We start from the raw sequence: 53,740 nt of genomic DNA, 5'->3' as shown, positions 1-53,740 counted from the left end.
TGGCGGAGGGCCGCATCGGGGAAGAGGATGCGCGGGGCGGGGAGGTATTCGGCGAGCGCACCGGCGGCCACGTCGATCGCGATGCTCTCCTCGGCGATCATGCCGGCCGGCATGCGGTGGACGGCCATGGCGGCCTGCGTGGTGATGTGGGCGTTCGCGCCCGCTCCGACCGTGATGCGCTGGACGAGGCGGTCTTCGCCGAGGATCGCCCCGCTTGCGGACTGGACGATGGTGGTCAGCATGTCCGCGGGGTGGTCGTCGAGCCGGAAGGCGCTGGTCAGGACGAAGGGGTAGCGCGTGCGGCGGCGGGTCAGCCGGGTGCCCGCCAGCGGATGCGCGCCGAAGACGAGGTCGAGTTGCGGTTCGTCGGTGGGGACGGGCAGGGCGCTCACGTGCGGAACAGCACCTCGCGTTCCAGGTGGTCGGCGACGGCGTCGATTCCCTCGCTTCGGCGGCAGTTGGTGACGATCACCGGCCGGCCGGCGCGGACCCTGCGGGCCTCCGCGATCATGCCGTCGAGGTCGACGCCGACGTGCGGGGCGAGGTCGGCCTTGTTGATGACCAGGAGGTCGCATTTCAGGACGCCCGGGCCGCGTTTGCGCGGGATGTCGTCGCCGCCTGCGACGTCGATCACGAAGATCCAAAAGTCCGTGAGATCGCGCGAGAAGGTGGAGGCGAGGTTGTCACCGCCGCTTTCGATCAGGATGAGTTCCACGCCGGGGAAGCGGCGCTCCAGGTCGTCAGCGGCCTCGATGTTGAGGGTTGGATCTTCACGGATCACCGTGTGCGGGCAGGCGCCGGCCTCCACCGCCGACACGCGCGCCGGATCGATCAGGCCGGAACGGCGGACGCGCTCGGCGTCCTCGTGGGTCACGAGGTCGTTGGTGATGACCGCAAGGTCCACCTTGCGGGCGGCGAAAGCTGCGATCAGGCGCTCGACGAGCGCCGTCTTGCCGGAGCCGACGGGGCCGCCGATGCCGACACGGGCGGCGGGGGCGGTCTTGGCGGGCGTCGCCGGGGAGAGTGCGGGCGCGTTCATCGCATCATGTACCGGCGATTGAGGGGCACCTTGCGGGCGGGCTCGCACATCAGGAGCTTGCCGTCGGCTCGCACCTCGAAGGTTTGCGGATCGACCTCGATCCGGGGCAGGGCGGTGTTGCGCAGCATGTCGGACTTGCGCAGCGACCGGACGCTCTTGATCGGCATGAACTTCTTGGCGACGCCGAGCCGGGCGTGGGTGCCGGCCTCGATCGCCAGCTTGGAGACGAAGGTGACGCCGAGGTGGTGCTTGGCGGTGCCCATGGCGCCCCACATCGGGCGCTGGATGATCGGCTCGGAGTTGATCTGGCTGGCGTTGCCGTCGCCCATCGCGGACCAGGCGACATAGCCGCTCTTGATCACCATCCAGGGCTTGATGCCGAAGGAGGCGCGCGGCCAGAGGACGAGGTCGGCGATGCGGCCTGGTGTGATCGAGCCGACGTGGTCTTCGATGCCGACGGCGATCGCCGGGTTGACCGTAAGCTTGGCGATGTAGCGCTTGATGCGCTCGTTGTCGGCGCGCTCGGTGGTCTCTTCGGGAAGGCGGCCGACCCGTTCCTTCATGACGCTGGCGAGCTGCCAGCACTTGGCGACGTTCTCGGCCAGCCGGCCCATGCCCTGGGTGTCGGTGGCAAAGCAGGAGATCGCGCCCATGTCGTGGAGGAAGTCTTCCGCCGCCATCGACTGCGGACGGATGCGGGCCTCGGCGAAAGCGACGTCCTCCGGCAGGCGGTAGTTCATGATGTGGGCGAGCATGGTCATCGGCACGCCCTCTTCCAGGGCGTAGGCGGTGAAGGGGTTGGTGGGGTTGGTGGACGAGGGGATGACGTTCGCCCAGGAGTTCACCTTGAGGAGGTCCGGCGCGTGGCCGCCTCCGGCGCCCTCCACGTGGTACATGTGGATGGTGCGGCCGTCGACGGCCGCCATGGTGTCCTCGCAGAAGCCGAACTCGTTGATGGTGTCGGTGTGGAGATGCACCGCGAAATCGTTGCGATCCGCGGCGATCAGCGCGCCGTCGATCACGGCGGGGGCTGCCCCGAGGTCCTCGTGGATCTTCACCCCGAGGGCGCCGCCGGAGACGCTCTCCTCCACCGCGCCCGGGTCGGACGCGCCGCGGCCGAGGAAGCCGAAGTTGAGGCAGTAGCCGTCGGCGCCGCGGATCAGCGAGCCGATGATGTTGGGCCCGGAACAGCTGGTGTCGAAGTGGGGACCCGGCGTCATGCCGATCATCGTCGTGGTGCCGCCGGCGAGCGCATGGTCGCACTGCTGCGGCGACAGGAAGTGGGCGTGGCCTTCCACCGCGCCGGCGGTCACGATGTAGAAGTCGCCGTGGACGCAGGTGGTGTTGGGGCCTGTGACGAGGCCGGGGGTGACGCCGGCCATGATGTCCGGATTGCCGGCCTTGCCGACGCCGACGATGCGGCCGTCGCGGATGCCGATGTCGCCCTTCACGATGCCGAGGACGGCGTCGATGATGGTTGCGTTGTGCACGACCATGTCGAGCGCGCCGGAGGCATAGGTGCCGGTGGTCTGGAAGCCCTCGCCGTCGCGCATCGACTTGCCGGCGCCGGTGGTGAGCTCGTCGCCGTAGACGGTGTAGTCGTGCTCGACCTCGGCGATCAGGCCGGTATCACCCAGGCGAAAGAGGTCGCCCTTGGTGGGGCCGTAGATCTCGGCGTAGGCCTTGCGGCTGATCATGACCATGGACGTGTCTCCTCAGGCGCCGAGGTAGCCGCGGGCGCGGGCGTTGGCGAGGGCGGCATCGAGGGCGCCGGGGGCGTCGAGCGGACCTTCCACAAGGCCGGCCTCGCCGCGCATGACGCGGTCGCCGGCGATGGCGACGAGGTCGACGGACTTGGGGATGCCCGGTTCGAAGCGGACGCCAACGCCGGACGGCTTGTCGACGCGCATGCCGAAGGTGGCCGCGCGGTCGAATTTCAGCGCCCGGTTGACCTCGAAGAAGTGGGCGTGGCTGCGGACCTGGACGTCCCGGTCGCCGGTGTTGACGACCTCCACGGTGACCCGCGCGCGCCCGGCGTTGAGCTCGATGTCGACGTCGGGCGTGATCACCTCGCCGGGGAAGCCGGGGGCGGTCGGCTTGTCGCCGGGGGCGATGGGGGCGAAGACGACGATCATCTTGGTGCCTTCCTCGAAGTTTCCTTCGACGGAGACCACCGGGATCATCTCGGCGACGCCTGGCTCGACGTCGTCGGTGGTGAGCAGCTTGCCGGCCATCTCCACGATGTCCGTGTAGGGAACGTCGCGCCGGGCGGCGAGCAGCATCTCGTCGGCGATCAGGGCGACCGCCTCGGGGTGCGAGAGGCGGATGCCGAGCGCCTTGTGGCGGCGGGCGAACTCGGCCGCGGTGAAGATGGTGAGCCGTTCCAGTTCGGTGGGCGTCAGGTTCATGGGGCAGGCGTCCCAGGTCAGCGGGAAAATCGGATCAGGTGGCGAAAAGGCGGGCGTCGCGGCGGGCGTGGCGCGAGAGCGCGACGTCGGCGACGGGTGTGAAGGCGGTGAGATCGGCGGGCGGCGACACTGCCGCGAGACGGGCGATGGTGGCGCGGGCGGCGGTCAGCACGGTCTGCGCGGAGAGGTGGCCGATCAGGCCGAGGCGGAGGCCGGCTGCGGCGATACCCTGCGCCATCGTCCAGGCGGAGAGCAGTTCAGAGGAGTTGCGGTCGAGACCGGCCGTGCGCCAAACCAGGCCCTGGACCACGGGGAGGTGGCCGAGTTCGCCGTCGACATCGACCAGCGCGCGGTAGTCGGCGACCGGTCCGCCGGACAGGCGTGCGTGGACGCCGAGGAGGGCACGACCGGCGCGGCGCGATCCGGCCCGCATGGGTGCGGCCCATGTGGCGATCTCGACGGCGCGGTCGATCCCGGCGAGCGCGTCGAGGTCGGGCGCTTCGTGGGCTCGGGCGAGCGCGACGCGGTCGAAGCCGTGCCAGCGGTTGGCGAGAAGGTCGGCGAGAAAGGCGGAGATGTCGGCCTCGCCGGAGATCCAGCCGTCGTTGACCAGTTCCTCCAGGCCCCAGGAGAAGGCGAACCCGCCGGACGGGAAGGCACTGTCGCCGTGCTGGAGGGCGAGGAGGAGGGCTTCAATTGGCATTGCCGACCACCGTGACGATGCCGTCGTCGAGCAAGGGTGCGATGCGCGCGGTGTAGTCGGCGGCGGCACCGTCGAGGACGACGCAAAGGTCGGTGCCTTCGAAGCGGACGCGCCAGTGGAGGTGGCCGGCCAGGAAGCCCAGCTTCAACGCGCCTTCCGTGCCCTGCGGGCGCAGGCGCAGTTCGCGGGGCGCGCCCGCGCGGACCACGACGGCGCGGTCGTCGTCGATGAAGAGGACGGCGCCGTCGTAGAGCGCGTCGTCGCGGTCGAGCGAGACGGCGCATTCGGTGCCGCGATCGGTGAGGGCGCGGAGCCGGCGGCGGCCGAGATCGGCTTCCGGCACGAACAGGAACTCGATCGCGTCGTGGTGCTCCAGGTGGTGCAGGCGGTGATGCAGCGCGTGGTCCCGCCGATCGCCGACAATGCCGTGCAGCCGCAGCATGGAAAACCTCCGGTGAAACAGTCCGGCGGGAAATGGACCGCCGCCGGGGCGGCGGTTCGCGAGGCCAATCAGGCGACGGCCTGAAGCGTCGGCTTGGCGGCGGCGAGCACGTCGGTCACTTCGGCGGTGGTCATCACGTCGGCGAAGATCGCGGCCATGTTGCAGAGCGTGGCGTTGTGCTCGGCGTCGGTGATGGCCGCGTTGCCATCGGCGACGAAGATGATCTTGTAGTTCATCTGCTGGGCGTCGCGGGCGGTGGACTCGCAGCAGCAGTTGGTCAGCGTGCCGGTGATGATCAGCGTGTCGATCCCGCGCGCGGTCAGGATGTCGTGGAGCTGGCAAGTGCCGGGTATGAAGCCGCTGAAGCGCGTCTTGTCGACGATCAGGTCCTCAGGCAGCACCTCCAGCTCCGACCAGAGCTCGAAGTTCGGGTTGCCCGGCGTGAAGGAGACGCTGACGCCGTCGAGCGCCTCGGGTCCGATCATGCTGGAGTACCAGGAGGTCCACTTCAGCGGTTCGGAGGGGTCAAAGAGGTAGCGCAGGTAGACGACGAGGCCGCCGGCTTCCCGCACGGCGGCGGAGATGGCGTTGACGTTCGGGACGATCTCGCGGGCGACCGGGACCTCGACCGGTGCGCCGACCCCCATGAAGCCGACCTGCAGGTCGACGACGATGTGGGCGGTGCGCGCGGGGTCGATGTCGGTGAAGACATGGTCGCGGCCGCGCAGGGCCTTGCCGCGAGCGAGGACTTCCGGCGCGATCTCGATCTTGTGCATGGGTGAACCTCCAGTTCGAATGGCGGAAATGCGGAACGCAACGGAACGGATCGGCTGGTCAGCGGCCTGAAAGCTGGCCCTGTCTGCCCTTGTCGGCAAGAGGATGACATCTCGTTAACGTGAAAACAAGATAGATGAAAACGATAGTTTACGGTGCATGGAGGTCGACCGGAAAGCGTCGCCGAGGGCTTCGGTCCGTGTTCGCGGTCGACGGCGGAGGGTCGAGGGAGGTCGCGATCCCATCGGCTCTACCACCCGAGAAGCGCGGTCGTTGTCCATGTGTCACAAACCGCCTGTAGATGCAGAGCCTCGGCCCACCCCGAGGACGATCCCGACATGGCTTACCTGGCTGGCTTCTGCGTCTTCGCATTCACCGTGCACATCCTGGGACTGGCGATCGCCGCGTGGCGGGCAGGGCGCAAACGTGCCCCGACCGAACTCGTCCGGCAGAAGCCGCCGGTCACCATCCTGCGGCCGGTCTGTGGGATCGATCCGTTCGTTCGGGAGACGCTGCGCTCGACCTTCGCGCTCGACCATCCGGAGGTCGACATCGTGTTCTGCGTCGCGTCGTCCGCCGACCCGGTGATCCCCATCGTGGAGCGATTGATCGGAGAGCATCCGGAACGGCAGGCGCGGCTGCTGGTCGGGGACGACCGGGTGAGCGTCAATCCCAAGCTCAACAACCTCGTGAAGGGCTGGAAGGCGGCGCGCCATCCCTGGATCGTGATGGTGGACAGCAACGTGCTCTTGCCGCGTGATTTTATCGACCGACTGATGGAACGCTGGACGCCCGGCACCGGGCTGGTCTGCTCGCCGCCGGTGGGCGCGCTGCCCCGGAGCGCGGGCGCGGAGTTGGAGTGCGCCTGGCTCAACAGCTATCAGGCGCGCTGGCAGCTGGCCGCCGACACGCTCGGGTTCGGCTTCGCGCAGGGCAAGGTGATGCTGTGGCGCCGGGAGGTGCTGGAGCACGCGGGCGGCATCGAGCGGCTGGCCGGCGAAGTGGCCGAAGACGCTGCGGCGACCAAGATCGTTCGGCAAGCGGGGCTCGCGGTCCGGCTGGTCGACCGGCCGTTCCCGCAGCCGCTTGGCGATCGCTCGTTCGGTGACGTCTGGCGGCGGCAGGTGCGCTGGGCGCGGCTGCGGAAGTCATCGTTTCCGGCGTTCTTCGCACCGGAGATCCTGGCCGGGGGCTTGCTGCCCGTCGCCGGCGCGGGGCTGCTCGCAGCGTTCGGATACTGGCCTGCCTCAGCCGTCGCGATCTATGTGGCCGCCTGGTACGGCGCGGAACTCCTGGCGGCGTTCCGCGCCGGATGGTCGGTCTCCGTCCGCCAATTCGCGGCGATGCTTGCCCGTGACTGCCTGCTGCCGGCGCTGTTCGCCGCCACCTTCGCCGGCAACGGCTTCGAGTGGCGGGGCAACGCCATGGAAGTGCCGGGGGGCAGCGTTCGGACCGGCGCCATGCGCAAGGCATCGCGGCGGGTCGCGGCCCGGATCCGGGAGGCAGCCTTCAGCCGGCGTTGAAGGCTGGTTTCAGGACGGTTCGTTCACCAGGATCGGAGCGGCCTCAGGGTCGGGGTCTTCTTGGCGAGGTGTCCTTCCATCCGCGCCAGAAGCGTCTCGAGGACGTCCAGGGCCATTCCGATCTCCGGACCCTTGTTGAGCATGACGCATTCGGCGCGGGCCGCCATCGCCGCGTCGGTCATCTCGCCGCGCGAGGGCACGCCGGTTTTCACGAGGTCCTCCAGCACCTGGGTGGCCCAGATCGCCGGGACATGGGCCGCCTCGCAGATCCAGAGAATCTCCTCCTGCATCTCAGCGAGCCGCTCGAAGCCGATCTCGGCCGCAAGGTCGCCGCGCGCGATCATGACGCCGAACGGCCGGCGGCCAGCGGCTGCCCGCGCGATCAGGCGCGGCAGGTTGCGGATCGCTTCCGGCCGCTCGATCTTGGCGACGAGACCCAGCCGCCGCGCCGCGGCGCCGCGGCGGGCCAGCGCCGTTTCAAGCATGTCGATATCTTCCGGCCGGCTGACGAAGGAGTAGCCGATCATGTCCGCGCAGGTGATCACCGCGTCGAGGTCGGCCTCGTCCTTGGTCGTGAGCGGAGACAAGCCGAGCGCGGTGTCGGGCAGATTGAGACCCTTTTCCGGCTTCAGCTTCGCTCCGCCCGTCTTGGTGCGGACGACGCGGAGAATGGCCTCGCCTTCCGTGAGGCTTTCCGCGACGGCCTGAAGCTTTCCGTCGTCGTAGAGGACGCGGTCGCCCACGGACAGGCGGAGAACCAGTTCGGGCAGGGAGACGGTGGCCGCGAAGGCGACATCGGCGTCGACGCGGGGTGCGCCGGCGGCGCAGAGGCGAAGTCTGGCTCCGGCTTCAAGCCGCGCCTTCTTGTCCGGCGTGGCGACGGCTTCGGTGCGGATCTTGGGGCCGGCGATATCCATCAGCACGGTGATCCTGCGGCCGAAAAGTTCGGACGCGGTCCGTACGTGCGACGCCATGGCGAGCCAGGCGACGCTGCCGTCGTGGGCGCAGTTGATCCGCGCCACGTCCATTCCCCGGCGTGCGAGGTCGATGACCAGTCCCGGATCGCCGGCGGCCTCGCTCGGCAGGGTCACCATGATCCGGGTCCGTCGGGTAGCGGGTGGGGGACCGAAGAGATCGTCTCCCGCGCTCGCAAGGCGGGCTTCGCCAGCGAAGAAACCGGCTTCGGACGCGATCGGGGGCTTGTCGCCTCCGGCAAGCGCCGAGAGAGCGCCGGCGACGGCGTCCAGCGTTTCCAGAACACGGCTTTCCAGGCGGCCGAGGGAGGAAAGTCCGAGCCGCATCAGGCGGCGCTGCAAGGGCCGCAGGTCGTGGTGGCGGAGCGCCAGGTAGCGCGCGAGATTCTCGACGCCGGGTGCGGCGGATTCGAGAGCATCCCAGTCGGCCAGGAACGCCTTTGCCTCGGACAGTACAGCGGTCCGCAATGCCGCCACGTCCGTAAGCAGTGATGCGATCTCACCGCTTTCGCGGGTGCTCGGAGTGTCCATGGATCTGCCCCTTCAAGGTCACGTGCCCCTTGATACGGCAGGTCCATGAACCGCAAGTGTCGTCTTAACGAGGCCTGTCTGTCAGGTGAGGTCGGCCTCCTGGCCGATGGTGCGGACGCTGCTGGCCTGCGGGCCCATCGGCCCCTCGTCGGTGGCGATGGTGACGCGGACCGTCTGGCCGACTTCCAGTTCGTCGTAGCTGCCGCTGACGACGGCGTTGCGGGTGAAGTAGAGGTCTGGCGCGCCGACGACCTCGATGAAGCCGTAGTTCTGGTCGGGAAACAGGCGGACGATACGGCCGGCGGTGCCGTCGGAGGCATGAACCTTCACATCGCCGCGACGGATGTCACCATGGTCCTCCAATTGGCGTTGGACCTTGTCGAAGGTGCGGTTGACGACGGCGGTGTGGTCGTTCTTGGAATCGTGGCGCTCCTCATGGTCCTTGGCGACGATGCTCTTGGAGCCGGGCACTTCGACCTCGACGGAGATGCCGATCGGGACCTTGCCGCCTTCCGGCGCGCGGTAGGGCACCTCGACCAGCACGCGGCAGCCAACGATGTGCTTGTGGAAGCGTTCGAGCCGTTCCACGCGCTCGCGGATCAGGCGTTCCAGGAACTCCGAGCTTTCGAGGTTCTTGAAGGCGATCTGCAGCGGGATATCCATCAACTCACTCCGTCATATGTCTTCGGTCGAACAGAAGAGGGGCCGACGCATGGCGAGCGCCGGCCCCGGTGACGCTTGGCGTCAGTGCTGGCGGTTGCCCGTCTGACCGGGCGCGCCATTGGCGGCCGACTGGGAGCCGGACGGGCCGGAGGCCTGGGAGCCGGAGCCGGTTGTGCCGCCCATGCCGCTGCCGCCCGGCGTGCTGCCGCCGGTGTTCTGGCTGCCGTAGGCCTGGCCGGTGTCGCCGGATTGGCCGTAGCGCATGTCCTGGGAGCGGACGCGCAGGTTGTTCTGGCAGTGCCGAACGCCCGAAACACCCTCGGCGCAGTCCTCGGCGCGGCGCTTGGCCTCGCGGCTGTCGACGGTGCCGCTGAGCGTGATCTCGCCGTCCTTGGCCTCCACGGTGATGTCGGACGCGTCGATCCAGGGATCGTCGGCCAGGCGGTCGTTCACGTCCTCCTTGATCCGCTCGTCGGAGCGCTTGTAGTCGCGCGGGCCGCGGCCGCGGTGCTGGCCCTCGGCCTGCCAGCTCGGGCGTTCGCGCTCGCCGGTCGGTCCGCCGAACCAGCCCTCATCCTGACGGCGTCCGCCGGCGGCGTAGCCGCTGCCCGAGCCGTGCTGCTCGAAGTGGTCGACCGGCTCTCCGGCATAGCCGCCGCGCCCTATGAAAGCGCCCTGGCGGCCACGGAAGTCGTCGCGGCCGCGGCCGCCCTGGTAGTCGGGAGAGGTGCCGTAGCCGCGTCCGCCCCGATCCTGGTAGGCGTCGCCGGACAGGGTGTCGTAGCCGACATCCGGCTGGCGGCCACGGCCGAAGCTCGGGAAGCCGGGCTGGTTGCGGCGGCTGCCGTAGCCGGCCTCACGGCCGTACATGTCGCCGACGCCGGTGCCCCAGTCGTTGGAGAAATCACGGTCGATGTCGGACCATGTCCCCTCGGACACGGGTCCGGCGCCGCGGCGTCCTTCGCCGCTGTAGCGGCGCTCGTACTCGCTGCCGAGGCGGCCCTGCCAGTCGCCGGTTTCGCGACCGCTGCCGAAGCCGCCACCGCCCGAGCTGCCGCCGCGCGCGCCGCGCGACGGATCGTTGCCGCCGCCGTATTCGCCACCGTGGCCACCACGGGCGTTGCGTTCGAAGGGGTTGCCGCCGCGCGGGCCTTCGCCGCGCCGGCCGCGATCATCGTCAGAACGGTAGCGTTCGTCGCGCCAGTCCTCTGCCATGTCGTCCTCCATCGGTCATCTTGGGATGCCGGCGGGGTCTTGGCCCCGCCGTTCCAGAGTGCCTAACCGAGCGCGGTGCGCCGGTGTTCCGGCTGCGTCCGCGTTACTGCTGGGTGCTGGTGCCGTCCTGCTGCATGGTGCCGGTCCCTGTGCCCGTGCTGCCGGTCGGCGGGGTCGCGTTCACCGGGGCGCCGGGAAGGTCCTGCACGGTGGCGAGATGCTGCTGCAGTTTGGGCAGCGTCTCTTCGGCGAAGGCCTTGATCTCGGCGTTGTCGCCGGTCTCGGCATAACCGGAGAAGATCGTCACGGCTTCCTGGTGGGCCTGGTACTGGGCGCGGACATAGGCCTCGTCGAAGTTGCCCTCGGCGCGCGCCAGCGTGTCGAGCATCTCCTTGTGGCGCGACTCCAGCGCGTCCTCGGTCATCGGGGGTGCGGAGGCTCCGGCCGACTTGACCACCTCGGCCATGCGAGCGCCGGCGTCGGTGTGGTCCTGGATCATCATCGTGGCGAACTGCTTCACGGCGTCGTCGCTCGCCTGCTTTTCGGCAAGGCGGCTGGACAGGATCTCGAACTGGTTGGACGAGGAGGCCATGCGCAGGAAGGTCGGCGTATCGACCTGCATGGTCGCGCCGGAGGACTGGCCGACGGTGGCCGCGCCGGACTGGCCGGCGGCGTCCTGGGCAAGGGCTGGGCCGGCCAGGAACGGTGCGGCGAGGGCCGTGCAGGCGACGAGGCGGATGAGGGTGCGTTTCATGGATGGAACTCCCAGAAGGTGTACCCGGCAGGGCGCCGGGCTCTGGGAAACAACGACAGAGCGGAGTCGCGGTTCCGAAGAAATGACAATGGCTCGGCTGCCGCTTCAGCCTGTCCGGTGGCGATCGGGCCGGGCTTGAACGGGAAGGGGCGGATGCGCGTTCAAGGTGGCGCAGACAACGATGCCGGAGGGTGTCATGGCCAAGCAGACCGAGCCGCAGAAGGAGACCGTCGAGCGTGTGATGCGCGCGTTCAAGCACGGCGACCTGGAGCGCAACGACGGCCGCAAGGTGAAGAACCCGAAGCAGGCTATCGCCATCGCCTTGTCGGAAGCGGGTGCTTCCAGCGAGCAGAGCCCCAGGGAAAACCGGGAACGGCTGACGTCGACCAAGGCGAAGGAGCGCAAGGGGCGGGCCGCCCGGGCCGAGAAGCGGAACAAGAGAGCGTCCCGGCCGAAAGGGGACGGTGCGGGCGAGGCGACCAAGGCCGACCTCTACGCGGAAGCCCGGAAGCGCGACATTCCCGGACGGTCCAAGATGAGCCGGGACGAATTGGCCCGCGCGCTGCGCCGCTGACCGGCGCCGGCCCGGGCAGCCGAGGATCCGCCGATGACCAGGGACGACATGATCGAACTGCTCCGCGCCCGCGGTGTCGCGGACGAACGCGTACTGGCGGCCATGGGCTCGGTCGACCGGGAGGACTTCGTGCCCGATTTCCTCCGCGACCGGGCCTACGACGACCGGGCGTTGCCGATCGAGGAGGGACAGACCATCTCGCAGCCGTTCATCGTGGGCGAGATGGCGGCTGCCGCGCGCTGCGGTCCGGAGGACAAGGTGCTGGAGATCGGTACCGGCTCCGGATATGGGGCGGCGGTGCTGTCGCGGCTCTGCCGGTCGGTGGTCAGCATCGAGCGGCGGCCGCATCTTGCCGACGCGGCGCGGGAACGGCTGGCGCGGCTCGGTTTCGCCAACGTGGAGGTGCGTACCGGTGACGGGACGGAGGGGGCGGAGGACGCCGCGCCCTTCGATGCGATCATCGTGACGGCGGGCGGGCCTTCGATCCCGGAGACGCTGAAGCGCCAACTGGCGCCGGGCGGGCGGCTGGTGATCCCGGTCGGTGCGAAGCTCAACGACCTCCGTCTGCTCCGTCTGACGCGGGGCGACGACGATCGGTACTCCACCGACGACCTCGGCGCGGTCGCCTTCGTTCCGCTGGTGGGCCGCTACGGCTTCACCGACTGGACGGCCGAGGAGCCGAGCTGACCGCAGGCGGATCGTCGCAGCGACAGGGGGACCGCTTCACGCGGGCGTCGCCTGCGGGCGACTACATGTGATAGGCCATGCCGATCCGATCGACCGGGAGGGGACCCCACGTGACTGCCGACAACCGCGCCTTCCTGAGGCACCTCTACGACGTCGCCGTGGCTGCGGCCGACCCTGCCAAGGTGATCGGCGATCACCTGCCGGAGCCGGTGAAGGGACGCACCGTCGTAGTCGGCGCGGGCAAGGCCTCGGCGGCGATGGCCGCCTCGTTCGAGCAGGCCTGGAAGGCGCGCGGATACGGTCGCCTGGAGGGCATCGTGGTGACCCGCTACGGGCACGCGCACGCCTGCGAGGACATCGAGATCGTGGAAGCGGCCCATCCGGTGCCGGACGAGAAGGGCGCGGCGGCGGCGGGGCGGATCTTCGACCTGGTCAAGGACCTTGGTCCAGACGACCAGGTGGTGGCGCTGATCTCCGGCGGCGGCTCGTCGCTTCTGTCGCTGCCGCCCGATGTGATCGGCAAGGAGGCCAAGCGCGCCGTCAACAAGGTGCTGCTCGCCTCGGGAGCTTCGATCCACGAGATGAACTGCGTGCGCAAGCACCTGTCGCTGATCAAGGGCGGGCGGTTGGCGCGGGCAGCGCACCCGGCGCGGGTGATCTCGCTGGTACTGTCCGACATCCCTGGGGACGACCCGGCGCTTGTCGCCTCCGGCCCGACGATCCCGGACGGGACGACGCGGGCGGACGCGCTCGCCATCGTGGAGCGCTATCGGATGGAGCTGCCGGCGGCGGCGATGGCCTGGCTGAACTCGGCCGAGGCCGACGCGCCGAAACCGACTGATCCGGATTTCGCTGGCGATCGCCACGTGGTGATCGCGGCGGCACAGATGTCGCTGGAGGCGGCGGCGGAGGCGGCACGCGCGGCCGGCTACGCCACGCACATCCTGTCCGATTCGATCGAGGGCGAGGCGCGCGACGTCGGCGAGGTGCATGGGGCGATCGTCAAGCAGGTGGTGGCGAAGGGCCAGCCGTTCGCCAAGCCCTGCGTGATCCTGTCGGGTGGGGAGACCACCGTCACTGTGCGGGCCAAGGGCGGCCGGGGCGGGCGGAACGCAGAGTTCCTGCTGTCCTTCGCGATTGCGGTCGCGAACGTGCCGGGCGTGACCGCGATCGCGGCCGACACCGATGGCATCGATGGGACGGAGGACAACGCCGGCGCCTTCTGCGACGGGGAGACCTCGGCCCGGCTGCTTGCGCAGGGCACGAACCCAAAGGCGTACCTGTCCAACAACGACGCCTATTCGGCCTTCCAGAGCGTTGGTGACCTGCTGATCACCGGTCCGACGCGGACCAACGTCAACGACTTCCGGGCGATCCTGATCACCTGATCCGGCCCGACAACGGGCGTGTGGGGGCAGGGCGAATCCGCTAACGTCGAGCGGCCTGATTCCGCACGCCGCTGTGCGGACGGGTCCGGAGCAGACATGTCTCCCGTTGAGGACCAGGCCCAAACCTTCTACCTGATCTGTCCGCCGCGCGTGATGACGGGCGGCCCGGAGGCGCTGCACCAGCTCGGGGCGGCGCTGATGGCGCTCGGCCACCGGGTGTTCATGGTCTACGCCACGGGGCGCATCGAGGACGTGCGGACGGCGCAGGCGGCGAACGGCGAGACCGTGGTGATCTTCCCGGATATCGAGGATCCGGTGCACGACTACTACCGGGGCTACAAGGTGCCCTACACCGTGGCGATCGTCGACGCGTCGCGCTCCGTGATCGTCGCGCCGGAGATCTGGCCGCACTACCTCGGCGGCTTCGGACAGGCGGGGCTCGTCTACTGGTGGCTGAGCCTCGACCAGGGCGTGCCGGCGATCGAACGGCTCGGCGGGCTGGATTTCCTGCGCTCGCGCGGCGTGCTCAACATCTGCCAGTCGGAGTACGCCTCGCGCTGGCTGGAGCGCGCCGGGGTGGCGGAGCGCTACCTCATCCAGGACTTCACCCGCACGATCGTCAATCCCAACCCGGCTGGGGATCGGGAGAACCGCATCCTCTACAACAGGAAGGGCGCTGCGCTGCTGCAGGCGGTGATCGAACGCTGCCCGCAGTTCACCTTCACCCTGCTCGCCGACATGACGCCCGGCGAGGTGCACGAGGCCATGGCCACCTCGAAGATCTTCGTCGACTTCGGCACCCATCCGGGGATGGACCGGATGCCGCGGGAGGCGGCGTCGCTCGGCTGCTGCGTGATCACCAACCGGCGCGGGTCGGCCGCCTATTTCGAGGACGTGCCGATCGAAAGCCGCTACAAGTTCGACACGGACCGGTTCGATCTCGGCGTTTTCCAGGCGCTGGTGCAGGACATCTACGACAGGTTCGACCGGCACAGCCGGGCCTTCGACCGCTATCGACGCCGCATCGGCCTGGAGCAGCAGGTGTTCAGCCTGCAGGTCCAGGAACTGTTCGGCGCCCGCGGGCATTCGAGCTGATCGAACCCTAGAGGATGGGACCCGCGCCGCGATGACACCGACCAACCGCCGCATCCTCGTCGTGGGAGCCGGGTTCGCCGGCGCCGTGCATGCACGCACACTGGCCGAGAACGGCTACCGCGTGCACGTGATCGACCGGCGCCCGCACATCGGCGGCAACGCCTACGACCGGGTGGACGAGAACGGCATCCGCGTACACGTCTACGGGCCGCATCTCTTCCACACGAAGAACGAGGCGGTGATCGCCTGGCTGAAGCGCTTCGGCCGGTTCACGCCCTACCAGCACAAGGTGCGCGTTCGGCTGCCGGACGGGGCCACCGCGCCGCTGCCGATCAACCGGACGACGGTCAACATCGTGCACGGGACGGACCTGCAGACCGAAGCTGAGGTAAAGGCGTTCCTGGCGTCGGTCGCCGTGCCGATCGCGCATCCGGCGAACGCGGCCGAGTATCTCTACTCGCGGATCGGAACGGCGCTGACCGACCTCTTCTTCCGGCCCTATACCCGCAAGATGTGGCTGATGGAGCTGGAGGACATGGCCGCCTCCGTCGTCCAGCGCATCCCCATCAACTACGACGATACGGACACCTACTTCGAGCGGACCCAGACGCAGATGATGCCGGTGGACGGCTATACCGCGCTGTTCGACCAGATCCTGTCGCACGAAGCCATCACGGTGGACCTCGGTGTCGGCTACGAGAAAGGCATGGAGCGGGATTACGGGCACTGCTTCACGTCGATGCCGATCGACGAGTACTTCGACTATGTCGACGGCGAGCTGCCCTACCGGTCGATCCGCTTCCACCACCGGACCGCGACCGAGGCGCCGGAGCAAGGCTGGTCGGTGACCAACTTCACCGACGACGGCCCGCTGACACGCGAAACGGCCTGGCACATCATCCCGCACCATCTGGTGGAGCGGACGGGGCGATACACCTACACGGCCGAGGAGCCGTGCGACTACAAGGACAACGGGTTCGAGCGCTACTATCCGGTGAAGACCGCCGACGGGCGGTTCCAGGCGCGCTACGACCTCTACAAGGAGCGCGCGAAGGACCTCGCCACGATCAGCTTCATCGGCCGCTGCGGAACCTACCAGTACCTGGACATGGATCAGGTCATCAACCAGTCGCTGGCGCACGTCGGCAAGTGGATCGCGGAGCGATCCGGACAGGGCGCGGCCTGAACGGCCTTTGGGCGCAATCGGTTTTGCAGCTTGTGGCGGGATGACGGGGGATCCGGGAGACGCTAAATGTGCGGCGTTTCCCCAAACGCCGGCGCAACGACCGGCGAAACGTCCCCCGAAAGGCCGCATCCTTGTACGACCCCCGCAGCATTGCGTCCGCCCTGCCGCCGCCGGACCGGCTGGCGCTTTTCCTCGACGTCGACGGCACGCTGATCGGCGCAACGCACGACGACCGGGAGGCGGGACTCACCCCCGACCAGATCGGGCAGTTGAAGGCCGTCCAGGATCTGACAGGCGGCGCCGTCGCGATCCTGACCGGCCGCACGATCGAGGCCGTGGATGCGCTGTTCGCGCCGCTGCAACTGCCTGTCGCCGGGCTGCAGGGCGCCGACCGGCGCTTCGCGGACGGACGGCGGATCATGCCGGTGCTGACGGCGGACGAACGGCGGCTGTTCGAAAAGGTCGTGGAGGAGACGCAGGCCGGATTCCCGACGGTCGAGATCGAGTGGAAGCCCGGCGGACTGACGCTGGTCTACAGTGAAGGCGACCGGTTTGTCGCCGATCTGTTCCACGCCGTGCGGGCTCGGATCGACGGCGCGTTCGCCGTCGTGCTCGGGCGCGTGGCGATCGACATCGTGCCGAAGGACACCAACAAGGGGCACGCGCTGACCGCCTTCCTCCAGAGCGAACCGTTCGCCGGGCGCGTTCCCGTCCACGTCGGCGACGACGTTCCGGACGAGCCGGCTTTTGCTGCGGCGCGAAGGCTGGGCGGATTCGGGATCTCGGTGCACCGTCCGGCGGTGGACGTGGCCTACGTCCTGCCGGGTCAGGATGACGCATGGGCCATGCTGAACATATACTTGGAAATGCATGAATAGGCCGAATTCCCGGCATCTACGGGATTTCACGGTAAGGAGTGGGAAACCCAGCCGCTCCATTACAACGATTTAATTTGCTGTTGCAGTGCGATATCGGGAAAGTTTCCCTGGTCAGCCAATCTGATGGAGGAAACTATGGCCTGGACTTGCCCCAAGATCGAAGAGCTCTGCGTCGGCATGGAAATCAACATGTACTTCCCGCCGGAAGTCTGATTTCCGTGACGCATCGCGCCTCTTCGGAGACCCATGATGCGTGAAGGGCGCGAAGCCGCTGGCCGGCTTCGCGTTCTCGTCCTGGGCGCGGCGGCGGGCGGCGGGTTCCCCCAGTGGAACTGCAACTGCCGGAACTGCGCGGACGCAAGACGCGGGGATCCGAGCCTCAAGCCGCGGACGCAATCGTCGATCGCGGTCAGCAGCGACGGTGACCGCTGGGCGATCCTCAACGCTTCGCCCGAGATCACCATCCAGCTTATCCGGACGCCACAGCTCCATCCGCGCGACCGCGAGGTCGTCGGCGGGCGGGATACCCCGATCGACACGGTGCTCGTGACGAACGGCGACATCGACCACGTGACCGGGTTGCTGGGGCTTCGCGAGAAGCAGGCGTTCCGCGTCGCGGGGACTGCCGAGATCCTGCGCGTGATCGACGACAATCCGATCTTCGGCGCGCTCGACCGGTCCCTTGTGCGTTTCGAGCCGATCCGGCTGGAGACGCCGTTCGAGCTGGTCGCCGGTGTCACGGCGACGCTGTTTCCCGTGCCGGGCAAGGTGCCGCTCTATCTCGAAGGGGAGACGGTGGCGACCGACCTGGAGGGCGAGCAGACGGTGGGCGTGGAACTGCAGGCCGCAACCGGCGGCCGGGTCTACTACGTGCCGGGCTGTGCCCGCATGACGGACCGGCTGGCCCAGCGGCTTGCCGGCGCCGATGCGGTGCTCTTCGACGGGACGGTCTACACGGACGACGAGATGATCGCGCAGGGAGTCGGCGGCAAGACCGGCCAGCGCATGGGGCACATGGCTATGAGCGGACCGGACGGGTCCATCGCGGCCTTCGCGGAGATCCCGGTCAAGCGCCGGGTCTTCGTCCACATCAACAACACCAACCCGGCCCTCCGGGAGGGATCGCCCGAGCGACGGGCGGTGGAGGAGGCGGGGTGGGAAGTCGGTTACGACGGGATGGAAATCGATCCATGACCAAGCTGATGACCCCGGACGAACTGGAAGCCGCCCTCCGCCAGATCGGCGCGGAGCGCTATCACAGCCTCCACCCCTTCCACAAAAAGCTGCACGGCGGCCAGTGCACCAAGGAGCAGGTGCAGGCGTGGGCGCTGAACCGCTACTGCTACCAGGCGATCATCCCGCAGAAGGACGCCGCGCTGATGGCCCGCTGCGAGGATCGTGACCTGCGCCGGGAATGGCTGCACCGCATCACCGACCACGACGGCCTGGAAGGGGAGGAAGGCGGCATCATGCGCTGGCTCGTCCTGACCGACGGCCTGGGCTTCGACCGCGACTACGTGACAGCACGGCGCGGCGCGCTGCCGGCGACGCGCTTCGCCACCGAGGCGTACCTCCATTTCGTGCGAGACAAGACACTGCTGGAAGCGGTGGCCTCGTCGCTGACCGAGCTGTTCGCCCCGAAGCTCCACGAGGAGCGGATCTCGGGAATGCTGACCCACTACGACTTCATCAACGACAAGGTCGTCGCCTACTTCAAGCGGCGGCTCGACCAGGCGCCGCGCGACGCGCAATTCGCGCTGGATTACGTCCGCCGCAACGCGCGGACCGTAGAACAGCAGCAGGCGGCGCTCGGCGCTTTGACGTTCAAGACGGAAGTGCTCTGGGCGCAGCTCGACGCGCTTTGGCTGGCCTATGTCGAGGGCATGCCGGCGCCGGGCGCGTGGCGGCCGGGCGAGGGGATGCGCGATCTCAGCGCGGCGGCCTGAACGGACAACGAGCGTCCCCGCTTATCGCAGGGGACCGGGAGAGGGCGATCCATGACCGGCACGCCGGAAGACAGACTGCCCGAAACGGCCACCCCGCGGCTTCCGCGGGGTGTGCGCGTTCGCTTCGACGAGGCGCGCAACACGCACATGCTGCTGGCGCCGGAGCGGGCCGTGCGGATGGACCCGATCGCCGCGGCCATCCTGGCGGAAACGAACGGCGCGCGGACGTTCGGCGAGATCGTCGATCTCCTCGCGGCCAAGTATGCCGCGCCGCGCGACCAGATCGCCGGTGACGTCCGGCGGCTGCTGGTCGACCTGATGGACAAGCGGATGCTGGAGGTGAGCCCATGAACGCGCCCGTCGTTGCCGAAGAGGTGCAGAAGGCCGCACGGCGTGTACCGCCGCCGATGGCCATGCTCGCCGAGCTGACCCATCGCTGTCCGCTGAAGTGCCCCTATTGCTCCAACCCGTTGGAGCTGGTGAAGCGCAACGAGGAGCTCTCCACCGAGGAGTGGGCGAGCGTCCTGAAGCAGGCGGCGGCCATGGGCGTGCTGCATGTCCACTTCTCGGGCGGCGAGCCGGCGGCGCGGCGCGACCTGGAGGAGCTGGTCAGCATCGCCCGCGAGGCGGGGCTCTACACCAACCTGATCACGTCGGGAGTGGGCCTCACCGAGGCGCGCGTGAAGGATCTGTCCGCGCGCGGGCTCGATCACGTCCAGCTCTCGCTTCAGGGCACGGATTCCGAGATGGCCGACCTGATCGGCGGCTACCGGGGCGGGTTCGAGCACAAGATGAAGGTCGCGGCGTGGATCAAGGCGGAAGGCCTGCCGCTGACGGTCAACGCGGTGATGCACCGGCGCAACCTGCACAAGACGCGGGAGACGATCGCGCTTGCCGTCACGCTGGGCGCCCGGCGCATCGAGATCGCCAACACGCAGATCCACGGCTGGGCGGTGAAGAACCGCGCCGCGCTGGTGCCGACCCGCGCGATGGTCGACGAATGCACGCGCGTGGTGATGGAGGAGCGGGAGCGGCTGAAGGGCCTGCTTGTGATCGACTACGTGCCGCCGGACCACCACTCGATCTACCCGAAGGCCTGCATGGGCGGATGGGGCCGGGTGGGCATCAACATCGAGCCCAACGGCAAGGTGCTTCCCTGCCACGCGGCCGCGACCATCCCGCACCTGACGTTCGAAACGGTCCGCGACAAGCCGCTCGCGTGGATCTGGAACGAGAGCTCGTCGTTCAACGCCTACCGCGGGACGGACTGGATGCCTGAGCCCTGCCGCTCGTGCGAGCGCAAGGAGGCGGACTTCGGCGGCTGCCGCTGCCAGGCTATGGCCTACGCCGGCGATGCCTCGGCCACCGATCCGATGTGCCACAAGAGCCCGTTCCGCGAGACGATCCGCACGCTTGTGGAAGCGGAGAGCGAGACCGGCGAGATCCCCGGCTACGAATACAGGATCATGTAAAGGCTCGTGTGGCAGGGGCGGCGGGGACAAGACGAGCGCGTAACGGAGACGTTGCGCGCTCGAACTGTTCGCAGCAACTCAGATCGGCTCCTCGTCGAGTTTGGCGTAGCCGCACTTCCAACGGATGATCTTGTACTTCGGGTGAGTTCCCGACCACTCCGCGATGGCGGTCTGGGCCCAGAACATGCACTGGCCGATGCTGCCGACGTCGGAGATGGGCAGACGCCGCTCTTCGCACTGGTTGGGATCCGATAAAAGGCAGACATAGAGTAGGACACTGAGAGGTGTCATGTCATTTCCTCGTCCATCTAGGTTTCTATAGTTTTTTTCTCGGCTCGAGCTGCAATCCGGCCTAGACGAAGGTGCCGTTGTGAACGGCTTTCGCTCGCCCGTTCTTATACAGATACGCCGCGAAACCGGATCAGTCCCAGTAGAAATTGCGTGATCCGGGAGGAGTTCCCACGCGTAGACATGTTCGTGACCCGCGAGGAGGGGAACGAGGCATGCCGCATAGTGATGTCAAACTTCGCGACGGCAGGGCCGCCTGGCGTGCCTTGGCGGTGGTGGCTGGCCTGACGGCCGCTGTCTGCACGGGGCTCGCGCCGACGCCCGCCGCCGCCGTCTTCAGCGGCGACATGAGCCCTCGCGCGCCATCCGGCGACAAGGACTACGCCGCCGGGATGGAGGCGTGGGAGAAGGAGGACTGGGCCGGCGTCGTCAAGCACATGGCGCAGGTGGTCTCCAAGCGCCCGCACCACGACAATGCGTGGGCCCGGCTCGGCTTCGCCCACCGAAAGATGCGCAAGTACGAAGCATCGCTGTTCGCCTACGGCCGCTCTCTGCAGCTCAACCCGCACAACCGGGCGGCGCTGGAGTATCTGGGCGAGGCCTATGTGGAGACCGGCCGCTTCGTGGAGGCGATCGAGACGCTGGAGCGGCTGCGCATGGAGTGTCGGCGCGTGGAACTCACGTTCTCCGACGGTGCGTTCAGCGACGGCTGCAACGAGTTCAAGAGCCTGAAGGCGCTGATCGATCTCGTGTCGGGCGAACCCGTGGAGCTGCCCGAGCGGTGGTGAACCGCGCGGGTGGCTGGGACCGGCGGGTGGCCGGAGCCGTGGTCAGAGCCCCGGAACCTTCGGCAGGAAACTGCCGCCCTTGTTCATCCAGAAGTCGCGGAGCGCGGTGGCGGCGGGCAGCAGGCGCTTCTCGGTGCGGCGGACGACGAACCACTGCCGGCGGATCGGCAGGCCCTTCACCTTCAGGATCTTCAACTGGCCGATCTCCACCTCGAGCGCGATCGTGTGGGCGGAGATGAAGGCGATGCCGAGACCAGCCATGACGGCCTGCTTGATGGTCTCGTTGGAGCTCATCTCGATCTCGTGGGGCGGGCGCTGGTGGAAGACGTCCACCATGAAGGCCTCGAAGGAGGTGCGCGTGCCCGAGCCGTCCTCGCGGACGAGGAAGGTTTCGTTGGCAAGTTCCGTCGGATCGATCTCGTCGTCCCGGTCGGCCAGCGGGTGGTCGGGCGCGGCGATGATCACCTGGGGATGGTCGCCGATGCTCTTGGCCTCCACCTCGAACTCCCGCGGCGGGCGACCCATGATGGCGAGGTCGATCTCGTAGTTCTTCAGCGCGTGGATCAGCTCCTCGCGGTTGCCGACAAAGAGGCGGATGTCGACGCGCGGGCGCTCCCGGCGAAAGGCCGCGATGGCCTTGGGCGCGAAGTACTTGGCCGTGGAGACGACGCCGATCGCCACCTTCCCGGATCCGGCGTCCTTCAGCTCGGCGAGCGCGTCGCCGCATTCGGACAGAAGCGCTTCGATACGGGCGAGGGTGGTGGCGATCTCTTCGCCGGCGGCGGTAGGCTTGAAGCGGTCACCGACGCGTTCGATCAAGGGGATGCCGACGAGGTCCTCGAGCGCCTTCACCTGGGCGGTGATGGCGGGCGGCGTCACGTTCATCTCGTTGGATGCAGCGGTGACCGTGCCGGTCCGGATGACGGCGGCCAGCGAGCGCAGCTGCTTCAGCGTGGTATGGCGCATGGGGATCCTCCTGGGCGCCCGGTTTCTCGGGCCAGGTCACCCTTTCAGCTTTTTTGAAGTGTAACCTCGTTTCATTAAATTTTCCCTGGCGTCTTGTCGCGGCCATGTCTTCGTGGTCGATCATCACCTGCGACGCATCGATAGCTCGACAGGAGCGCCTTCAAGGACCAATCTCCGGTTCGGGGCACGATGCGAGGAGGGAACACGCATGGTCGTGGATCGGGCCGCTGACCGAGCCGTGGACTGGAGCCTGCGGGCCTACCTTGAGATCTGGGCGGGTGAAGACCCTCAACGCCGGGCGGTCGCCAGGGCCGTGGAAGGCATCGCGGAAGCCGGCCGCGCCCTCGGGGCGCTGGTGGCGCAAGGCCCGCACGACAAGGGACACGCGGATGTCGTCGGCGCCAACTTGGGCGGCGACGCGCAGAAGGCGCTCGACGTCAAGGCGCACGAGCTGGTCATCCATGCCCTGAAGGGCGGGGCGATCGCCGCGGTCGGCTCGGAAGAGGCGGAGGAGGTTGAACTCCTCAACCCGAACGGTCTGGTGGCGGTTGCGACCGATCCGTTGGACGGGTCGTCCAACATCGACACCAACGTTTCGATCGGCACCATCTTCTCGGTGCTGCCGATGGTGGAGGACGGAAACCCGTTCCTGCAGCCGGGCAGCAAGCAGCTCGCCGCCGGATACGTGATCTACGGCCCGCACACGGACATCGTGTTTTCGGTGGGCGAGGGCGTGGAGGTGTTCACGCTGGACCGGGCCTCCGGCACCTTCTTCCTGCGCACCGATCTGTCCGACATCCCGGAGGAGACCAACGAGTTCGCGGTGAACGCCTCGAACTACCGGCACTGGTCGCGCGGGATCCGCCGCTATGTCGACGACTGCCTCGCCGGGGCGGACGGCCCGCGCGAGAAGGACTTCAACATGCGCTGGGTGGCTTCGCTGGTGGCGGAGACCACCCGCATCCTGCAGCGGGGCGGGGTGTTCCTCTACCCCGGCGACCAGCGCAAGGGCTACGCCAACGGCCGGCTCAGGCTCGTCTACGAAGCCAATCCGATCGCCTACCTGATCGAGCAGGCGGGCGGACGGGCGACCACCGGCACCACGCGCGTGCTCGATCTGGTGCCGACGGACCTGCACCAGCGGACGGGGCTGATCTTCGGTGCTGCCCAAGAGGTGCTGCGGATCGAGCACTACGAGGCGGATCCGGATGCGCTCGGGGCGCATTCGCCGCTGTTCGCCTATCGCGGCCTGTTCAGGGCCTGATTCAAGACAGAGCGCGGCGTCGCACAGCCGCCAGAGGAACGGGGCCTGAAGGGGGATGTCTGAGCGCCACCCGATCATTGCCGTCACCGGCTCGTCCGGAGCCGGCACGACGTCGGTCCGCAACACGTTCGAGCAGATCTTCCGGCGCGAGGGGATCAAGGCGGCCTATATCGAGGGCGACGCCTTCCATCGCTACGACCGGACGGAGATGAAGATCCGGACGGCGGAGGAACTGGCACGGGGCAATCCGACGTTCAGCCACTTCGGTCCGGACTGCAATCTCCTGGACGAGCTGGAAGAGGTTTTCCGTACCTACGCCGCCACCGGGCATGGCCGCACCCGGCGTTACATCCACGACTTCCACGAGGAGGAGCAGATCGGCGCGCCGCAGGGCACCTTCACGCCCTGGGAGGACTTCGAAGCCGGAACCGACGTGCTGTTCTATGAAGGCCTGCACGGAGCCTGCATCACGGACACCATCAACACGGCGCAGTATGCGGACCTCAAGGTCGGCGTGGTGCCAGTCATCAACCTGGAATGGATCCAGAAGATCCACCGGGACAAGGAGACCCGCGGCTATTCCACCGAGGACGTGACGCAGACGATCCTCCGGCGGATGCCGGACTATGTGAACTACATCTGCCCGCAGTTCACCCACACCGACATCAACTTCCAGCGCGTCCCGACGGTGGACACCTCCAACCCGTTCATCGCCCGGTGGATTCCGACACCGGACGAATCGATGGTGGTGATCCGCTTCAAGAACCCGCGCGGCATCGATTTTCCATACCTGCTCTCGATGATCCACGGCAGCTTCATGTCGCGGGCCAACTCCATCGTGGTGCCCGGCAACAAGATGGAACTTGCCATGCAACTGATCCTGACACCGAAGATCATGCGGCTGATCGAGCGCAAACACCGACTGATCTGAAGGTCTTATTCTGATCGCAACAAAAAGCCGGTAGGTAGTTCGCCATTCGTGCTGCGGTGCGTGAGAGCGCCGCCGGTTGCCGACCATCGGACCCTGGTTCTTGCGTAGCGGGTCCGTTTCGAGAAGGACGATCCATGGCCCGCATCACCCTACGTCAGCTGCTCGACCACGCCGCGGAATACGGCTACGGCGTGCCGGCGTTCAACATCAACAACATGGAGCAGGGGCTGGCGATCATGGTCGCCGCGGCCGAGACGCAGTCGCCGGTGATCATCCAGGCGAGCCGCGGCGCGCGCGCCTACGCCAACGACGTGGTGCTGGCCAAGCTGATCGACGGCCTGGTCGAGGTGTACCCCGACATCCCGATCTGCATGCACCTGGACCACGGCAACAACGAAGCCACCTGCGTGACGGCGATCCAGTTCGGCTTCACCTCGGTGATGATGGACGGGTCGCTCAAGGACGACGGCAAGACGCCGGCCGACTACGACTACAACGCCGGGATCACCCGCCGCGTGGTCGACATGGCCCATTGGGGCGGCGTGTCGGTGGAGGGCGAGATCGGCGTGCTCGGCTCGCTGGAGAGCGGCATGGGCGAGAAGGAGGACGGCCACGGCGCGGAGGGCGTGCTCAGCCACGACCAGCTGCTGACCGATCCGGAGCAGGCGGTGCAGTTCGTCAAGGACACCAAGGTGGACGCGCTGGCCGTCGCCATGGGCACCAGCCACGGCGCCTACAAGTTCACCCGCAAGCCGGACGGCGCGGTGCTGGCGATGAACGTGATCGAGGAGATCCACCGTCGTCTGCCGAACATGCACCTCGTCATGCACGGCTCGTCGTCGGTGCCGGAGGATCTGCAGGAGATCATCAACAAGTACGGCGGGCAGATGAAGCCGACCTGGGGCGTGCCGGTGGAAGAGATCCAGCGCGGCATCAAGCACGGCGTGCGGAAGATCAACATCGACACCGACAACCGCATGGCGCTGACCGGCGCGATCCGCAAGGTGTTCGCGGAGAACCCCAGCGAGTTCGACCCGCGCAAGTACCTGAAGCCGGCGATGGAGGCGATGACGAAGCTCTGCAAGCAGCGCTTCGAGGAATTCGGCACCGCCGGCCACGCGCCGAAGATCAAGCCGATCCCGCTGTCTGAGATGGCCAAGCGCTACAAGAGCGGCAGCCTGGACCCGAAGTTCGGCTGAAGCCCGGGCGACAGCTCCCTCCCCACGGGCGGCTTCGGCCGCCCGTTTGCGTTTCCGGAGCTTGTCCCGTCACCGCGACGGGGGCAGGCCGGCCATGGCGCGGATGAAGCGGCCGTTCATCTCGGCGGCAAGCGCCATCGCGTGGGCCGTCATCATGGCGGGCAGCACCATGGGCGGGTAGCGATCGTCGGTCATAAGTTGGGTCGGCCCAACGAAGGCGTCCCATCCCGCACTTTCGCGGTCCTGCAGGTAGGTATCCGGTTTCACGCGCTGTGCCATTTCATCCTCCCGAGGGTCTCCGGCCTGTTGGGGGGGCGGATCGCGGGGCGGCCGGTCGGCCCGCGCTCTCGTTGTCGCATCGCTGTCAGCGGCGGCGGGAGAAGTAGCGGAACAGGGCTTCCATCAGCATGCCCTTGAGCCCCTTGGACCGGGGGCGGTAGCCGTCTTGATAGCCGCCGTAGCCCGATCCGTAGCCGTCGCGATAGGGGCCTGGGCCGTAGCCGCGGTCACCCCAGTCGCGCCGGTAGGCGTCGTACTTGGCGCGCTTCTTCCACATCTTCTTGTCGTAGGAGCTGCCATAGCCACGGCCACCGCGCAGCTTGTCCGACAGGAAACGATAGGCCAGTTCCTTGAGCATCGATGGTCCTCTTTCGCCGGGATCGACGCCCGCCGCGGTCGAAAGGGAGCATACTCGGAACGAAGGTCCCTCACGGTCCGCCTCGGGCGGGGAGTGTCCGACATCGCAGCGTTTCGGCTGCCAGAGGGGCCCGGACCACTCGCTGCCCTTCATTTCGTGTCGTCCGCGCGATGTTCAAGGGGCGAGCCGACGGCGACGCTCTGCCGCGCGGATCCGGCGCGGACAAAAGGCGCGGGGTAGCGCACACTCGATTTGGAACGACCCCGCCAGAGGGTACGTCCGGGAGACGACGACGCCATGACGCCCGCCGAGGATCCGCCCCCAGCCCAACCAGCCCCGGGCGGCGTCGACCTGCGCCGCGCCTTCGAGGAATCGGGCGTGGCGGCGATCCTGTCCGAGCTCGACGCCGACCTGATCGGGCTGAAGCCGGTGAAGCGGCGGATCCGTGAGACGGCGGCGCTGCTCCTGGTGGAGCGGGCACGGTCGGAACTCGGCCTCGCGCATGAGACGCCGACGCTGCACATGAGCTTTACCGGCAACCCCGGCACCGGCAAGACCACGGTGGCGCTCCGGATGGCGAGCTTGATGCACAAGCTCGGCTACATCCGGAAGGGTCACCTCGTCTCGGTGACGCGTGACGATCTCGTCGGCCAGTATGTCGGCCACACCGCACCGAAGACCAAGGAGGTGCTGAAGCGGGCGATGGGCGGCGTTCTCTTCATCGACGAGGCCTACTACCTGCACCGGCCGGAGAACGAGCGCGACTACGGCCAGGAGGCGATCGAGATCCTGCTCCAGGTGATGGAGAACCAGCGGGAGGACCTGGTGGTGATCCTTGCGGGCTACGGGCCCCGGATGGACACGTTCTTCGCCAGCAACCCGGGCTTTCGCTCGCGGATTGCCCACCACATCGATTTCCCCGACTATTCCGACGAGGAGCTGATCGCGATCGCGGAGCGGATCCTCGACCGCCAGAACTACCGCTTCTCGGACGCGGCGCGGGAAGCGTTCCGGACCTATGTGGCCGCCCGGCGGACGCAGCCGCATTTCGCCAACGCCCGCTCGATCCGCAACGCGCTGGACCGGGCCAAGCTCCGGCAGGCCAACCGGCTGCTCGACGGGGCGGGCGGACTTCTGACCGGCGAGGTGCTCTCCACGCTGGAGGCGGCGGACATCCTGTCCAGCCGGGTGATCACGCAGGGCGGACGGATCGGATAGTGCCGCTCGGCTGCTTGCGCCCGGACGCCGCCTTTCCTCGACTCCCGCCGTCGTGTAAACGTCCGCCAGCCTGTTCCGGAGCCGCTTCCCATGTCCGTGCTGATCGCGCCTTCCATGCTCTCGTCCGACTTCGCGCGGATGGCGGACGAGTTGCGGGCGATCGAGCGGGCCGGCGCCGACTGGATCCACCTCGACGTGATGGACGGGCACTTCGTGCCGAACATCACCTTCGGGCCGCCGATCATCAAGGCGATGCGGCCGCACACGGCCAAGACCTTCGACGTCCACCTGATGATCGAGCCGGTCGACCCGTTCCTGCAGGCCTTCGCGGACGCTGGTGCCGACGTGATCTCCGTGCATGTCGAAGCGGGACGGCACGTCCACCGCTCGCTGCAGGCGATCCGCGGGCTCGGCAAGCAGGCGGGCGTGGTGCTCAATCCGGGGACCCCGGAGGACAGCATCGCCTACCTCCTCGACCAGGTGGACCTCGTGCTTCTGATGACCGTGAACCCCGGGTTCGGCGGCCAGGCCTTTATCCCGGCCGTGGTGGAGAAGGTACGGCGGGTGAAGGCTATGATCGGTGACCGGCCGATCCGCATTGAGATCGACGGCGGGGTGACGGCGGAGAACGCCGGCGTGCTTGTGGCCGCCGGGGCGGACGTGCTCGTCGCGGGGACGGCCGTCTTCAAGGGCGGCACCGAGGACGCCTACCGGTCGAACATCGCGGCGCTCAGGGCGGCCGCGGAGGCGCAGCGGGCATGAGCTGGCCGAAGGCAATCATCTTCGACCTGGACGGGACGCTGGTCGACAGCCTGCCGGACATCTGGGATGCGCTCGGCGAGATCCTGGAGCAATACGGCGAGGAGCGCCACTCCATTGACGTGGTGCGCACGCTGATCGGCAAGGGCGTGGAGAACCTCGTCCAGCGGGCTTTCGCCGGTCGCGGCGTGGATCTGACCGGACCGGCGCTCACCGACCGTGTGGCCGAGTACCTCTCGCTCTACGAGCCGCGCGCGACGCGCGACACGCGGCTCTTCCCCTACGTTTCCGAGGTGGTGGCGATGCTGGCGGGCGAGGGGCACCTGCTCGGCGTCTGCACCAACAAGCCGACCGATGTCTCGCGGGCGATGGTGGCCGAGTATGGGCTCGCCGGCCCGATCCGGGCGGTGGTCGGCGGCGATCACGGACCGCCGCGCAAGCCGAACCCGGACCTCCTGTTCGCGACGGCCACGCTTCTCGGTGTCGGCGTCGACTCTGCGGTGATGATCGGCGACAGCGCGTCCGACGTCGACGCGGCCAAGGCTGCCGGAATGCCTGTCGTGGCGGTTGAATATGGATATACTTCCGTTCCCGTGCGCGATCTCGGCGCCGACGTCGTGATCCGCGACTTCAGCGAGCTGCCGAGCGCGCTCTCATTCCTGCGGGGGGCCAGGGGATGCGTGGCCTGAAGGCGCTGATCTTCGACGTGGACGGCACGCTGGCGGAAACCGAGGAGGTCCACCGGGCCGCCTTCAACGAGGCGTTCAAGGCGTTCGATCTTCCCTGGGTCTGGGACCAGGGGCTCTACCGGGAGCTCCTGCTGGTCAGCGGCGGGCGGGAACGTCTGCAGCACTACATCGAGACCTACGATCCACCGCGCGGACGAGAAATGCTCGGTCGGATCGGCGACCTGCACAAGTTCAAGACGCAGCGGTTCGCCCGTCTGATCGACGATCGGCGGGCGCGATTCCGGCCGGGTGTGGAGCGGCTGCTCGATGAGGCGCGGGCGCGCGGATTGAAGCTCGCGCTCGCGGCCACCACCAGCGTGCCCAATGCCGAGGCGCTTCTCCTGGCCAACATGGACACACGCGGGCTGGACATGTTCTCCGCGATCGTCGGCGGCGACGAGATCACGAACCGCAAGCCGGCGCCGGACATCTATCTCCTGGCGCTGGAGCGCCTGGGGCTGCCGGCGCGCAACTGCGTGGTGTTCGAGGATTCCGTCAACGGGCTGAAGTCGGCCTTGGCTGCCGGGCTTCGCGTGGTCGTGACTCCTAGCGTCTACACCGCCCGACAGGATTTCACCGGCGCCTTCTCGGTGCTGTCGCACCTCGGCGACCCCTTCGATCCCTATGAGCACCTGGCCGGGGCGGGCGAGCAGGACCGGATGGTCAGCGTCAACGCCCTGCGCCGCTGGATCGACGACGACGATGACATGCGCAGCCTGCTGACGATCGGCGGCCGGTCGCTGTTCTGAGTTGGAGCCTGGAATGCGGGCAGGGGCTACGCCGGGCTGATCATAAAATAGGCAAGTGCGGGGCGATTGTATGCAATCGCTCGGCTCGGTTCAGGATGCTGCATCCAACCCAGCGCCGAACTCAGGCCTAAGTACCTAGCGCGATTGATTTTTCCCTTTTCCACGCAAACAGCATCCGGGGTGGCACGAGCGTTGCTAACTCCTCTGCGGCGGCCGGACGACAGATCCGGCACGGTTCCGCAAAGGGGGACGTTTTTCCATGATCAATCGTCGTTTCGATCGCCGCACTTTCCTGAAGGGGTCCGGCGCCGGCCTCATCGGCCTGTCCACGGGCATCCTCGGGGCCGTTCCGGCCCGCGCCGAAGGGCTGACCATCGGCATCCTCTATGTCGGCCCGCGCGACGACTTCGGCTGGAACCAGGCACACGCCGTGGCCGCCGCCGCACTGAAGGAAGTGCCGGGCGTCACGGTGGTGGAAGAGGAGAACGTGCCGGAGACGATCGCCGTCGCGCAGTCCATCGAGTCGATGATCAGCCTCGACGGGGCCAAGCTCATCTTCGCGACCTCGTTCGGCTACTACAATCCGTTCGTCCTGGACATGGCCAAGAAGTTCCCGGACGTTCAGTTCCGCCATGCGGCGCCGCTGTGGACCGACAAGGACCCGACCAACGCCGGCTCCTATTTCGGCCAGCTGGATCAGGCGCATTACGTGGACGGCATCGCGGCCGGCCTCTCTACCAAGTCCAACAAGCTGGGCTTCGTCGCGGCCAAGCCGATCGGCACGGTTCTGCGTAACATCAACAGCTTCGCGCTGGGTGTTAAGAAAGTGAATCCGGCGGCGACGGTGCAGGTGATCTTCACCGGCGAGTGGTCGATGCCGGTGCGCGAGGCCGAGGCGGCCAACGCGCTGATCGATGCCGGATGCGACGTGCTGACCTGCCATGTGGACGGTCCGAAGGTGGTGATCGAGACGGCGGAAGGGCGCGGCGTGAAGAGCTGCGGCCACAACGCCAGCCAGGCGCCGCTCGCGCCGAAGGGCTTCATCACCGGCGCCGAGTACAAGTGGGAGACCATCTACAAGGACTACGCCGCCAAGCTCGGCAAGGGCGAGGCGCTGCCGAACTTCATCGGCGGCGGCTTCGACCTCGACTTCGTGCAGAACACGCCCTATGGCGCCGGCGCCACTCCGGAAGCCATTGCCGCGGCCGATGCCGCGCGCGCGGACGTGAAGGCCGGCAAGCCGATCTTCGTCGGGCCGATCAAGAAGCAGGACGGCTCGGTGCTGGTGGCCGAGGGCGCGTCCCTCGACAACTACGCGCCCGAGCTGAACGCGACGGACTACCTGATCGAGGGCGTGGTCGGTTCGATCACCTGATGATGGCGGACGGCGGGTGCCGGTCGGAGGCGCATTCACGCGTCCGCCGCCGGCGCCCTGCCGCCCGGTTCGCGTTTTCCTCGTCTGGACCGGCGGGCGCCGCTCGCCGCCATCGGTCCGCCCCTCCCAGCCAGGAGCCAGCATGGCAGACACCACCGTTCCCGCGCCGTCCTTCGCCTTGGGCGAGACGATCGACCGGATCCGACGCTCGTCCGAGTATGTGGTGATCCCGCTCCTGGCGCTGGTCGTCTCGGCGGCGCTGTTCTCGCTGTTCCTCCTTGCGCTCGGCAAGGACCCGGTCACCTTCTTCTCCTTGGTGTGGAAGGGCGGCTTCGGCACGGGCTTCTCCTGGCAGAACACGCTGGTGCGCTCGTCGCCGCTGATCCTGGCGGCGCTCTGCGTGGCGATCCCGGCGCGGCTCGGTATGGTGGTGATCGGCGGCGAAGGGGCGCTGGTGCTCGGCGGTTTCGCGGCCGCCGTGGTGGCGATCCCGATGGTGTCGTGGTCGCCGACCTTCTTCACGCTGACGGTGATGGCGCTGGTGTCGATGCTGGTCGGCGGGCTGTGGATCGGCTTCGTCGGGTACCTCCGGCACTACCGCGGCATCAACGAGACGATCTCGTCGCTGCTTCTCTCCTATATCGCGATCTCGATCCTGAACTTCTTCGTCGAGGGCGCGCTGCGCGACCCGTCCGATCCGAACAAGCCGTCGACCATGCCGATCGGGCCGGAGAACATGATCGGGCCGATCCCCGGCACGTCCGTGCACTGGGGGCTGGTCGCCGGGACCATCGCGGCGGTGGCGATGTGGGTGCTGATGAACCGCACCACCTTCGGCTTCGCCGCGCGGATCACCGGCGGCAATGTGCGCGCGGCGATGGCGCAGGGCCTGCCGGTGGGCAAGCTGATCCTGGTGTCCACGGCGCTTGCCGGCGCCTTTGCAGGGCTCGCCGGCTTCTACGAGGTGGCGGCGATCCACGGCAAGGCGAACGCCTCGCTGATCGCCGGCTACGGCTTCACCGGCATTCTGGTCTCGTTCCTCGCCCGTCACAATCCGATCGCGATCGTGCCGGTGGCGATCTTCCTCGGCGGTATAGAGGCGGCGGGCGGGCTGGTGCAGCGGCGGCTGGAACTGCCGGACGCCACGGTGCTGGTGCTGCAGGGGCTGATGTTCGTGGTGCTGCTCGTGTCGGAGACGCTCTACGGCCGCTTCAAGATCTTCAAGGCGAAGGGAGCCTGATCGCATGGAAGACGTTGGCCTTTCCACGGTCCTCCTGGCCATGCTGGCGGGCGCCATCCGCGTCTCCACCCCGTTCCTCTTCGTGGCGCTCGGCGAGTGCCTGACGGAGAAGTCGGGCCGCATCAATCTCGGTCTGGAAGGTACGCTCGTGTTCGGGGCAATGGCGGCCTACGCCATTTCCTTCGAGACGGGGAGCCCGTGGCTCGGGGTGCTGGTCGCGGGTTTTGCGGGCATGGCCTTCGGCGCGATGCACGGCGCGATCTGCCGGCTGAAGGGTGTCAACGACATCGCCATCGGCATCGCCATGATGCTGTTCGGCACCGGCCTCGCGTTCTTCTTCGGCAAGGCCTACATCCAGCCGGTCGCGCCGCGGCTGCCGTCGGTGGAGCTCGGCTTCTGGACCGACAATCCGCATCTGGCCAAGGCGCTTGAGGTGAACCCGCTGTTCCTGATCGGCATCGCGCTCGCAGTCGCGATGTGGTGGGCGTTCAAGAACACTCGGATCGGCCTCGTCGTGCGCACCACCGGCGACAGCGCGCCTGCGGCGCTGGCGCTCGGCATCAACGTGGACCTGGTGCGCTTCCTGGCGACGTCGGCCGGCGGCTTCCTGGCCGGGGTCGGCGGGGCCTTCCTGTCGCTCTACTACCCGGGCTCCTGGACCGAGGGTCTCTCCTCGGGGCAGGGGCTGATGGCGGTGGCGCTGGTCATCTTCGCGCGCTGGAACCCGCTCGCCTGCTTCGGCGCAGCGCTTTTGTTCGGCGCGGCGGGCGCGCTCGGGCCGGCGCTGCAGTCGGTCGGCATCACGCGCGGCTACCACTTCTTCAACGCTGCGCCCTACGCGATGACGCTGGTCATCATGATCCTGTCCATCTCGCCGAAGCGCAGCCTGAAGGGCGCGCCGGGCGAACTCTCCATCACCAAGTGAGGATTGCGGCCATGAACGGGCTCGGCGGACTGAACAAGTCGGAGAACGGCGTCGTCATCGGGCTGGTGCAGCTGCAGCTGCCGGTGGTCGTGACGCCGGCGGACCTTGCGGCGCAGACGGCGAAGATCGTGGCGATGGTGGGCAAGGCGCGGCGGAACCTTGCCACGATGGACCTGGTGGTGTTCCCGGAATACGCGCTGCACGGCCTGTCGATGGACACCAACCCGGCGATCATGTGTTCACTCGACGGGCCGGAGGTCGCAGCCTTCAAGCAGGCCTGTGCGGACAACCGGATCTGGGGCTGCTTCTCCATCATGGAGTACAACCCGCACGGCAACCCCTGGAATTCCGGTCTGATCATCGACGACCAGGGCGAGATCAAGCTCTACTACCGCAAGCTCCATCCGTGGGTGCCGGTCGAGCCGTGGGAGCCGGGCGACCTCGGCATCCCGGTGATCGAGGGGCCGAAGGGCGCCAAGATCGCGCTGATCATCTGCCACGACGGCATGTTCCCGGAGATGGCGCGCGAGTGCGCCTACAAGGGCGCGGAGATCATGATCCGTACGGCCGGCTACACCGCGCCGATCCGGCAGAGCTGGCAGTTCACCAATCAGGCCAACGCCTTCCAGAATCTGATGGTGACGGCGAACGTCTGCATGTGCGGGTCGGACGGTTCGTTCGATTCCATGGGCGAGGGGATGATCGTCAACTTCGACGGCACGGTGATCGCCCACGGCACCACCGGCCGGGCCGACGAGATCATCACCGCCGAGGTGCGGCCCGATCTCGTGCGCGAGGCGCGCACGGGGTGGGGCGTTGAGAACAACATCTACCAGCTCTGGCACCGCGGCTACGTGGCGGTGAGGGGCGGGGCGCAGGACTGCCCCTACACCTTCATGCAGGACATGGTGGCCGGCACCTACCGGCTGCCCTGGGAAGACCAGGTGAAGGTGAAGGACGGAACACCCTGCGGCTTCCCCGCGCCGACCCGCGCCTTCGGCGAAAGCGTCCAGAAAACCGCGGCGGAGTAGGGCCATGCACGGGATCGACCTCGTCCTCAGGCGATCGCCGGAAGACCGGCCGAGCCTATGGGAGCCCCCGCGTGGTCCAGGCCGGCCCGATGCCGACTCCCGCTTCCGCTGGATCGCCCGCTTCTGGCCCAACCCGAGATCCCCGTTCGGCGCGGCAGCGGCTGTCGAGCACGTCCGCTCCACGACCGGCTTCCCGGGTGACGGGACGGAGGATCCACTTCTCCTGCGGCTGCTCACGCCGCTTCCCGTGTCCGGAGCCCGCCCATGACCACCCTCGACGAACAGGTCGCCTCCGCGCTCGTCGCCAGCCCGCGGACGATCGCCTCAGAGCCTTACGCCTGGCCCTACGACGGCGATCTCCGGCCGGAGAACACGGCGCTGATCGTGATCGACATGCAGACCGATTTCTGCGGCAAGGGCGGCTACGTCGACTGCATGGGCTACGACATCTCGCTCACCCGCGCGCCGATCGAGCCGATCCGGGCGCTGATGGCCGGTATGCGCGCCAAGGGCTACACCATCATCCACACCCGCGAGGGGCACCGGCCGGATCTCTCCGACCTGCCGGCCAACAAGCGGTGGCGGTCGCAGCGGATCGGCGCCGGCATCGGCGACCAGGGGCCGGCGGGCAAGATCCTCGTCCGCGGCGAGCCGGGCTGGGAAATCATCCCGGAGCTCGCGCCGCTGCCGGGCGAGACGATCATCGACAAGCCGGGCAAGGGCTCGTTCTGCGCCACCGACCTGGAGATGATCCTCAGGCTTAAGGGCATCCGCAACATCGTGCTCACCGGCATCACGACGGATGTCTGCGTGCACACCACCATGCGCGAGGCCAACGACCGGGGCTTCGAATGCCTTTTGGTGGAGGACTGCTGCGGGGCGACCAAGCACGCGAACCACCTTGCCGCCGTCGACATGGTGAAGATGCAGGGCGGCGTGTTCGGCGCCGTCGCCAAGAGCACCGACCTTCTGGAGGCGATCCGATGAGCGCGATGCCGACGCCCGCCGCCCGCGCCGTGGGGCTGGAAACCCGCGGGATGACCAAGATCTTCGGCGCGCTGACCGCGCTCGACGAAGTTTCGATCAACGTCCGGCCCGGCTCGTTCCACGCGCTCCTCGGAGAGAACGGGGCGGGGAAGTCGACGCTGGTGAAGTGCATCATGGGCTTCTACCAGCCGACCCGCGGCGAGGTGCTGGTCAACGGCGCAAAGGTGGAGATCCCCAACCCCAAGGCCGCCCGCGCGCTCGGGATCGGCATGGTCTACCAGCACTTCACGCTGGTGCCGTCGCTGACCGCGACGGAGAACCTCGTCATCGCCCGCGCCGACGTGCCGGCCGTGATCGACTGGGCCAAGGAGAAGCGCTCGCTCGCCGACCTGATCGACACGCTGCCGTTCCAGGTGCCGATGGACGTGCCGGTATCGGGCCTAGCGGCCGGCGAGAAGCAGAAGCTGGAGATCATTAAGCAGCTCTATCTCGACCAGCGCTTCCTGATCCTCGACGAGCCGACCAGCGTGCTGACGCCGCAGGAAGCCGACGAGATCCTCGGGCTGCTGCGCGGGATGACCGAGGCCGGCGACCTGACGATCCTGATGATCAGCCACAAGTTCCGCGAGGTGACGCAGTTCGCCGACGACGTCACCGTGCTGCGCAAGGGGGCCTTCGTCGGCTCGGCGCCGGCCAAGGACCTCACCGTCGGCGAGATGAGCCGGATGATGATCGGCGACATGAAGCTGCGCGAGCGGGCGGTGCGCCAGGGCTTCTCGCAGACCCCGGTGGTCCTGGAACTCGCCGGCCTGTTCGCCGACGACGATGAGGGCCTCCCGGCGGTGGAAGCGGTGAGCCTCAAGGTGCATGCCGGCGAGATCGTGGGCATCGCGGGCGTGTCCGGCAACGGCCAGTCGGAGCTGATCGAGTGCCTGTCGGGCCAGCGCCCGCTCACCGACGGGCGACTGTTCGTCAAGGACGAGCCCTACGAGCCGGAGCGTCAGAAGATGGCGCGCTTCAAGGTGTTCGGCCTGCCGGAGGAGCCGCTGAAGAACGCCGCCGTACCGAAGATGAGCGTGGCGGAGAACCTGGCGTTCCGCTCGTTCGACCAGCCGCCGATCTCAAAGGGCAGGGGCTGGCTGTCGCCGGCGCCGATGCGGGCGAAGGCCAAGGAGCTGATCGCCGCCTACCGGGTGAAGACACCCGGGCCCGACGAGCCAATCCAGAACCTTTCCGGCGGCAACGTGCAGCGCGCCATCCTTGCCCGGGAGCTTTCCAGCGACGTGGACGTGCTGATCGTCGCCAATCCCTGCTTCGGGCTCGACTTCGCGTCGATCGCAGAGATCCGTGCCCAGATCATGGAGCAGCGCAACCGCGGTGCCGCCGTGCTCCTCGTTTCGGAGGATCTGGACGAGATCCTGGAGCTTTCCGACCGGGTGGCGGTGATGAGCGAGGGCAAGATCACCTACGTAGCGCCCGCCGCGGAGACCGACCGCAACACGATCGGCCAGCACATGGCCGGGCATCACTGAGCCGCATCCATCCGGGACCATCGCCCATGATCACCGTCGACGCCCAGCCGTTCGCCTTCAGCTTCCCGCCGGAGAAGGTCGCGCTCATCGTCATCGACATGCAGCGCGACTTCATCGAGCCCGGCGGGTTCGGGGAAACGCTCGGCAACGACGTCAGCCGGTTGGAGGCGATCGTGCCGACGGTCGGGGCGCTGATCGACCTCTTCCGCGCCAAGGGCTGGCCGGTGATCCACACGAGGGAGAACCACGCACCTGATCTGTCGGACTGTCCGCCCGCCAAGCGGCTGCGTGGGAACCCGAAGCTGCGGATTGGCGACGACGGGGCGATGGGGCGCATCCTGATCCGCGGCGAAGCCGGAGCGGAGATCGTCGACGCGCTTCTGCCGATCGAAGGCGAGTACGTGGTCGACAAGCCGGGCAAGGGCGCCTTCTATGCGACGGATCTTCCGGCGATCCTGGAGGATCTGGGCGTCACCCACCTGATGTTCGCCGGGGTCACCACGGAAGTCTGCGTGCAGACCACCATGCGGGAGGCCAACGACCGCGGCTTCAACAATCTTCTCATCGAAGATGCGACGGAGAGCTACTTCGCGGCCTTCAAACAGGCCACACTGGAGATGATCCGGGCGCAGGGGGCGATCGTGGGATGGACCGCGCCGCTCTCCGCGCTCCAGGCAGCCGTCTCCGGAGCCGAATCATGACCGAAAAGACCTTCGACGCGGAAGCCCACGTCAGCCACATGGCCGAGGTGATGGGCCTTGCCATCGACCCGGCGTGGCGTCCGACCGTGGTGGCGAACGTCGCCACCACGGCTCGGATGGCGGCGCTCGTGCTCTCCTTCCCGCTTTCCGACGACATCGAGCCGGCCGGAACCTTCGAGGCCGGACGATGAGCCTCGATCCCCTCAACGGCACGGCGGCCGAAATCGCCGAACTGGTCCGCACGCGGCAGATCTCCGCCCGCGACATCACCCGGCTCGCCATCCAGAAGATCTCGGCGATGGACGAGGCGGTGAACAGCTTCACCGACGTGACGGCCGAGCGGGCACTCGCCGAGGCGGACATCGTCGACGCCAGGGTGATGGCCGGAGAAGCGCCGCCGCTTGCGGGCGTGCCCTACGCGGTGAAGAACCTGTTCGACCTGGAAGGCGTGGTCACCCGCGCCGGCTCCAAGATCAACCGTGACAATCCACCCGCCGCCCACGACTCCACCTTGGTCACGCGGATCCGGGAAGCCGGCGGCGTCTGCCTCGGCGCGCTCAACATGGGCGAATACGCCTACGACTTCACCGGCCAGAACGCCCACGACGGCAACTGCAACAACCCGCACGACCTCAGCCGGATCACCGGCGGATCGTCCAGCGGGTCGGGAGCGGCGGTTGCGGCGGGGCTGGTGGCCGCGGCGCTCGGGTCCGATACCAACGGCTCGATCCGGGTGCCGGCCTCGTTCTGCGGCACCTTCGGCCTGAAACCGACCTTCGGGCGACTGAGCCGGGCGCGAACCTATCCGTTCACCGCCAGCCTGGACCACCTCGGCCCGCTGGCGCGCTCCACGGCGGATCTCGCCCTCTTCTTCGACGTGATGCAGGGCGACGACCCGCTGGACCACCACCTCGCCCCAAAGCCGACGCTCGACACGGCGGCCGCGCTGGACCTCGGCGTCGAGGGGCTGCGGATCGCGATCGCGGGCGGCTACTTCCGCAACCAGGGTTTCGCGGAGGCGGACGCCGCCGTCGACCTTGTCGCCAAGGCCCTCAATGTCTCGCGCGAGGTGGAGATCCCCGAGGCAGCGCGGGCGCGCGCGGCGGCCTATGTCATCACCAACGCGGAAAGCGCGGCGCTGCACCTGCCGCGGATCGTCAGCCGCGCGGGCGATTTCGATCCCGACACGCGCGACCGGTTCATCGCCGGAACGATGGTGCCCGCCGCCTGGTACGTGGCCGCGCAGCGGTTCCGGACCTGGTACCGGTCGGCGGTCAACTCGCTGTTCGCCGACGTCGACGTGATCCTGGCGCCGGCGACGCCGTTCACCGCGCTGAAGGCCACCCAGAAGACGATGATGCTGAAGGGCGAGGAGGTGCCGGCGCGCGCCAACATCGGCATCTTCACCCAGCCGATCTCCTTCGCGGGCCTGCCGGTGGCCGCGGTTCCGGTTTGGCTGGAGGGCTCCAGGATGCCGATCGCCGTGCAGGTGATCGCCGCGCCGTGGCGGGAGGACGTTGCGCTCCGGGTTTCGAAGGCGCTGGAGGATGCGGGCGTCGCGAAGGCGCCGATCGCGATGATCTCGGGTTGAGGGCAAGGTGGAATCGATGTCTGCGGATGAACGGTGGGCAGGTCGCAACGGCTCCAAGGATGCGCTCCGGCGCGATGCCTGGAGCAGGCTTGTCGATCTCGGCGTGAACGTCGGGCCGGTGATGAGCCGGATCCCGAATTTCGCCGGCGCGGACATCGCGGCGCTGAACCTCTCGCGGGCGCCCGAGTGGGGGGGCGCGCGGATCGTGAAGTGCAATCCGGATCCACCGCAGATCCCGGTTCGGCTTCGGGCGCTCTACGACGGCAAGATCGTCTACGCGCCCGTTCCGGAGCTCACCCGCGGCTTCCCCTTCGTGAAGCTCGATCCGGCCGTGCTGGCCGAAAAGGGCGTCGACTTCGAGCTGGCCGCGACAAGCATGGGCTTCCTCGCCCACGGCGAGCCGATCGAGTTCGAGGCGATGGAGACCATCGACTTCGTGGTGGTCGGCTCCGTGGCTGTGACGCGCGAAGGCGGCCGGACGGGCAAAGGCGGCGGTTTCGCCGACCTGGAACTCGGCATCTTCCGCGAACTCGGCGTGGTGACGTCTGCCACGCCGATTGCGACGACTGTGCATTCAAGCCAGCTCGTCGCGTCGGATCGCCTGCCGATGCTGCCGCACGATTCGGCGCTCCACTATGTGGCGACGGAAGAGGAACTGATCGTGACAAGAACGCGCCATCCGCAGCCGAAGGGGGTGGACTGGGACGTGGTGCAGCCGGACCAGTTCCGCGACATTCCGTTCCTGCGGGACCTGCAGAGCCGGATCGCGGCGCGCGGCTGAAGGGCGGCGCCTGCCGCGGGGATGGGGGAGACGGTGGCGGATCTTCAGATCGACATGCCGGAGATCAAGGCCGAGGTGGAGGCCGCGTTTGCCGCCTACGAGACGGCGCTCGTCAGCAACGACGTGGCGGCTCTCGACGCGTTCTTCCTCGACCGATCCACAACCATCCGATATGGCGGCGGCGAGAATCTCTATGGCTACGCCGCGATCCAGGCGTTCCGCGCGGGCCGCTCGCCGGCCGGGCTGCAGCGGTCCCTGGAGCGCACCGTCGTCACCACCTACGGCCGCGATTTCGCGACCGCGTCCACGCTGTTCCGCCGGGAGAGTGCGCCCGGCAAGATCGGCCGGCAGATGCAGACCTGGGTGCGCACGGCAGACGGCTGGAAGGTTGTTGCCGCGCACGTGTCGGTGATCGCCGATCCGGAGGCGGGGGCATGACCGCGAACGACTTCCTGGAGAAGCGAGGCCGTACGCGGACGGAAGACCTGCGGCTCCAGTTGGCCGACGAGATCGTCAAGGGCGAGTTGGCGCCCGGCAGTCCGCTCGACGAGATGGGCATCGCGCTCCGGTTCGGAGTGTCGCGGACGCCGGTGCGGGAGGCGTTGCGCCAGCTGGCGGCGAGCGGGCTGGTGGAGATCCGGCCGCATCGCGGGGCGGTGGTTGCCCAGCTCTCCACGGAGATGCTGCACGACCTGTTCGTGGCGATGGGCGAACTGGAGGCGGTGTGCGCCGGGCTCGCCGCGGGCGCCATGTCGGCAATCGAGCGGCGACAGCTGGAGGATATCCATGCGCTGCTCAAGGACCTCGTCCGATCCGGCGACCCGCAGCGCTATCACGAGATCAACGAGAGCTTCCACGCGGCGATCTACTTCGGCAGCCACAACACCACACTGGCGGAGATGGCGCTTTCGGTGCGCACGCGGCTTCAGCCGTTCCGGCGCGCGCAGTTCCGCACCCTAGGCCGGCTCGCACGGTCCTACGAGGAGCACGACCGGATCGTGCAGGCGGTGCTCCGCGGCGATCGGGAAGGCGCGGCGGCCGCGATGCGGCACCACATCGGAACCGTGGAGAGCGCCTTCGAGGAGTACGTCGAGCGGGTTTGATTGCTTAAGAATAAGGCAGTACCCACCGATTGTATGCAATCGATTCCGCTGGTAGGAGCGGAGAAGCCGAAAATCGGGGCCGCATGGGTGGCATGCGCCTTGCGACCCGCCGTTCGTCGCCGAACAGCGCAATCAGGAACAGTCCATGACCAGCATTCCCCTCGACCTCGTCCGCCTGCACACCGCTTACGCGGGAGGGCTGTCTGCAGAGGCGGTCGTTGCCGACGTGCTGGCGCGGATCGCGGCCGCGGCGGATCCGGGGATCTTCCTGTCGCTGGTTCCGGAGCCGGAAGCGCTGGCAGCCGCACGGGCGCTCGGGTCGTTCGATCCGATCGCCAAGCCGCTCTGGGGCGTTCCCTTCGCCGTCAAGGACAACATCGACGTCGCCGGCCTGCCGACGACCGCGGCCTGTCCGGAGTTCGCCTATACGCCGGTCGAGGACGCCGCGGTGGTCGCCCGGCTGAAGGCGGCGGGCGCGATCCTGATCGGCAAGACCAACCTGGACCAGTTCGCGACCGGGCTGGTGGGCGTCCGCACGCCCTATCCGGTTCCGGTCAATGCCTGCGATCCCGCGCTGGTGCCAGGCGGCTCGTCGTCGGGCTCGGCGGTCGCGGTGGCGCGTGGGCTCGTCACCTTCGCGCTCGGCACCGACACGGCCGGGTCCGGCCGGGTGCCGGCCGCCCTCAATAACATCGTCGGCCTAAAGCCCAGCGTCGGGGCGGTCTCCACCCGCGGCGTGCTGCCGGCCTGCCGCACGCTCGACTGCGTCTCGGTCTTTGCCGGAACCGTCGACGACGCGCATGCCGCCTATCGGGTGATGGCAGGCTTCGACGCCGCCGATCCCTACTCGCGACGGGTACCGGTGGGCCCGGCGGTGTCGCCGCCTTCGCTGCGGGTGGGCGTTCCGACGCACGAGACGCTGCGGTTCTTCGGCGACACGCAGTCAGAAGCAGCGTTCCGGGCATCGCTGGACGACCTTGCGGAACTCGGCGTCCGGTTCGTCCCGGTCGACATGTCGCCGTTCTACGAGGCGGCGGCGCTGCTCTACGAGGGCGCCTGGGTGGCCGAGCGCTATGCGGCCATCGAAGATTTCATTCGGGTTCGGGCCGACGCCCTGCATCCGGTGACACGCGCCATCACGTTGGGTGCCCTGAAGCACTCCTCGGTCGATACTTTTAAAGGCTTCTACCGGCTGGAGGCGCTGAAGCGTGCGGTCGAGCCGGTGCTCGCCGGCATCGATATCCTGGTGGTGCCGTCGATCCCCGGCCCGGTGACGCTGGAGGAGATCGCGGCCGAGCCGATCGCGGCGAACAGCCGGCTCGGCACCTACACCAACTTCGTCAACCTGATGGATCTCGCCGCGCTGGCGGTTCCCGGGCGGTTCCGCGGCGACGGCCGGCCGTCGGGCGTCACGCTGATCGGCAAGTCCGGAAGCGACGGGATGCTCGCCGGGATCGGGCGGTCGCTGCATGCCATGACGGCTCCGACGATCGGAGCGACGGGCGTCCCGGTTCCGCCGTCGACCGCGCCCGCCGCGGCTTTGCCGGATGGCTGGATCGCGGTGGCGGTCGTCGGTGCCCACCTCTCCGGCATGGCCCTCAACGGCGAACTGACGCGGCTTGGCGGTGTGTTCCTGGAAGCGGGCGAGACCGCGCCCCTCTACCGGTTTCACGCGCTTGCTGGCGGCCCGCCCTTCCGTCCGGGGCTGCAGCGTGTCAGCGAAGGGGGCACGGCGATCGCGCTTGAGGTGTGGGCGTTGCCGCCGGCAGGCTTTGGCCAGTTTGTAGCCGGTATCCCGTCACCCCTCGGCATCGGCACGGTGCAACTGGCGGGCGGGCGCAGCGTGAAGGGATTCATCTGCGAAAATGCGGGCCTGCAGGGCTCGACCGACATCACGGCCTACGGCGGGTGGCGGGCCTACATGGCGGCCAAGACGGCGGCAGAGTAGGGCAATCGGCGACGTCGCTGCCGTGGGAGACGGTGGCGCGGGCCGCGCCGGCTGCCTCAATTCGCGCCGGTCCCTTTCGGCGGCGAACTGCGAATATCGCGGCGTTCCGCGGCCGAATTGTTTGAAGGGATTGCATCAGTATGTTGTGTTTTCGTCACGTGACTATCACATGACCGCGATGCACAACAAATGATCTTGCGATGCAACAAAAGTCCTGTACCTTCAGAGTCGATCGCGGCTTGCCGTGATTGCCCTCCTTGGGCGTTTCCTCCCAAAGACTTAGGCCGCGGCTTGTCCGCGGCCTTTTTTTGTTTGCGCTCTTGCAGTCCGACGGGCCGTCGCACCGCGTCCGCAGCCGCTGACGAGAATCCTGCAAAGGCGCCGGTTAAGCTCGGCTCAGATCCGACCGTCGCGGACGGCATGGCAGGCGACAAGCAGATCGCTTCCCGGAACCTTCAGCTCCGGCCGGTCTACCGGGCAGGGCTCGTAGACGTAGGGACAACGCGGGTGGAAGGCGCAACCGGATGGCGGGCGAAGCGGCGACGGCAGTTCGCCGGTGAGGCGGATCCGTTCCTTGCGAGCGGCGGGGTCGGTGGACGGCGTCGCGGAGAGCAGGGCTCGCGTGTAGGGGTGCCGGGTTGACGCGAAGATCTCCTCCTTCGGCGCCACCTCGACCGGGCGGCCGAGGTACATCACCATAACCTCGTCGGCGATGTGCCGGACCACTGAGAGATCGTGGCTGATGAAGAGGTAGGCGAGGCCGAATTCCTGCTGGAGGTCGGTGAGGAGGTTCAGCACCTGGGCCTGGATCGAGACGTCGAGCGCGCTCACCGGCTCGTCCAGCACCAGGATCTTCGGGTCGAGCATCAGCGCACGGGCGATCGCGATGCGCTGACGCTGGCCGCCTGAGAACATGTGGGGGTAGCGCTCGTAGTGCTCCGGCCGCAGGCCCACCTTGGCCAGCATGGCCTGAGCCTTGGCGCGGCGGTCGGCGGCCGACAGGTCGGTGTTGATGGCCAGCGGCTCCTCCAGGATGGTGCCGATCTTCTGGCGGGGATTGAGCGAGCCGTAGGGATCCTGGAACACGATCTGGACGGAGCGGCGGAGGATCCGCGCGTCCTCGGCGTTGCGGCCGGTCACCTCGCGGTCCTCCACCACAAGCCGGCCGGCGGTCGGCGGCTCGATCATGGTGACGACGCGGGCGAGGGTGGACTTGCCGCAGCCGCTTTCGCCAACCACGGCCAGCGTGCGGCCCTGTTTCAGCTCGAAAGATGCCTCGGCGAGAGCCCGTACCACGGCGGGCGCGGCAAACGGCCCGCGGCGCAGCTCGTAGTGACGCGCCAGCCCTTCCGCGCGCAGAACCACATGATGGTCGAGCGGGGCGTTCATACGAAGAGCCTTTCGTTGAGAGTCGCCTGCGGCCCCGGATGGCCCACGGGCTTGCCGTGGGTGAGCGGGTAGTGGCAGAGCGCCAGGCCGGCGAGAGCCCCCTGGCGGGGCGGCACCTTCTCCACGCAGCGATCGGTGGCGAAGCGGCAGCGCGGCGAAAATAGGCAGCCTGTCGGACGGTCGAACTGGCCGGGCACGACGCCGGGGATCGACGGCAGGCGGCGCGACGTGGCGCGCTCGGGCAGCGCGGAGAGCAGCGCCGCGGTGTAGGGATGGTGCGGATCGTCGAACAGGCCCGCGACCGGCTGCTCCTCCACCTTCTGGCCGGCGTACTGGACGCTGACCCGGTCCGCCGTCTCGGCCACCACGCCCATGTCGTGGGTGATCAGCACGAGGCCCATGCCCGTCTCCTTCTGGATGCGGACGAGCAGGTCGAGGATCTGTGCCTGGATGGTCACGTCGAGGGCGGTGGTCGGCTCGTCGGCGATCAGGAGCTTTGGGTTGCAGGACAGCGCCATCGCGATCATCACGCGCTGGTTCATGCCGCCGGAGAGCTGGTGCGGGAAGGAGTCGACCCGGTCCGCCGGGGAGGGAATGCCGACCAGTTCCAGCAGTTCGATCGTGCGCTTGCGCCGGGCGGCCCGGTCGAGGCCGAGGTGGACCTTCAGGCTCTCGCCGATCTGGAATCCCACCGTGAAGCACGGGTTGAGGCTCGACATGGGCTCCTGGAAGATCATCGCCATGTCCTTGCCGACGATGCGGCGGCGCTGGCGGGCGCTGAGGCCGGTCAGGTCGTTGCCGTCGAAGGCCATGCGCTCGGCGGTCACCGTCGCCGTCCAGGGCAGGAGGCCCATCAGCGCCAGCATCGAGACCGACTTGCCGGAGCCGGACTCGCCGACGATCGAGACCACTTCGCCGGCGTCCACCGTCAGCGAAACGTTGTCCACCGCCCGGAAGGCCCCGCTGGCGGTCTTGAAGTCGACCGTGAGGTTCTGGATGTCGAGAAGGGGCATCAGGACCTCTTCAGCTTCGGGTCGAGGGCGTCGCGCAGGCCGTCGCCCATCAGGTTGATGGCGAGCACGGTGATCAGGATGGCAAGGCCGGGGAAGGTGACCACCCACCAGGCGCGGAGGATGAACTCGCGCGCCTCGGCCAGCATGGTTCCCCATTCCGGCGTCGGCGGCTGGGCGCCCATGCCGAGGAAGCCGAGGGCGGCGGCGTCCAGAATGGCGTTGGAGAAGGAGAGCGCGGCCTGGACGATGAGCGGCGCCATGCAGTTCGGCAGGATGGTGATGAACATCAGGCGGAGCTTGCCGGCACCGGCTACGCGGGCCGAGGTGACGTAGTCGCGGCCCCGCTCCGACATCACCGCGGCGCGGGTCAGGCGGACGTAGTGCGGCTGCGCCACGAGCGCGATGGCGATCATCGCGTTCATCAGGCCGGGGCCGAGGATCGCCACGAGCACAAGTGCCAGCAGCAGAGAGGGGAAGGCGAGCAGCACGTCCATGACGCGCATGATCACGGTGTCGACCCAGCCGCGGAAGAAACCGGCGACGAGGCCGAGCACGATGCCGCCGACCAGCGAGATGGTCACCACGACGACGCCAATGAAAAGCGAGAAGCGCGCGCCGAAGATCAGGCGGGAGAGGATGTCGCGGCCGACCGCGTCGGTGCCGAGCAGGAAGCGGCTGTCGGCGCCCTCGGTCCAGGCGGGCGGGGAGAGAAGGCGGTCGCGGAATTGCTCGTCCGGATGGAACGGGGCGACCAGCGGCGCGGCGAGGGCGATTGCCACCAGAAAGACGAATACGACGAGGCCCGCGACGGCGCCGCGGTTCTCCGAGAAGTAGCGCCAGAACTCCTGGAAACGGCCGGGACGCTCGACGGGTTTCGGTCCGGCGGCGGGTGCCTGCGGGCGGGCGATGTCGGTCATCGGATCACCTGGTGTACCGGATCTTTGGGTTGATGAGGCCGTAGAGCATGTCGACGATGAGGTTCACGATCATCACCATGACGGCGATCAGCACGAGGCCGCCCTGGACGGACGGATAGTCGCGGCGGAAGATGGAATCGACCATCCACTTGCCGATGCCCGGCCAGGAGAAGATCGTCTCGGTGAGAATGGCGCCGGCGATCAGCGTACCGACCTGCAGGCCGATGGTGGTCACCACTGGGATCAGCGCGTTGCGGAGGGCATGAACCCCGACAACGCGGAAGGGCGAGAGGCCCTTGGCGCGGGCGGTGCGGATATAGTCCTCCGACAGGACCTCCAGCATGGCGGACCGCGTCTGGCGGGCGATCACGGCGAGCGGGATGGTGCCGAGCACGATCGTCGGCAGGATCAGGTGGGACGCGGCGGAGGCGAAGGCACCCTTCTGGCCGGAGATCAGGCTGTCGATCAGCATGAAGCCGGTGACCGACGGGAAGAAGTAGAGCAGCGAGATGCGGCCGGAGACCGGCGTCCACTGCAGGATGCCGGAGAAGACGATGATGAGCAGCAGCGCCCACCAGAAGATCGGCATGGAGTAGCCGACGAGGGCGGTCGCCATCAGGCCGTGGTCGAAGCCGGAGCCGCGCTTGACTGCCGCAATCACGCCGGCGGGGATGCCGAGCACCACCGCGAACAGGATGGCGCAGATCGAAAGTTCCACGGTAGCGGGGAAGAGAGCAAAGAACTCGTCCATCACCGGTTTCTTGGTGACGATCGAGGTGCCGAAGTCGCCCTGGACGAGAGCGCCGAGGTAGCCGAGATACTGCTCCCAGATCGGACGGTCGAAGCCGAAGCGGGTCAGCAATTCGGCATAACGCTCGGGCGACAGGCCGCGTTCGCCCGCCATCAGCAGGATGGGATCGCCCGGAAGAAGGCGGATGAAGAAGAAGGCGACGAGGCTCACCCCGATGAAGGTGGGGATGACGAGGCCGACGCGCCTGAGAAGAAAACCGAACATGGGTCAGGATCCCAGTCGTTTGGCGAAGAGGTGGGTCGGACGGGTCTCGACGCGGCCGTCCGGCGTCCAGAGCGGACAGTTCCAGAGACCCGTGTCGGTCCACCCGTTCTTCACGTAGAAAGCGTGGGCGCGGCGGTTGCCGTGCGCGCACTGGATTTGGGCGTCCACGACGCCGCGCGCCCGCAATTCGCCTTCAAGCACGGAAAGCAAAAGCTTTGCAACCCCCGTGCCGCGGTATGCACTCGCCACGTAGAACTGGTCGACTTCGTTCTCGTGAAGGGCGCCGAAAGCGATCGGGATGCCGTCGAGCACTGCGATGAAACTATCTTGCGCCAATTCTTCGAGCCGCGATGCGAAGGTTTCGACCGTGCGCTCCTGGACGACATTTTGCGGAAGCAGCGAGGCGTGAGCATCGTGCCAGGACGAATGCCAAAGCGCGGCGATAGCGAGGTGATCGGACGGAGTCAGACGACGGACGACGGGTTTCATCGGTGCTCGTGAGTCACAGCATTCGGGAAGTGGGGTCTTCCTCGACGCTGGTGCCCATAAACAAACGGCGCCGGAAGCTTTCGACCTCCGGCGCCGTTCGATCTATGCCGCTCCCTTACTCGGTGATGTCCACGCCGTCAAAGCGGTGGGAGCCGAGCGGGTCGACCTTGTAGTTCACGACGTTCTTGGCGAGCGGCATGAAGGTGGTGGAGTGGGCGATGGTGGCCCACGGCGCCTGCTCCTTGAAGATCACCTGCGCCTGCTCGTAGAGCGCCGCGCGCTCGCCCTGGTCGGCGATGGTGCGGGCCTTCTTGATCAGCTCGTCGAAGGCTGGGTCGCACCAGTTGGCGCGGTTGGAGCCGCCGACGCCGCCGCAGCCGAGCAGCACGCCGAGGAAGTTGTCCGGGTCGCCGTTGTCGCCGGTCCAGCCCTGCAGCAGCGCGCCATCGCGGTTCTTGTCCTGGCCGCGCTTCAGGTACTCGCCCCATTCGAAGGAGACGATCTCCACCTTCACGCCGACGGCGGCGAAGTCCGACTGGATCAGTTCGGCCATGCGGCGGGCGTTCGGGTTGTAGGGACGCGACACCGGCATCGCCCAGACCTTCATCGACAGGTCCTTCACGCCGGCTTCCTCGAGCAGCTTCTTCGCCGCTTCCGGATCGTAGGGGTCGTCCTGGGTCTTGTCGTTGTAGGACCACATGGTCGGCGGGATCGGGTTCGTCGCCAACTGGCCGGAGGTCTGGTAGACCGCGTCCAGGATCGCCTGCTTGTTGATCGCCATGTTGAGGGCCTTGCGGACGCGCACGTCGTCGAAGGGCTTCATCATGGTGTTATAGGCGAGGTAGCCGATGTTCAGGCCGGCCTGGTCCAGCATCTGGATCGCCGGGTCGGACTTGAGCGCCTCGATATCAGCCGGGTTGGGGTAGGGCGCCGCGTGGCACTCGCCCGCCTTCAGCTTCTGGATGCGCACGGCGGGGTCGGTGGTGATCGCGAAGATCAGGTCGTCGATCGCCTGCTTGCCTTCCCAGTACTCGGGGTTGGCCTTGTAGCGGATGACCGCGTCCTTCTGGTAGGCGACGAACTGGAACGGCCCGGTGCCGACGGGCGCCTGGTTGAGGTCGGCCTGCTTGCCGTCGGCGGCGAGCTTGTCGGCGTATTCCTTGGACATGATGGAGGCGAAGTCCATCGCAAGGTTGGCCAGCATCGGCGAGTTCGGCTCGTTGAGGACCAGCTTCACCGTGTAGTCGTCAACCTTGACCATCTCTTTGATCAGCGCCGGCATCTCCATGCCGACCCAGTATTCCCAGTTCCCGCCGGCATAGCCGTACCAGGGATCGTCCTTGTTGTTCTGCCGGTTGAACGAGAAGATCACGTCGTCGGCGTTGAAGTCGCGGGTCGGGGTGAAGAAATCGGTGGTGTGGAACTTCACGCCCTTGCGCAGATGGAAGGTGTATTCCTTGCCGTCCGCGGAAACGTCCCACTTCTCGGCGAGCCCGGGAACGACGTTGGTGGTGCCGCGCTCGAACTCGGTCAGACGGTTGTAGATCGGCTTGGAGGACGCGTCGAAGGTGGTGCCGGCGGCGTAGGGAGCCGGATCGAAGCCTTCGGGGCTGCCTTCGGAGCAGTAGACCAGCGTCTTGGCCTCTGCGGCGGTGGCAAAGCTCGCCGCCAGAATCGTTGCCGCCAGAAGGCGGGTCGCCATTTTCATGATTGCGCACTCCCCTGTGCCGGTTTACCGGCAGAACGCTTGCAGATGCGAGCGGTTGTCAGCGTTCCTTCGTCTTCTCTGGACAACCGCGCGAACCCGTATCGGAACGGACAAATCACCACATTGCAAGACCGTTTCAGCAAGAATTTCACACCTGCGGAATAAGTTCGGGTGCGGCGGCGTCCATCTTGAAATCGGGCTTCGGGCCGCCAAATGGCGGAAGCCGGCTTGATCCGCGGCGGCTGACGGCGCGACCCAACAAAGGATACGGGATGTTCGACTGGATCGTGGAGTGGGTGGAGAAGGGCGGCTACGCCGGCGTTGCGCTCCTGATGTTTCTGGAGAACGTCTTTCCGCCGATCCCGTCGGAGCTGATCATGCCGCTTGCGGGCTTTTCCGCGCACCAGGGCGGCATGAATATCTGGGCCGTGGTGTTCGCCGGCACGGTCGGTTCGCTTGCCGGTGCGCTGTTCTGGTACTGGATCGGGCTGTGGCTCGGCCGTGGCCGGGTGGAGGTGCTGATCGCCAGGTTCGGCCGCGTCATCACCATGAACCTCGACGATCTCGATGCGGCGCGCGGCTGGTTCCGCTGGCATGCCGCCAAGGCGGTGTTCTTTGGGCGCCTGGTGCCGACCGTGCGCACGCTGATCTCGGTTCCGGCCGGCGTAGCGCCGATGCCGCTCGCCCCTTTCATGATGTGGTCGAGCCTCGGTACGGGGCTGTGGACGGCTTTGCTCGCCGTCGCCGGCTATCTTCTCGGCAGCCAGTACGAACTTGTGGAGGCGTGGCTCGACCCGGCCTCCAAGGTCGTCGTCGGCATCATCGTCGTCGCCTACGTTTGGCGCTTCGTCACCTACAAGCCAGGACGCAAGCCGGTCGCCGAGTGATACGGCACCGGCTTGTTTATGACGGTCGAACCAGTCTCAATCCCTTCGCAGGCAGAAGGGAAGTCGAGAAATGGCGTCCGGTACCGAGTCCGAGTTGAAGTTTGAGCTCTCGCGTGACGAGTTCGATGCGTTGAAGGACAGTTCGAGGCTTACGGACATCGCCGTCGGCCCAGCCAGAGTCGACCGCCTCACCACGCTCTACTTCGACACACCGGACGAACGGCTCCGCAGAAGCGGCGCTTCCCTGAGGGTCCGCCGCTCGGAGGCCGGCTTCGAGCAGACGGTCAAGATCGGCGGCGACAGCGGGTCCATGCTCGCCCGGCGTACGGAATGCAACGTCGCCGTCCCTGGCCCTGAGCCCGACCTCGACGCCATTCCGGACGATGACATCCGCGCCGCCGTCGTCGAGGCGCTCGCCGGGGAAGCAGTGGTCGAGGCGTTCACGATCGCCGTGGAACGGACGTCGCGGACCGTCACAACGACGGCCGGAGACACCGTCGACTTCGTGCTCGACGATGGTTCCGTGACGACCGGCGACCGACGCGAGGACCTGCTGGAAGCGGAGTTCGAGCTGATCGACGGTGACGTCCAGGCACTGTTCCAAGTGGCGGCGACGGTGCTGCAAGGCAAACCCGTCCGTTTTTCACGGACGGTCAAGTCGGAACGCGGATACGCGCTTCTGGCGGGCGAGGGTGTCGGCGCCCGCAAGCCGTTGAAGGCGGTCGCGGCGCCGATCGACGAAGGGATGACGGTGGAGGAGGGACTGCGATCCATCCTCCGGTCCTGTGTGGCACAGATTGCGGGAAATCTGCCCGTCGTGCTCGAGAGCGACGATCCGGAAGGGCCGCACCAGCTCCGCGTCGGTCTGCGGCGGTTGCGGACGGCGCTGACGGTGTTCAAGTCCGTGGTCGATCCGGCCGCGGCGGCCCGGCTTGTGGAAGATGTGCGGTGGCTCGGACAGGAAGTCGGCACGCTGCGCGATCTCGACGTGCTGGCCGAGGAGATCATCGCGCCCTGCGCCGGCTACACCGACATGTCCGCGCTGGAGACCATCATCGCGCGGCGGCGCGGGACGGTGCGGGGTCAGGTCCGCTCGGTGCTGTCGGGCGCCCGGACCGGCAGCTTCCTGCTCGGCCTCGCGGCCTATGCGGAAACGCGCGGCTGGCTGTCGGACGTGGATGTGGAGCAGTCGGCCAAGCTCTCCGCTCCGCTCGAGGAATTTGCCACCGCCGTGCTGCAGCGGCAGTGGAACAAGGTGGTGAAAACCGGCCGGCGTGTCGACGAGCTCGACCCTGAGGAGCGGCACGACCTGCGGAAGCGATTCAAGAAACTGCGGTATTCCATTGAGTTCTTTGAACCGCTGCTGTCCCGGCGCGAGGTCCGGCGGATCCACCGTGACACCAAGCGAGCCCAGGAGATCCTCGGCTATCTCAACGACGTCCGGCTCGCCCATGGGCTCGACGACCTCGTGCGCGACGGCGGGGGCAAGGGGCGGGTCTCCGTCGCGGCGGCGCGCGCGATCGGCTTCTGCCAAGGGTGGCACGAGGCGCATGCCAAGTACGTCTGGGAGGATGCCCGGCAGGCCGTGGCCCTGGAGCCGATGCGGTTCTGATGGGCCTCGCGTCGATCAATCCGTCGTGAAGCCCTTCCGATCGGGGCCGCGTGCGCCATCCTCGTTGGCGCGGCAACCGAACCGGGAGGAACCCATGACCGAGCGCATCCCCATCACGCAGGAGATGATCAGGCTCTACGACGAGTACACCCACCTCACCTACGACCGGCGCGGTTTCCTCGACAAGCTGGCCCGGGTGGCGGGGTCCAGCGCGGCCGCAGCCGCAATCGTTCCGCTGCTGGAGGCGAACCAGGCGCGGGCGGCGATGACGGAGGAGGGCGACCAGCGGCTCTCCGTCTCGACCGTCACCTATCCGGGCGCGGCCGGCGAGATGAGCGGCTACCTCGCCAAGCCGGCGAGCGCGACGGGCAAGCTTCCGGCGGTGATCGTCATCCATGAGAACCGGGGCCTCAACCCGCACATCCAGGACGTGACGCGCCGGATGGCGCTCGAGGGGTTCGTCGCGCTCGCGCCGGATTTCCTGTCGCCTGCCGGCGGCACTCCGTCCGACGAGGACAAGGCGCGCGAAATGATCGGCGCGCTCGATGCGATGCAGACCCTGCAGAACGCGGTCGCCACCGTCGACTTCCTGAAAGGCCATGCCGATTCGACCGGGAAGGTCGGCGCGATCGGCTTCTGCTGGGGCGGCGGCATGGTCAACCAGCTCGCGACCGCCTCGCCGGACCTCGGCGCGGGCGTCGCCTACTACGGGCGCACGCCGGACCCGGCAGCCGTTCCCAACATCAAGGCCAGGATGCTGCTTCACTACGCGGGCCTGGACGAGCGCATCAACGCGGGCATCGCCGACTACGAGGCGGCCCTCAAGGCGGCGGGCGTCGACCACACCGTCCACGTCTACGAGGGCGTGAATCACGCCTTCAACAACGATACGTCCGCGGCCCGCTACGACAAGGCCGCCGCGGATCTCGCGTGGGGCCGGACGGTGGAATTTCTCCGCCAGTCGCTCGGTTGAGAAAACCGCGACGCGTTCCATGCAGCGCACAATCCGGGGAGGTTTTCCGCCCCGGATCTTCCAGCCGCGCCAGCGGAGTCTTCCAGACTTTCAGGCCGGAACGTCCACCTTTTCTTAGCCAAGTTGCGGCCTGTCCAAGTTCTTCGCTATTGCAGCATAGGCTATATCGATGAGTGGCGTGATTTTTCTCGCGGTGCGGCGGATCGCGACCTTGTAAATGGTGAGCGGTCCGGTGTTATTCTGTCGGCCAAACGAATAGCACCCGTCGGGGGAAACTCCTTGACCGTCAAATTTGCTGAGAAGTCGCGTCCGGTCCGACGCGACGCTGCCGCCCCCAAAGGCCGGCAGGTCGATGACGTTTCGATCGCTGAAGTGAATGCGCTGCTCGGTGGCGCGTCGCTGGCGCGTGATCTCCTGATCGAGCACCTGCACAAGCTGCAGGATCACTACGGCTGCCTGCATGCCAGGCATCTGCGGGCGCTGGCCGAGGTCATGCGTCTGGCGCAGGCCGAGGTGTTCGAGGTGGCGAGCTTCTACCACCACTTCGACATCGTGAAAGAAGGGCAGGCGGCCCCGGCGCCGGTCACCATCCGCGTCTGCGATTCGCTCTCCTGCATGCTGGCGGGCGCCGAAAGCCTGATCACGGCGTTGCAGGCCGGGGCGGATCCGAACCAGGTGCGCATCGTCCGCGCGGCCTGCATCGGGCGCTGCGCGGAAGCGCCGGCGGCGATCGTCGGGCGCAAC

Annotated in this window: 59 protein-coding genes (2 of these 59 only partly in view); 38 read left to right on the top strand and 21 right to left on the bottom strand. The window is 67.7% G+C overall.

What is annotated here, in order from left to right:
- From HZ321_RS11310 to HZ321_RS11280, 7 genes are all read right to left on the bottom strand, one after another.
- Positions 1-392, bottom strand: partial view of an urease accessory protein UreD gene (locus tag HZ321_RS11310; protein WP_181702440.1) — the 5' portion only. It extends 487 nt beyond the left edge of the window; only the first 392 of its 879 coding nucleotides appear in the window; the start codon lies at positions 390-392; its stop codon lies beyond the left edge, outside the window.
- Positions 389-1,039 (bottom strand): urease accessory protein UreG, encoded by a 651-nt coding sequence (gene ureG / locus HZ321_RS11305; protein WP_181702439.1) that lies wholly within the window; start codon positions 1,037-1,039, stop codon positions 389-391. The genes HZ321_RS11310 and ureG overlap by 4 nt, the downstream gene beginning before the upstream one ends.
- On the bottom strand, positions 1,036-2,742 hold the full coding sequence (gene ureC / locus HZ321_RS11300) for an urease subunit alpha (RefSeq protein ID WP_181702438.1): 1,707 nt from the start codon (positions 2,740-2,742) through the stop codon (positions 1,036-1,038). Before ureC ends, ureG begins: the two co-directional genes overlap by 4 nt.
- 12 nt (positions 2,743-2,754) lie before the next feature.
- Complete coding sequence (gene ureB, locus HZ321_RS11295) at positions 2,755-3,447, bottom strand: urease subunit beta (protein WP_181702437.1); 693 nt, start codon at positions 3,445-3,447, stop codon at positions 2,755-2,757.
- Between the two features lie 34 nt (positions 3,448-3,481).
- Positions 3,482-4,150 carry an urease accessory protein UreF gene (locus tag HZ321_RS11290; RefSeq protein ID WP_181702436.1) on the bottom strand — a complete coding sequence of 223 codons (669 nt, stop codon included), beginning with the start codon at positions 4,148-4,150 and terminating at the stop codon, positions 3,482-3,484.
- Complete coding sequence (ureE, locus tag HZ321_RS11285) at positions 4,140-4,592, bottom strand: urease accessory protein UreE (RefSeq protein ID WP_181702435.1); 453 nt, start codon at positions 4,590-4,592, stop codon at positions 4,140-4,142. The genes HZ321_RS11290 and ureE overlap by 11 nt, the downstream gene beginning before the upstream one ends.
- A gap of 68 nt (positions 4,593-4,660) precedes the next feature.
- Positions 4,661-5,368, bottom strand: a complete 708-nt coding sequence (locus HZ321_RS11280; protein WP_181702434.1) for a cysteine hydrolase family protein — start codon at positions 5,366-5,368, stop codon at positions 4,661-4,663.
- A gap of 336 nt (positions 5,369-5,704) precedes the next feature.
- On the opposite strand from HZ321_RS11280, the gene HZ321_RS11275 reads away from it, so the two are divergent.
- On the top strand, positions 5,705-6,889 hold the full coding sequence (locus HZ321_RS11275; protein ID WP_181702433.1) for a ceramide glucosyltransferase: 1,185 nt from the start codon (positions 5,705-5,707) through the stop codon (positions 6,887-6,889).
- Between the two features lie 23 nt (positions 6,890-6,912).
- Here the strand turns inward: HZ321_RS11275 and HZ321_RS11270 are convergent, their stop codons facing one another.
- The 4 genes from HZ321_RS11270 to HZ321_RS11255 all read right to left on the bottom strand — a co-directional run bounded on the left by HZ321_RS11270 (position 6,913) and on the right by HZ321_RS11255 (position 11,026).
- Positions 6,913-8,394 (bottom strand): pyruvate kinase, encoded by a 1,482-nt coding sequence (locus tag HZ321_RS11270; RefSeq protein ID WP_181702432.1) that lies wholly within the window; start codon positions 8,392-8,394, stop codon positions 6,913-6,915.
- A gap of 81 nt (positions 8,395-8,475) precedes the next feature.
- Positions 8,476-9,057 carry an HPF/RaiA family ribosome-associated protein gene (locus tag HZ321_RS11265; protein ID WP_181702431.1) on the bottom strand — a complete coding sequence of 194 codons (582 nt, stop codon included), beginning with the start codon at positions 9,055-9,057 and terminating at the stop codon, positions 8,476-8,478.
- Between the two features lie 81 nt (positions 9,058-9,138).
- Positions 9,139-10,272, bottom strand: coding sequence for a BON domain-containing protein (locus HZ321_RS21930; protein ID WP_342343837.1), 1,134 nt, complete (start codon positions 10,270-10,272; stop codon positions 9,139-9,141).
- A 103-nt stretch (positions 10,273-10,375) separates the two neighbouring features.
- Positions 10,376-11,026, bottom strand: coding sequence for a DUF4142 domain-containing protein (locus tag HZ321_RS11255; protein ID WP_181702430.1), 651 nt, complete (start codon positions 11,024-11,026; stop codon positions 10,376-10,378).
- Positions 11,027-11,222: 196 nt separating this feature from the next.
- Between HZ321_RS11255 and HZ321_RS11250 the strand changes: the two genes are divergently transcribed.
- From HZ321_RS11250 to pqqE, 11 genes are all read left to right on the top strand, one after another.
- Positions 11,223-11,600, top strand: coding sequence for a DUF6496 domain-containing protein (locus HZ321_RS11250; protein WP_181702429.1), 378 nt, complete (start codon positions 11,223-11,225; stop codon positions 11,598-11,600).
- A 33-nt stretch (positions 11,601-11,633) separates the two neighbouring features.
- Positions 11,634-12,287, top strand: coding sequence for a protein-L-isoaspartate(D-aspartate) O-methyltransferase (locus HZ321_RS11245; protein WP_206682769.1), 654 nt, complete (start codon positions 11,634-11,636; stop codon positions 12,285-12,287).
- Between the two features lie 77 nt (positions 12,288-12,364).
- Positions 12,365-13,675, top strand: coding sequence for a glycerate kinase type-2 family protein (locus HZ321_RS11240; RefSeq protein WP_181702428.1), 1,311 nt, complete (start codon positions 12,365-12,367; stop codon positions 13,673-13,675).
- Between the two features lie 96 nt (positions 13,676-13,771).
- Complete coding sequence (locus HZ321_RS11235) at positions 13,772-14,770, top strand: glycosyltransferase family protein (RefSeq protein ID WP_181702427.1); 999 nt, start codon at positions 13,772-13,774, stop codon at positions 14,768-14,770.
- A 31-nt stretch (positions 14,771-14,801) separates the two neighbouring features.
- Positions 14,802-15,956 (top strand): UDP-galactopyranose mutase, encoded by a 1,155-nt coding sequence (locus HZ321_RS11230; protein WP_244635801.1) that lies wholly within the window; start codon positions 14,802-14,804, stop codon positions 15,954-15,956.
- Between the two features lie 131 nt (positions 15,957-16,087).
- Positions 16,088-16,834, top strand: a complete 747-nt coding sequence (gene otsB, locus HZ321_RS11225; protein ID WP_181702426.1) for a trehalose-phosphatase — start codon at positions 16,088-16,090, stop codon at positions 16,832-16,834.
- A gap of 123 nt (positions 16,835-16,957) precedes the next feature.
- Positions 16,958-17,047 carry a pyrroloquinoline quinone precursor peptide PqqA gene (gene pqqA, locus HZ321_RS11220; RefSeq protein ID WP_342343836.1) on the top strand — a complete coding sequence of 30 codons (90 nt, stop codon included), beginning with the start codon at positions 16,958-16,960 and terminating at the stop codon, positions 17,045-17,047.
- 36 nt (positions 17,048-17,083) lie between these two features.
- A complete protein-coding gene (gene pqqB, locus HZ321_RS11215) occupies positions 17,084-18,028 on the top strand; it encodes a pyrroloquinoline quinone biosynthesis protein PqqB (protein WP_181702425.1) in 945 nt (314 codons plus the stop codon).
- Positions 18,025-18,780 carry a pyrroloquinoline-quinone synthase PqqC gene (pqqC, locus tag HZ321_RS11210; protein ID WP_181702424.1) on the top strand — a complete coding sequence of 252 codons (756 nt, stop codon included), beginning with the start codon at positions 18,025-18,027 and terminating at the stop codon, positions 18,778-18,780. Before pqqB ends, pqqC begins: the two co-directional genes overlap by 4 nt.
- Positions 18,781-18,831: 51 nt before the next feature.
- Positions 18,832-19,131, top strand: coding sequence for a pyrroloquinoline quinone biosynthesis peptide chaperone PqqD (gene pqqD, locus HZ321_RS11205; RefSeq protein ID WP_181702423.1), 300 nt, complete (start codon positions 18,832-18,834; stop codon positions 19,129-19,131).
- On the top strand, positions 19,128-20,252 hold the full coding sequence (gene pqqE, locus HZ321_RS11200) for a pyrroloquinoline quinone biosynthesis protein PqqE (protein ID WP_181702422.1): 1,125 nt from the start codon (positions 19,128-19,130) through the stop codon (positions 20,250-20,252). The genes pqqD and pqqE overlap by 4 nt, the downstream gene beginning before the upstream one ends.
- A gap of 78 nt (positions 20,253-20,330) precedes the next feature.
- On the opposite strand, the gene HZ321_RS11195 is transcribed toward pqqE, so the two are convergent.
- The gene (locus HZ321_RS11195) at positions 20,331-20,543 is read right to left on the bottom strand and encodes a hypothetical protein (protein ID WP_181702421.1); all 213 of its coding nucleotides are present in this window, start codon (positions 20,541-20,543) and stop codon (positions 20,331-20,333) included.
- A gap of 212 nt (positions 20,544-20,755) precedes the next feature.
- Here HZ321_RS11195 and HZ321_RS11190 point away from each other — a divergent pair, with 212 nt between their 5' ends.
- A complete protein-coding gene (locus tag HZ321_RS11190) occupies positions 20,756-21,328 on the top strand; it encodes a tetratricopeptide repeat protein (RefSeq protein WP_181702420.1) in 573 nt (190 codons plus the stop codon).
- Between the two features lie 42 nt (positions 21,329-21,370).
- Here HZ321_RS11190 and HZ321_RS11185 read toward each other — a convergent pair whose 3' ends face one another.
- Positions 21,371-22,294 carry a LysR family transcriptional regulator gene (locus HZ321_RS11185; RefSeq protein ID WP_181702419.1) on the bottom strand — a complete coding sequence of 308 codons (924 nt, stop codon included), beginning with the start codon at positions 22,292-22,294 and terminating at the stop codon, positions 21,371-21,373.
- Positions 22,295-22,502: 208 nt separating this feature from the next.
- Between HZ321_RS11185 and HZ321_RS11180 the strand changes: the two genes are divergently transcribed.
- From HZ321_RS11180 to fba, 3 genes are all read left to right on the top strand, one after another.
- Entirely contained in the window at positions 22,503-23,558 is a 1,056-nt protein-coding gene (locus tag HZ321_RS11180) for a class 1 fructose-bisphosphatase (RefSeq protein ID WP_181702418.1), read from the top strand.
- Between the two features lie 55 nt (positions 23,559-23,613).
- Positions 23,614-24,489, top strand: coding sequence for a phosphoribulokinase (locus HZ321_RS11175; protein ID WP_181702417.1), 876 nt, complete (start codon positions 23,614-23,616; stop codon positions 24,487-24,489).
- 134 nt (positions 24,490-24,623) lie between these two features.
- Complete coding sequence (gene fba, locus HZ321_RS11170) at positions 24,624-25,688, top strand: class II fructose-bisphosphate aldolase (protein WP_181702416.1); 1,065 nt, start codon at positions 24,624-24,626, stop codon at positions 25,686-25,688.
- A gap of 69 nt (positions 25,689-25,757) precedes the next feature.
- Here fba and HZ321_RS11165 read toward each other — a convergent pair whose 3' ends face one another.
- Together HZ321_RS11165 and HZ321_RS11160 are read right to left on the bottom strand one after the other, a co-directional pair.
- A complete protein-coding gene (locus tag HZ321_RS11165; RefSeq protein ID WP_181702415.1) occupies positions 25,758-25,967 on the bottom strand; it encodes a hypothetical protein in 210 nt (69 codons plus the stop codon).
- Between the two features lie 85 nt (positions 25,968-26,052).
- Positions 26,053-26,325, bottom strand: a complete 273-nt coding sequence (locus HZ321_RS11160; RefSeq protein ID WP_181702414.1) for a hypothetical protein — start codon at positions 26,323-26,325, stop codon at positions 26,053-26,055.
- A 297-nt stretch (positions 26,326-26,622) separates the two neighbouring features.
- Here HZ321_RS11160 and cbbX point away from each other — a divergent pair, with 297 nt between their 5' ends.
- The 18 genes from cbbX (at position 26,623) to atzF (ending at position 42,993) form a co-directional block, all read left to right on the top strand.
- Positions 26,623-27,543 carry a CbbX protein gene (gene cbbX / locus HZ321_RS11155; protein ID WP_181702413.1) on the top strand — a complete coding sequence of 307 codons (921 nt, stop codon included), beginning with the start codon at positions 26,623-26,625 and terminating at the stop codon, positions 27,541-27,543.
- Positions 27,544-27,633: 90 nt separating this feature from the next.
- The gene (rpe, locus tag HZ321_RS11150; protein WP_181702412.1) at positions 27,634-28,305 is read left to right on the top strand and encodes a ribulose-phosphate 3-epimerase; all 672 of its coding nucleotides are present in this window, start codon (positions 27,634-27,636) and stop codon (positions 28,303-28,305) included.
- Positions 28,302-28,991 (top strand): HAD-IA family hydrolase, encoded by a 690-nt coding sequence (locus HZ321_RS11145; RefSeq protein WP_181702411.1) that lies wholly within the window; start codon positions 28,302-28,304, stop codon positions 28,989-28,991. Before rpe ends, HZ321_RS11145 begins: the two co-directional genes overlap by 4 nt.
- On the top strand, positions 28,979-29,779 hold the full coding sequence (locus HZ321_RS11140) for an HAD-IA family hydrolase (RefSeq protein ID WP_181702409.1): 801 nt from the start codon (positions 28,979-28,981) through the stop codon (positions 29,777-29,779). Before HZ321_RS11145 ends, HZ321_RS11140 begins: the two co-directional genes overlap by 13 nt.
- Positions 29,780-30,038: 259 nt before the next feature.
- On the top strand, positions 30,039-31,154 hold the full coding sequence (locus HZ321_RS11135) for a BMP family ABC transporter substrate-binding protein (RefSeq protein ID WP_181702407.1): 1,116 nt from the start codon (positions 30,039-30,041) through the stop codon (positions 31,152-31,154).
- Between the two features lie 142 nt (positions 31,155-31,296).
- On the top strand, positions 31,297-32,394 hold the full coding sequence (locus HZ321_RS11130) for an ABC transporter permease (protein WP_181702405.1): 1,098 nt from the start codon (positions 31,297-31,299) through the stop codon (positions 32,392-32,394).
- Positions 32,395-32,398: 4 nt separating this feature from the next.
- Positions 32,399-33,319, top strand: coding sequence for an ABC transporter permease (locus HZ321_RS11125; RefSeq protein WP_181702404.1), 921 nt, complete (start codon positions 32,399-32,401; stop codon positions 33,317-33,319).
- Between the two features lie 11 nt (positions 33,320-33,330).
- The gene (locus HZ321_RS11120; protein ID WP_181702402.1) at positions 33,331-34,350 is read left to right on the top strand and encodes a formamidase; all 1,020 of its coding nucleotides are present in this window, start codon (positions 33,331-33,333) and stop codon (positions 34,348-34,350) included.
- A 4-nt stretch (positions 34,351-34,354) separates the two neighbouring features.
- On the top strand, positions 34,355-34,618 hold the full coding sequence (locus HZ321_RS11115) for a hypothetical protein (protein ID WP_181702400.1): 264 nt from the start codon (positions 34,355-34,357) through the stop codon (positions 34,616-34,618).
- A complete protein-coding gene (gene biuH, locus HZ321_RS11110; RefSeq protein ID WP_181702398.1) occupies positions 34,615-35,337 on the top strand; it encodes a biuret amidohydrolase in 723 nt (240 codons plus the stop codon). Before HZ321_RS11115 ends, biuH begins: the two co-directional genes overlap by 4 nt.
- A complete protein-coding gene (locus HZ321_RS11105) occupies positions 35,334-36,869 on the top strand; it encodes an ABC transporter ATP-binding protein (RefSeq protein ID WP_206682768.1) in 1,536 nt (511 codons plus the stop codon). The genes biuH and HZ321_RS11105 overlap by 4 nt, the downstream gene beginning before the upstream one ends.
- A gap of 26 nt (positions 36,870-36,895) precedes the next feature.
- The gene (locus HZ321_RS11100; protein WP_181702396.1) at positions 36,896-37,570 is read left to right on the top strand and encodes a cysteine hydrolase family protein; all 675 of its coding nucleotides are present in this window, start codon (positions 36,896-36,898) and stop codon (positions 37,568-37,570) included.
- The gene (locus tag HZ321_RS11095) at positions 37,567-37,761 is read left to right on the top strand and encodes a DUF4089 domain-containing protein (RefSeq protein ID WP_244635799.1); all 195 of its coding nucleotides are present in this window, start codon (positions 37,567-37,569) and stop codon (positions 37,759-37,761) included. The genes HZ321_RS11100 and HZ321_RS11095 overlap by 4 nt, the downstream gene beginning before the upstream one ends.
- Positions 37,758-39,161 carry an AtzE family amidohydrolase gene (locus HZ321_RS11090; protein ID WP_181702394.1) on the top strand — a complete coding sequence of 468 codons (1,404 nt, stop codon included), beginning with the start codon at positions 37,758-37,760 and terminating at the stop codon, positions 39,159-39,161. The genes HZ321_RS11095 and HZ321_RS11090 overlap by 4 nt, the downstream gene beginning before the upstream one ends.
- Before the next feature lie 16 nt (positions 39,162-39,177).
- Positions 39,178-39,942 carry a 5-formyltetrahydrofolate cyclo-ligase gene (locus HZ321_RS11085; RefSeq protein ID WP_181702393.1) on the top strand — a complete coding sequence of 255 codons (765 nt, stop codon included), beginning with the start codon at positions 39,178-39,180 and terminating at the stop codon, positions 39,940-39,942.
- Positions 39,943-39,996: 54 nt separating this feature from the next.
- Positions 39,997-40,380, top strand: coding sequence for an oxalurate catabolism protein HpxZ (gene hpxZ, locus HZ321_RS11080; RefSeq protein ID WP_244635814.1), 384 nt, complete (start codon positions 39,997-39,999; stop codon positions 40,378-40,380).
- Positions 40,377-41,045 carry a GntR family transcriptional regulator gene (locus HZ321_RS11075; RefSeq protein ID WP_181702389.1) on the top strand — a complete coding sequence of 223 codons (669 nt, stop codon included), beginning with the start codon at positions 40,377-40,379 and terminating at the stop codon, positions 41,043-41,045. Before hpxZ ends, HZ321_RS11075 begins: the two co-directional genes overlap by 4 nt.
- A gap of 145 nt (positions 41,046-41,190) precedes the next feature.
- Positions 41,191-42,993, top strand: coding sequence for an allophanate hydrolase (gene atzF / locus HZ321_RS11070; RefSeq protein ID WP_181702387.1), 1,803 nt, complete (start codon positions 41,191-41,193; stop codon positions 42,991-42,993).
- A 396-nt stretch (positions 42,994-43,389) separates the two neighbouring features.
- Here the strand turns inward: atzF and HZ321_RS11065 are convergent, their stop codons facing one another.
- The 6 genes from HZ321_RS11065 to HZ321_RS11040 form a co-directional block, all read right to left on the bottom strand.
- On the bottom strand, positions 43,390-44,382 hold the full coding sequence (locus HZ321_RS11065) for a dipeptide ABC transporter ATP-binding protein (RefSeq protein ID WP_181702385.1): 993 nt from the start codon (positions 44,380-44,382) through the stop codon (positions 43,390-43,392).
- Positions 44,379-45,395: an ABC transporter ATP-binding protein gene (locus HZ321_RS11060; RefSeq protein ID WP_181702383.1), complete on the bottom strand. Its 1,017-nt coding sequence runs from the start codon at positions 45,393-45,395 to the stop codon at positions 44,379-44,381. The genes HZ321_RS11065 and HZ321_RS11060 overlap by 4 nt, the downstream gene beginning before the upstream one ends.
- On the bottom strand, positions 45,395-46,312 hold the full coding sequence (locus tag HZ321_RS11055; RefSeq protein ID WP_181702382.1) for an ABC transporter permease subunit: 918 nt from the start codon (positions 46,310-46,312) through the stop codon (positions 45,395-45,397). The genes HZ321_RS11060 and HZ321_RS11055 overlap by 1 nt, the downstream gene beginning before the upstream one ends.
- A gap of 4 nt (positions 46,313-46,316) precedes the next feature.
- Positions 46,317-47,327 (bottom strand): ABC transporter permease subunit, encoded by a 1,011-nt coding sequence (locus HZ321_RS11050; protein ID WP_181702381.1) that lies wholly within the window; start codon positions 47,325-47,327, stop codon positions 46,317-46,319.
- Positions 47,328-47,330: 3 nt separating this feature from the next.
- Positions 47,331-47,816 (bottom strand): GNAT family N-acetyltransferase, encoded by a 486-nt coding sequence (locus tag HZ321_RS11045; RefSeq protein WP_181702380.1) that lies wholly within the window; start codon positions 47,814-47,816, stop codon positions 47,331-47,333.
- 115 nt (positions 47,817-47,931) lie between these two features.
- The gene (locus tag HZ321_RS11040) at positions 47,932-49,524 is read right to left on the bottom strand and encodes an ABC transporter substrate-binding protein (protein ID WP_181702379.1); all 1,593 of its coding nucleotides are present in this window, start codon (positions 49,522-49,524) and stop codon (positions 47,932-47,934) included.
- Positions 49,525-49,796: 272 nt separating this feature from the next.
- On the opposite strand from HZ321_RS11040, the gene HZ321_RS11035 reads away from it, so the two are divergent.
- From HZ321_RS11035 to HZ321_RS11020, 4 genes are all read left to right on the top strand, one after another.
- Complete coding sequence (locus HZ321_RS11035; RefSeq protein WP_181702378.1) at positions 49,797-50,411, top strand: DedA family protein; 615 nt, start codon at positions 49,797-49,799, stop codon at positions 50,409-50,411.
- Positions 50,412-50,481: 70 nt separating this feature from the next.
- Positions 50,482-52,023 (top strand): CYTH and CHAD domain-containing protein, encoded by a 1,542-nt coding sequence (locus tag HZ321_RS11030; RefSeq protein ID WP_181702377.1) that lies wholly within the window; start codon positions 50,482-50,484, stop codon positions 52,021-52,023.
- Between the two features lie 94 nt (positions 52,024-52,117).
- Complete coding sequence (locus HZ321_RS11025) at positions 52,118-52,996, top strand: dienelactone hydrolase family protein (RefSeq protein WP_181702376.1); 879 nt, start codon at positions 52,118-52,120, stop codon at positions 52,994-52,996.
- A gap of 279 nt (positions 52,997-53,275) precedes the next feature.
- On the top strand, positions 53,276-53,740 hold the 5' portion of the coding sequence (locus HZ321_RS11020; RefSeq protein ID WP_181702375.1) for an NAD(P)H-dependent oxidoreductase subunit E. 1,239 nt of this gene lie beyond the right edge of the window; the window shows 465 of its 1,704 coding nt (coding positions 1-465); the start codon lies at positions 53,276-53,278; its stop codon lies beyond the right edge, outside the window.

Origin of the sequence: Chthonobacter albigriseus (genome assembly GCF_013839445.1) — a bacterium.
GTDB lineage: Bacteria > Pseudomonadota > Alphaproteobacteria > Rhizobiales > Pleomorphomonadaceae > Chthonobacter > Chthonobacter albigriseus.
The sequence above is the reverse complement of the archived record's forward strand: the minus strand, read 5'-3'. Positions and strand labels throughout refer to the sequence as shown.

Excerpts from the sequence above, each read along its gene's own strand:
- ureG (WP_181702439.1), bottom strand. The coding sequence starts at position 1,039 with ATGAACGCGCCCGCACTCTCCCCGGCGACGCCCGCCAAGACCGCCCCC.
- ureC (WP_181702438.1), bottom strand. The coding sequence starts at position 2,742 with ATGGTCATGATCAGCCGCAAGGCCTACGCCGAGATCTACGGCCCCACC.
- ureB (WP_181702437.1), bottom strand. The coding sequence starts at position 3,447 with ATGAACCTGACGCCCACCGAACTGGAACGGCTCACCATCTTCACCGCG.
- HZ321_RS11290 (WP_181702436.1), bottom strand. The coding sequence starts at position 4,150 with ATGCCAATTGAAGCCCTCCTCCTCGCCCTCCAGCACGGCGACAGTGCC.
- ureE (WP_181702435.1), bottom strand. The coding sequence starts at position 4,592 with ATGCTGCGGCTGCACGGCATTGTCGGCGATCGGCGGGACCACGCGCTG.
- HZ321_RS11280 (WP_181702434.1), bottom strand. The coding sequence starts at position 5,368 with ATGCACAAGATCGAGATCGCGCCGGAAGTCCTCGCTCGCGGCAAGGCC.
- HZ321_RS11275 (WP_181702433.1), top strand. The coding sequence starts at position 5,705 with ATGGCTTACCTGGCTGGCTTCTGCGTCTTCGCATTCACCGTGCACATC.
- HZ321_RS11270 (WP_181702432.1), bottom strand. The coding sequence starts at position 8,394 with ATGGACACTCCGAGCACCCGCGAAAGCGGTGAGATCGCATCACTGCTT.
- HZ321_RS11265 (WP_181702431.1), bottom strand. The coding sequence starts at position 9,057 with ATGGATATCCCGCTGCAGATCGCCTTCAAGAACCTCGAAAGCTCGGAG.
- HZ321_RS21930 (WP_342343837.1), bottom strand. The coding sequence starts at position 10,272 with ATGGCAGAGGACTGGCGCGACGAACGCTACCGTTCTGACGATGATCGC.
- HZ321_RS11255 (WP_181702430.1), bottom strand. The coding sequence starts at position 11,026 with ATGAAACGCACCCTCATCCGCCTCGTCGCCTGCACGGCCCTCGCCGCA.
- HZ321_RS11250 (WP_181702429.1), top strand. The coding sequence starts at position 11,223 with ATGGCCAAGCAGACCGAGCCGCAGAAGGAGACCGTCGAGCGTGTGATG.
- HZ321_RS11245 (WP_206682769.1), top strand. The coding sequence starts at position 11,634 with ATGACCAGGGACGACATGATCGAACTGCTCCGCGCCCGCGGTGTCGCG.
- HZ321_RS11240 (WP_181702428.1), top strand. The coding sequence starts at position 12,365 with ATGCCGATCCGATCGACCGGGAGGGGACCCCACGTGACTGCCGACAAC.
- HZ321_RS11235 (WP_181702427.1), top strand. The coding sequence starts at position 13,772 with ATGTCTCCCGTTGAGGACCAGGCCCAAACCTTCTACCTGATCTGTCCG.
- HZ321_RS11230 (WP_244635801.1), top strand. The coding sequence starts at position 14,802 with ATGACACCGACCAACCGCCGCATCCTCGTCGTGGGAGCCGGGTTCGCC.
- pqqA (WP_342343836.1), top strand. The coding sequence starts at position 16,958 with ATGGAGGAAACTATGGCCTGGACTTGCCCCAAGATCGAAGAGCTCTGC.
- pqqB (WP_181702425.1), top strand. The coding sequence starts at position 17,084 with ATGCGTGAAGGGCGCGAAGCCGCTGGCCGGCTTCGCGTTCTCGTCCTG.
- pqqC (WP_181702424.1), top strand. The coding sequence starts at position 18,025 with ATGACCAAGCTGATGACCCCGGACGAACTGGAAGCCGCCCTCCGCCAG.
- pqqD (WP_181702423.1), top strand. The coding sequence starts at position 18,832 with ATGACCGGCACGCCGGAAGACAGACTGCCCGAAACGGCCACCCCGCGG.
- pqqE (WP_181702422.1), top strand. The coding sequence starts at position 19,128 with ATGAACGCGCCCGTCGTTGCCGAAGAGGTGCAGAAGGCCGCACGGCGT.
- HZ321_RS11195 (WP_181702421.1), bottom strand. The coding sequence starts at position 20,543 with ATGACACCTCTCAGTGTCCTACTCTATGTCTGCCTTTTATCGGATCCC.
- HZ321_RS11190 (WP_181702420.1), top strand. The coding sequence starts at position 20,756 with ATGCCGCATAGTGATGTCAAACTTCGCGACGGCAGGGCCGCCTGGCGT.
- HZ321_RS11185 (WP_181702419.1), bottom strand. The coding sequence starts at position 22,294 with ATGCGCCATACCACGCTGAAGCAGCTGCGCTCGCTGGCCGCCGTCATC.
- HZ321_RS11180 (WP_181702418.1), top strand. The coding sequence starts at position 22,503 with ATGGTCGTGGATCGGGCCGCTGACCGAGCCGTGGACTGGAGCCTGCGG.
- HZ321_RS11175 (WP_181702417.1), top strand. The coding sequence starts at position 23,614 with ATGTCTGAGCGCCACCCGATCATTGCCGTCACCGGCTCGTCCGGAGCC.
- fba (WP_181702416.1), top strand. The coding sequence starts at position 24,624 with ATGGCCCGCATCACCCTACGTCAGCTGCTCGACCACGCCGCGGAATAC.
- HZ321_RS11165 (WP_181702415.1), bottom strand. The coding sequence starts at position 25,967 with ATGGCACAGCGCGTGAAACCGGATACCTACCTGCAGGACCGCGAAAGT.
- HZ321_RS11160 (WP_181702414.1), bottom strand. The coding sequence starts at position 26,325 with ATGCTCAAGGAACTGGCCTATCGTTTCCTGTCGGACAAGCTGCGCGGT.
- cbbX (WP_181702413.1), top strand. The coding sequence starts at position 26,623 with ATGACGCCCGCCGAGGATCCGCCCCCAGCCCAACCAGCCCCGGGCGGC.
- rpe (WP_181702412.1), top strand. The coding sequence starts at position 27,634 with ATGTCCGTGCTGATCGCGCCTTCCATGCTCTCGTCCGACTTCGCGCGG.
- HZ321_RS11145 (WP_181702411.1), top strand. The coding sequence starts at position 28,302 with ATGAGCTGGCCGAAGGCAATCATCTTCGACCTGGACGGGACGCTGGTC.
- HZ321_RS11140 (WP_181702409.1), top strand. The coding sequence starts at position 28,979 with ATGCGTGGCCTGAAGGCGCTGATCTTCGACGTGGACGGCACGCTGGCG.
- HZ321_RS11135 (WP_181702407.1), top strand. The coding sequence starts at position 30,039 with ATGATCAATCGTCGTTTCGATCGCCGCACTTTCCTGAAGGGGTCCGGC.
- HZ321_RS11130 (WP_181702405.1), top strand. The coding sequence starts at position 31,297 with ATGGCAGACACCACCGTTCCCGCGCCGTCCTTCGCCTTGGGCGAGACG.
- HZ321_RS11125 (WP_181702404.1), top strand. The coding sequence starts at position 32,399 with ATGGAAGACGTTGGCCTTTCCACGGTCCTCCTGGCCATGCTGGCGGGC.
- HZ321_RS11120 (WP_181702402.1), top strand. The coding sequence starts at position 33,331 with ATGAACGGGCTCGGCGGACTGAACAAGTCGGAGAACGGCGTCGTCATC.
- HZ321_RS11115 (WP_181702400.1), top strand. The coding sequence starts at position 34,355 with ATGCACGGGATCGACCTCGTCCTCAGGCGATCGCCGGAAGACCGGCCG.
- biuH (WP_181702398.1), top strand. The coding sequence starts at position 34,615 with ATGACCACCCTCGACGAACAGGTCGCCTCCGCGCTCGTCGCCAGCCCG.
- HZ321_RS11105 (WP_206682768.1), top strand. The coding sequence starts at position 35,334 with ATGAGCGCGATGCCGACGCCCGCCGCCCGCGCCGTGGGGCTGGAAACC.
- HZ321_RS11100 (WP_181702396.1), top strand. The coding sequence starts at position 36,896 with ATGATCACCGTCGACGCCCAGCCGTTCGCCTTCAGCTTCCCGCCGGAG.
- HZ321_RS11095 (WP_244635799.1), top strand. The coding sequence starts at position 37,567 with ATGACCGAAAAGACCTTCGACGCGGAAGCCCACGTCAGCCACATGGCC.
- HZ321_RS11090 (WP_181702394.1), top strand. The coding sequence starts at position 37,758 with ATGAGCCTCGATCCCCTCAACGGCACGGCGGCCGAAATCGCCGAACTG.
- HZ321_RS11085 (WP_181702393.1), top strand. The coding sequence starts at position 39,178 with ATGTCTGCGGATGAACGGTGGGCAGGTCGCAACGGCTCCAAGGATGCG.
- hpxZ (WP_244635814.1), top strand. The coding sequence starts at position 39,997 with ATGCCGGAGATCAAGGCCGAGGTGGAGGCCGCGTTTGCCGCCTACGAG.
- HZ321_RS11075 (WP_181702389.1), top strand. The coding sequence starts at position 40,377 with ATGACCGCGAACGACTTCCTGGAGAAGCGAGGCCGTACGCGGACGGAA.
- atzF (WP_181702387.1), top strand. The coding sequence starts at position 41,191 with ATGACCAGCATTCCCCTCGACCTCGTCCGCCTGCACACCGCTTACGCG.
- HZ321_RS11065 (WP_181702385.1), bottom strand. The coding sequence starts at position 44,382 with ATGAACGCCCCGCTCGACCATCATGTGGTTCTGCGCGCGGAAGGGCTG.
- HZ321_RS11060 (WP_181702383.1), bottom strand. The coding sequence starts at position 45,395 with ATGCCCCTTCTCGACATCCAGAACCTCACGGTCGACTTCAAGACCGCC.
- HZ321_RS11055 (WP_181702382.1), bottom strand. The coding sequence starts at position 46,312 with ATGACCGACATCGCCCGCCCGCAGGCACCCGCCGCCGGACCGAAACCC.
- HZ321_RS11050 (WP_181702381.1), bottom strand. The coding sequence starts at position 47,327 with ATGTTCGGTTTTCTTCTCAGGCGCGTCGGCCTCGTCATCCCCACCTTC.
- HZ321_RS11045 (WP_181702380.1), bottom strand. The coding sequence starts at position 47,816 with ATGAAACCCGTCGTCCGTCGTCTGACTCCGTCCGATCACCTCGCTATC.
- HZ321_RS11040 (WP_181702379.1), bottom strand. The coding sequence starts at position 49,524 with ATGAAAATGGCGACCCGCCTTCTGGCGGCAACGATTCTGGCGGCGAGC.
- HZ321_RS11035 (WP_181702378.1), top strand. The coding sequence starts at position 49,797 with ATGTTCGACTGGATCGTGGAGTGGGTGGAGAAGGGCGGCTACGCCGGC.
- HZ321_RS11030 (WP_181702377.1), top strand. The coding sequence starts at position 50,482 with ATGGCGTCCGGTACCGAGTCCGAGTTGAAGTTTGAGCTCTCGCGTGAC.
- HZ321_RS11025 (WP_181702376.1), top strand. The coding sequence starts at position 52,118 with ATGACCGAGCGCATCCCCATCACGCAGGAGATGATCAGGCTCTACGAC.